Origin of the sequence: Mesorhizobium sp. WSM4904, from assembly GCF_029674545.1 — a bacterium.
GTDB lineage: Bacteria > Pseudomonadota > Alphaproteobacteria > Rhizobiales > Rhizobiaceae > Mesorhizobium.
Map to the genome: position 1 here is coordinate 4,467,884 of NZ_CP121354.1, position 55,560 is coordinate 4,523,443.

Genomic DNA, 55,560 nt, shown 5'->3' on the forward strand with positions numbered 1-55,560 from the left:
GGTGATGGTGATGCCGATCTTGGTGAAGTCGCTGACCTGTTCACCCAGGACGCCGATCTGATTGTAGAAGCTGGCGAGTGCGGCCTGTGCCAGCGCAAGCGCGCCGAAAGCGCACCACAGAAGGATCATGCCGAGATTGAGCGACCTGAGCCGGACCACCCGCACCGGATGGATGAAGTTGATCGGCAGGAAAGTGAGGATGCCGGCCACCACGACCACGGCGAAAGAAACCCACGGTCCCGGTTCGATGACGAAGAGGGTGAACACCACCATGTTCCAGACGACAGGAAATCCCTTGAAGAAGTTCTCCTTCGTCTTCATGCCGGTGTCGGCATAATAGATCGCGCTCGACACCACGATGATGGCCGCCGACAGGAATGAGAGGTTCTCGCCCATGAAGCCGCGCTGATAGAGCGCGAAGGCCGGGATGAGCACGTAGGTCACGTAGTCGATGATATTGTCGAGCATTTCCCCCGACCATGTCGGCAGGATTTCCTTGACTTCGAGCTTCCTGGCGATCGGGCCGTCGATCCCGTCGACGAAGAGGGCCAGCCCCAGCCACCAGAACATCGCCGTCCAGCGCTCCTCGCTGGCGGCGACCAGCGACAGGAAGGCGAGGAACGAGCCGGACGCGGTGAGCAGGTGCACCGAAAAAGCACGCGCCTGCGGCCACGTCACTTTCTTCTTCGGTCGCGGAATCCGCTCCGCGATTTTCTTGGCCGCCTTCCTGGCTGCTGTGTTCTTGCTCACGGGCCTCGCCAATCCAGCTTGCATATCTCGGCCGAACGGCCGGCGAAATTCCAGTTGCGGCCGAAGGCGCGCATCTTGCTCTTGTCGGACTTCGCCACGATGATTTCCGGCGCGATCCAGTATTCGGAATTGGTGATCACCGTATCCTTCTCGCGGTCCTTGCCGGGTATTGGCGTCACCGCGCCGTCGATGATCTTCGGTATCTGGAAGACGCGCGTCTTGTCACGCGTCTCATAGGTGATCGGCACCTGCTCGACGCCGAGGAATTTTCCGACCAGGATCGACAGCAGCGACGTGGTCCCGCCGGCCTTGCCGGTGAATATCCTGGTCAGCGCCTTCACCGCATAGACCGAGGCGCGCTTGTCGATGAACAGGCCGGCAGTCCAGTTGCCGCGGCTCATATAGCCGGGGATTTCCATGACCAGGCCGAGATTGAGACCGGAGAGGTCGACCTCGCCGAAATGACCGGCATCGATGCGGAAACCAGCCCAGGTCTGGCAATAGCCCTCGGTCGGCGGATGGCTGCCAAGAGACAGCACGCAAGGGCAAAAAACCGTGCAATTGCAGGAGAGTACCAGCTCTCCCTTCATCGCCCAGCTTTGATCCGTCATCGAATTCTCCCCTCACGCCGAAACTAATAGCAGGGCGGCAGCCCACACAAGCAGTATCGCACCGGCTACCTGGCTTGCCACCCTGCCGGTGGTCTGTTTTTCGATCACGGTGAACAGGCTTATCAGCGCCATCCAGAAGATGTTCATCGCACCAACGGCGAACATCACCAGCATCAGCGCCCAGCAGCAGCCAAGGCACCAGGCGCCCTGCTCCATCCCCAGGCGAAAGATACGCCCCGGTTTCGCGCTCCAGTTGGCGAACAGGATCGAGAACGGGTTGCGGCATTTCTTCAGGCATGCCTGCTTCGAGCCGCTGAACTGATAGAGGCCGGCGATCGCCAGGGCGGTGCCCCCGGCAAGCCCGACGACGGGATCGAGCACCTGCCCCGAGGCGGCGAAGCCGTAGACCGCGAGCGTCAGCGCGGCGAACGCCACCGAGGCGGCAAGCCAGGTCGCGAGGTATCCTGCCACCAGAACCAGCGGATGGACGACGGGCTCGCCCTTGATCCGAGCGGTGTCCGCAATCTCGCAATAGGTGCGGATCATCGGCGCCGCCGAAGGCAGCATCGCCGCCGCAGCCATCAGGAACCACATCAGGACGAGTGCCGACGCCTGCGCACCCACGGCACCGGTAAGCGGGGCCGGCGCAAGGCACAGGGCGAAAAAGCGATCGAGGAAATCCGGCAACGGCAATCGCGGCAGGTCTTTGAGCAGGGCATCGCCCGGAGCGCCGCCGGCAAGGCGGCTTTCGGCGCCGCGAATCGCCATTGCCGCGAGAATGAACCAGGCAAGCACGATGCTCGCACCGATGGTGATCGTCACCGCTAGGCGCGGGCTGCGCGCCAATCCCGCCGCAGCGCGGCCGGCGCGGTCGAGGTGGCTGAAATCGTGCTCCTGGCCGGTCATGGCAATCGAATGGGCCGAATCGCCGCGTTGATCAAGCCCGCCCACCTGCCCTATATCCGCATGTAGGTCGGCAGACCGCCCATCATTCATGGAAGCCTGGCGTGGAGCAGAACGACAAAGCCCGCATATTGGTCGCCGGCAGCGGTCCGGCCGGCCTGATCGCGGCACTCGGCTTCGCCGAGGCAGGCTTTGCCGTGACGCTCGTTGGCCCGGAGGCCACCACCAGCGACGGCCGCACCACCGCCCTCATGAATCCTTCGCTGAAAGTCCTCGAGCGGTTCGGCGTGCTGGATGAACTCAGGCCGCAGGCAGCACCGTTGAAGGTGATGCGCATCGTCGACGCGACCCGAAGGCTGATCCGCAGCCCGTCTGTGACCTTTCGCGCCAGCGAGATCGGCGAGGAGCAGTTCGGGCTCAACATGCCGAACAGTGTCCTGATCCCGGTGCTCGCCAAGGCGGTTGCCGCTCACCCCGGCATCGAGTGGCGAAAGTCTATGGTCGAGACGTGGCGGCTCGGCACCGATCGGGCGCATGCGGGCTTGGCCGACGGCAGCGAAGCCGCCGCGTCTCTGGCGGTTGCCGCCGACGGGCGCCTGTCGCCGGCGCGCGAAGCCGCCGGTATCAAGGCGTCCGCGCGGCCCTATCCCCAGTCGGCGCTCGTTCTCAATTTCAGCCATCGCAGCGAGCACGGCTTCATCTCGACCGAGTTCCACACCGAAACCGGACCGTTCACGCAGGTTCCGCTGCCGGGCAGGCGCTCCAGCCTGGTCTGGGTGGTGAAGCCGGAAACGGCGAACGAACTCGCGGCGCTCGACGATGCCACGCTCTCTGCCCGGGTCGAGGAGCAGATGCAGTCGATGCTCGGCCGCGTTTCGGTCGAGCCCGGCCGCCAGGTCTATCCGCTGTCGGCCGCCTCACCCGGCCGCTTCGCGCAAAACCGTGTGGCGCTGGTCGGAGAAGCGGCGCATGTTTTCCCGCCAATCGGCGCGCAGGGCCTCAACCTCGGCATCAGGGATATTGACGACCTGATCGGAATCGCCAGCGAAAACCGCGACGATCCAGGATCGAGGCTGTGCCTCGCCGCTTATGACACACGGCGCCGTCCCGACGTCCTGGCGCGCAGTGGCGCGGTGAACCTGCTCAACATGTCGCTGCTCTCCGACATGCTGCCGGCGCAGCTTGCACGCAGTGCCGGTCTCACCATGCTGGGCAGCTTCGCGCCGCTGCGCGCCTTCTTCATGCGTGAAGGCCTGCGACCGGGCAGCGGTTTTCGGGCGCTCGCCGGCGGATTCAGGAAGCAGAGTGCGCGCTGAAGCAAGACATTTGGCCCGCCCGCTTCCGGCCCGAAACCACTGCGTGCCGATCCGTAGCTTGGCGTTGGTGGGCATTGAATTGATGCAGCGTCTGCGCCAAATGGTACCAAGTCGAAAGTCGGGGTCGATTTTTGGCTGCGTGCTATGTAAATTCAAGACCTTAGGCGCCCTGCGCGCGCGAGCCACTGACGGCGCCTCGGGACCAGCGCATGACCCCGAAAATCGAATTCGATTTTCGAAACGACGCGCGGCGCTGTAGGTGGTGAGTGCGATGAAAACGGCCAAATTCGCGATCGGACAAGTGGTTCGCCACCGGCTGTTTCCGTTCCGTGGCGTGATCTTCGACGTCGATCCGCAATTCGCCAACACGGAGGAATGGTACGAAGCCATTCCAGCGGACATGCGTCCGCGCAAGGACCAGCCTTTCTATCACCTTCTCGCCGAGAATTCCGAGACCGAGTACATCGCCTACGTGTCGGAGCAGAACCTGCTGGAGGACCAATCGGGCGAGCCGGTGCGGCATCCGCAGATCGGCGAGATGTTCGACAAGCTGCCCGACGGGCGCTACGAGCCGAAACGCCACTCGAAGCACTGAAGGCTCAGCCGACGGCAACAAAAAAGCGGGGCAAACGCCCCGCTTTTTTGTTCCGAAGAAACAGTCCGGCGATCAGTTGGCGGTCTTCGCCTTGTCCTGCTCTTCTTTGAGCTTCTTGGCGAAGTCCTGGTTGTTCTTGGCGACGAAGTCCTGCAGCTTCTTCTGGCGGTCCTCGATGTCCGACTGCTGCAGCGGCGGGCCGTCATAGGCGCCGCTGAAGCCGGTCAGCGCGACCTTGATCGGGTTCGGCTGATTCTGGAAGTTGATAGAAGTGAGGCTGATCGCCTGGCCCTTCTTGAAGGACGCGACAAGCTGGTCGCTCAGCGGCACTTCGGCCACGCAACGATCAGGGAAGCAGATCACATAGTCGAGCTTCTGCGCCTTGCCGCCGTCGATCTGCAAGCCGATGCCTGGGGGAATGAGGCGCCCGGTCGGCACCGTCACCTGGAACACCTTGCGGTTCACCTTGCCCTTGAGCTCGATCAGGCTGATGCCGGTGACGAGCTGGCCATTGCCGGCGGTGACGATGTTCTGCACGTTGCAGATATCGACGTCCTCCTGCTTGGTGCAAGCCTTGAACCAGCCCTGCGGAATCTGCGGCTGCTGCTGCGCCGAGGCGGTGAAAAGCCCGGCGCCCAGGACGCCGACCACGCCTGCGGCCAGCACCGAAAGGCGATAAGCATTGCTCGTCATATGGTGCACTTTCCTCTCAAATGATCCCGGGGACCGGCTTCTTCGCGCCGTGCGGTCCCGCTACCTGTTGCCCAAATGAGGCAACAGCATGACTTCGGAGCGCGTGTTACACTGCCAGCGGCGCCGAATCCAGCCCGGTTTCCGCGATTTCTTTTTGGTTTCGCGTCGCCTGAGGAATCCCCGATTGGCGATGGATTGGGTGAACCCAATTCCCACCGGTGCGCCGATTCAATCGGGAGGCGAAATGCTCTAGGGTGCGTGTCGAATCACAAAGCCGCCCGGCAAGGAGACGGTCATGGACCGCGTTCTCGTTCGGCTGATCGCCGCGACCTCGTTTCTGGCCCTCTCGCTTCTTCCGGCTTTATCCGAGCCGAAGCACGGCATCGCCATGCAGGGCGAGCCGGCGCTGCCGGCGGACTACACGCATTTCGACTACGTCAATCCCGATGCGCCGAAGGGCGGCAGCGTCACCTATTGCGTCGTCGGCAGTTTCGACAATCTCAATCCCTTCATCTTGAAGAGCTTGCGCACCACCGCGCGCGGCATGATCGACACGGTCTACGGCAACCTCGTCTTCGAGCCGCTGATGCAGCGCAACTACAACGAGCCATTCAGTCTCTACGGCCTGCTCGCCGACAGCGCCGACATGGATCCGGAGCGCAAGAGCATCGAGTTCCATCTCAATCCCGATGCCAAATGGTCTGACGGCCAGCCGGTGACGCCGGAGGATGTGCTGTTCACTTATGATGTCTTCACCGACAAGGGCCGCCCGCCCTACAGTGATCGCATGAGCATGATCGCCAAGCTGGAGAAGACTGGCGAACATAGCGTGAAGTTCACCTTCAACGACAAGGCCAATCGCGAATTTCCGCTGATCGTCGCGCTGACGCCGATCATCCCCAAGCACGCCTTCGACAAGGACACCTTCGACAAGACCACGTTGAAGCCGCTGATCGGCAGCGGCCCCTATACCGTGGACAAGGTGCAGCCCGGACAGCGCATCGTCTTCAAGCGCAATCCTGATTATTGGGGCAAGGATATCCCCTCGAAGCGCGGCTTCGACAATTTCGACCAGATCACCATCGAGTATTTCCTCAACGCCAATGCCAAGACGGAAGCGTTCAAAAAGGGCATCTGCGCCCTCGATGACGAGACCGATCCGGTCAAGCGCGACCGCGATGTCGACTTCCCGGCCTTTCGCAAGGGCGATGTGAAGCAGGAATATTTCGACACCGGCATACCGCCGGTGGTTACCGGCTTCCTGTTCAACACCAGGCTGCCGAAGTTTTCCAATCCGGTCGTGCGGCGCGCGCTCGGCATGCTCTATGATTTCGAGTGGGCGAACAAGAATCTGTTCGCCGGCAAGTTCAACCGCACCATGAGCTTTTGGCAGAACTCCGAGCTGTCAGCGCTCGGCCATCCGGCCGACGACCGGGAGAAGGCGCTGCTTGCCCCCTACCCCGGCAAGGTGCCCGCCGAGGTGATGGACGGCACCTGGCGGCCGCCGGTCACCGATGGCTCCGGCCAGGACCGCAAGGTGCTGCGGGCGGCGTTCGAACTGCTGAAAGGCGCCGGCTATCACGTGGAGGACGGCCGGATGCTCGATCCACAGGGAAATCCTTTCGGCCTCGAGATCATGACCTCATCGCAGGATGAGGAGCGGCTTGCGGCCCTTTATCAGCGCACGCTGGAGAAGATTGGCATCGACGTCACCATCCGCAGCCTCGACGGCGACCAGATCCAGTCGCGCAAGCAGCGCTTCGACTTCGAGGTTCTGATCGGCACTAGCGGCTTCAACAATTCGCTGTCGCCCGGCAGCGAGCAGGTTGGGCGCTGGGGATCTGTCGCGGCCAAGCAGGAGGGCTCGTTCAACCTGGCGGGCGTCGCCGACCCTGCGGTCGACGCGGCGATCAACGCGATGCTGAACGCACGCACCAAGGAAGACTATGTCGCCGCTGTGCGCGTCCTCGATCGGCTGCTGATCTCCGGCAACTACATCGTGCCGATGCAGTACAACACGCAGCAGTGGCTTGCTTACTGGAACTACCTGGAACACCCGCAAAAGACTCCCATATTCGGCTATCAGCTGCCGACGTGGTGGCGAAAGCCCAATTGACCTCTCGACCAATCAGGAGACGAGCATGAGCGCCGAGAACTCGATCACCGTCGATGTGGTGTCCGATGTCGTCTGCCCCTGGTGCTTCATCGGTCAGAAGCGGCTGGACAAGGCGATTGCCGCTGTCGGCGATGTCGGGGTGCACGTCCGCTGGCGGCCGTTCCAGCTCGATCCGACCATTCCGCAAGCAGGCGTGGATCGCCGCGAATACCTGCTGGGCAAATTCGGCAGCGACGAGCGCATTCGTCAGATCCATGCGCGCATAGAGCCGCTCGGCGAAGCGGAAGGCATCCATTTCGCCTTCGCCGCCATCAAGGTCGCGCCCAACACACTGGACGCGCACCGCGTCATCCGTTGGGCGGGCGCCGCCGGCGAGGACGCGCAGAACCGGCTGGTGCGCCGCCTCTTCCAGCTGAATTTCGAGGAAGGCGCCAATCTCGGCGACCATGGCGTGCTGGCCGAAGCCGCCCGCGAGGCCGGCATGGACGCTTCCGTGGTCGAGACGCTGCTGCCCACGGACGCCGATATCGACGCCGTGCGCAACGAGATCGCCACCGCCTCGCGCATGGGCATCACCGGCGTGCCCTGCTTCCTGCTCGAAGGCAAATATGCCGTGATGGGTGCGCAGGACGCCGACACGCTTGCCGACGCCATTCGCCAGATCGCTCAGGCCAAGGCGCGTGGCGAGTTGGAAACAGCGGGCTAAGCCGACGTCATTTTGCCGACGCAGCTCGGCTCGACGCAGGAGGCAGGAAAGCTCCGGGCGGCTGTTTTTTCGACCTTGCGGTCGCCTCCCCGGTCGCGAAACCACGTCGTTTCCGTTCACAAAACCGTGTTTTTGCTTTCCCTAACGGAAAGTCGGCGTTGCCTCGGATTCTTACCCCAACCCGCTGGAATAAAACATAAAATCGGCACCAGGAGCGCTTGGCCGACGAGGCTCCTCTGTTGCCCTCGCGCCACGACGGGTAACCCTGTTCACATTCGGGGGCAGAAAATTAATGGAAAATGATCAATTGGTGTTACCATGTGTAACAAAACAAGAAAGGTTTGGGCGGGATCGTGATTCGGGTCGGCAGACCGCGACGTACAATACCGGAGCAAACATCCAGCGAGGCGGCAAAGCCCTCGCGCCTGACGCCGGTATCGTCGATGCGTACATTCTGGGGGCTGATGCGAGCCTACTGGTTCTCCGACCGCTGGAAGGAAGCCTGGACCCTCACTCTCGTCATCGCATTGCTTACGGCGCTCTCCAGCAAGGCCGGCGTGTGGTTTGCCATGGCATCGGGCGAGCTGGTGAATTCGATCGCCTTCTTCCACGACGCTGCCAACACCAATCCGCTCCAGACGCTTCTGACCAATGCCGGCATATTGATGCTGCTGGTGGTGCTCAAGGACGCCGGCTTCACCGGCGTGCGCAATCTCGTCTCCGCCACGCTGCACCGCAAATGGCGCGGATGGCTGAACAACCAATTCAACCAGGCGCTGCTCGACGGCAACCATACCCATTTCCATGCCCAGCATGGCTCGGTCGCCGGCGGTATCGTCGCTCCCGACAACATCGACCAGCGCATCCAGGAATCGATCAAGGACATGACTGGCGGCGCGATCGGCCTCGCCATGGGCGTGCTGGGCGTGGCGACCTCGCTTTATTTCGTCGGCGAGAATTTGATCGGGGCTTCCGTTGAGGTCAAAGGGCTGGAGTTCCTCGGCAGCTATGGCAGCGCCGTGCTCGCCTTCCTCGCGGTCGCCACCTACGTGCCGCTCAACACCTGGATTGCGGTGAAGCTCGGCGGCATGCTCGAGCGCCTCAACATCCGCATGCAGCAGGCCGAGGGCAGCTATCGCGGCGAACTGACGACCTTCCTGCGCCGCAGCTTCCATGTCGCTGCCTCGCACGGCGAGGATGTGCAGAAAACGATGCACGACAAACTCTATGTCGACATCGACAAGACCTGGGGGCGGCTGAACGTCGTCAACACCAGCTACATGTCGTTCGAGCTGATCTACAATTTCATCGGCGCCCGCATCGTCTCCTACGGACCCGGTCTGGTGCCGTTTATCCACAATGGCTTCGACCTGAAGGGCTACATAACCGGTTCCGAAATGGTCGCCCAGCTGATCAGCCAATGTTCGTGGTTCATCCATGTCATGCCGGCGATTGCGACGCTGCGAGCCAACAGCCAGCGCGTGACCGAGCTCGCCAGTGCCATCGAGAACGTCCAGCAACCGCAAGAGTTCTATCGCCAGACCGGCCGTTCGGATTTCAGCTTTGCCAGCCAGAACCCGGTGTTCGGCCTGACCATTCAGAAGCTCGAGCTGGCGCACCAGGGCGAGGATGCAACGCCCTTCCTCAGCGCCGCCAACCTGCGCTTCCGCCGTGGCGAATGGACCTTCCTCAAGGGCGAGTCCGGATGCGGCAAGACCTCGCTGATCAAGGCGATCAACGGCCTGTGGCCCTATGGCCGCGGCACCATCGTGTTCCCTGAAGGAGTGACGAAGTTCTACGCCGCCCAGGAGGTCAAGCTGCAGCAGGTCTCGCTGAAGCAGCTCGTCTGCCTGCCGGGCTCGGAAAACGATCACAGCGACACGCAGGTGGCTGCTGCGCTCCACAAGGCAGGCCTAGGCGAATTCATCGGGCACCTTGCCGATGAGAGCCGCGAGGGCAAGATCTGGGATCAGGTTCTGTCGGGCGGCCAGAAGCAGAAGCTGGTGGTCGCCCGCATCATCCTGCAGCAGCCGGGCCTGTTGTTCCTCGACGAAGCGACCGGCGCGCTCGATCCCGAAGGCAAGACCGCTTTCCACGAGGCGATCAAGGCCAACTGCCCCGAGGTCACGGTGATCAGCGTGATGCACGAAGCCATACCGCCGCGGTCGCTGTCCGGAGAGGAATTCTACCACAGCATCGTCGCGATCAACGACGGCGTCGCGACCAAGAAGCCGCTCGCGCCCACCCTGCCGCGCGAACTCACGACCATCCTCGTGCAGCCTAGGCCGGCCGAGGACAAATGGCTGCGCTTCCGGCGGCTGAAGCAGAAATAGCAGTCATACCAAGCCTTTGTTCGGTAGCTCGGCGCGGCAATAGCCGTGATCGATCACAGTCTCGCGATCCGACGCGGCTTCGCTCATTTTCCGCCCTCCTCGCGATTGACTCGGCAAGACGCGCTCCTATGGTGCGCCGGCTCGCAGATTTCCAACCCGAACCCCGCGAGCAGAAAGGTCAACCCGCCATGCCTGGCGACAGTCACAGTCGAACGCAACCGCCGTCCGCCTTGACGTGACCTGACGGCTCACGTCCTGCCGGACGGCAAGGAGTGAGCCATGAACGAATTCGCACCTGTATTGGACGACGAAGCCGTCGCCGTTGCCCGTGTTCTTGCCAACGATCACGTGGCCGACGTCGTCGAAGCCCTCAACCATGAGCCCCGTGAGACGGCCATAGAGCTGCTCTGCGCGGTGCCGTTCGAGCGGCTGGTCGAAATCTTCGACCAGCCGGAACTTGAAAGCGCGCCGGAGCTCGCCGAAGCCCTGCCGCGCGCCAAGGCGAGCAAGCTGTTGACCGCTATGTCGGTCGACCGCGCTACCGACATCCTGCGCGAGCTGGACGAGCCGGCCCGTTCCGAGCTGCTTGGCGCGCTCGCCCCGCCGCTGCGCGCAACGCTGCTTTCCATCCTCGGCTATCCGGAGGACAGCGCCGCCTCGATCATGACGACGGAGTTCGTCAGCGTGCCTTCGGACTGGACCGTCGGCCGCACGCTGGACCACATCCGCAAGGTCGAGCGGACGCGCGAGACCGTTTATGCGATCTACATCGTCGATCCCGAGACGCAGTTGCTGCTGCGCGCGACCGGGCTGCGCCGTCTGATCACCGGGGAGCCTGAAGATACGATCCTGTCGGTGGCGCCGGATCGCGCGCCGGTGACGGTGACGCCGCTCACCGATCGCGAAACGCTGGCGCAGACGATTTCCAAATACGACCTGCTTGCCCTGCCGGTCGTCGATCACGGCAAGATCCTCGGCATTGTCACCATCGACGACATCATCGATACGATGGTCGAGGAAACGACCGAGGACGTGCATCGTTTCGGCGGCATGGAGGCGCTGGACGAGCCCTATATGAAGATGAGCTTCCTCGCCATGATCCAGAAGCGGGCGGGCTGGCTCTGCGCGCTGTTCCTCAGCGAGATGCTGACGGCCAACGCCATGCAGAGCTATGAAGGCGAGCTGGAGAAGGCGATCGTGCTCACCCTCTTCATCCCGTTGATCATGAGCTCAGGCGGCAATTCCGGCTCGCAGGCGACCTCGCTCGTCATCCGCGCGCTGGCATTGCGCGAGATCGGCCTGCGCGACTGGTGGCGGGTTGTGCTCCGCGAGCTGCCTACCGGACTGGTGCTCGGCTCGATCCTTGGCATCGTCGGCATCTGCCGCATCGCGCTCTGGCAGTATCTCGGCCTCTACGATTACGGCCAGCACTGGGTGCTGATCGCGGCTACCGTCGGTGCCGCGCTGATCGGCATCGTCACCTTCGGCTCGCTGTCGGGATCGATGCTGCCTTTCGCGCTGAAGCGTATCGGCTTCGACCCGGCGAGCGCCTCGGCGCCGTTCGTCGCCACGCTGGTCGACGTCACCGGGCTGGTCATCTACTTCTCGGTGGCGCTGGTGATCCTGCGCGGCACCCTGCTTTGAACCCGGTCTTCAGCGTCGCCGGTTGGAGCAATTCCAGGAAAAGTGCGTAGCGGTTTTCCGTCCGGAAATGCGGGAAAACAAATATTTGGAGCGGGTCAGCGATCCTACGGAAAACTGAACCGCTCTACCGGCGGCGGTCCTCGCCTGCTTCAGACACCGTAGATCGCGTCGCGCACCGCGTCCGGGAAGTCACCGGCCATGCCTGCGATGGCGGTGTTGGTCAACGCAACTACCGTGAGTTCCGCCGACGAATCCACGAACCAGGAGTGGCCATAGACGCCGCCCCAGCGCCACGTGCCGACAGCCTGCGGCGTCTGCGCGACGGCAGGGTCGCGGAGAACGGCAAATCCCAATCCCCAGCCCCAGCCAGGCCTTGTCGTGTCGATGCCCATGATGGCATCGGTAGTCATCGCCCGAGTGGTTTCAGGGCGAAGGACAGGCCCTCCCCCCGTTCGCACTGCTTCGAGGAGTTTCAGCACGTCGCCGGCAGTGCCGTTCATGCCGGTGCCGCCTGAAGGGAAGGACGCTAGATCGAACGCTCGTGCCGGTGCGAAGGAGATCAGGCCGTCACCAAACGGCACGAGATGATGCTCGCCCATTCTGACCGGCCCGGACAGCCCGTCCGCGTAAGGGGTCACCAGACGCCTTTCATCCCGCACGACAAAGGCGCTGTCGCTCATGCCGAGCGGCTGGGCGATCAGGCGGTCGACCAAATCGGGCAGCGGAGCGCCGGCCGCCCTGGCCATGACCTCGCCAAGCACGTCCATCGCCACCGAATAGCCCCAGCACGTCCCCGGCGCATAGGAGAGCGGCACCGACGCGATGCGCGCGAGGTTGTCGGCCATCGACAGCCCCGGCTGGTCGAGCCCATCCGATACGCGAAAGCGCTCATAGGCGTTGCCGGCGGGCTGGGCGAAGCCGTAAGCGAGGCCCGCCGTATGCGTCAGCAACTGCCTCACGGTTATGAGCGGCTCTTTTCCATCCGGCAGCCTCGGGCGAAATTCGGGGACGAATCTGGTCACCGGGTCGTGAAGCGCGATGCGCCCAGCCTCGACCAATGCCATCGCCGCAGCGGCGACAATCGGCTTGGTGACGGAGGACAGCCGGAAGATGGCGTCCTCGGCCATCGGCTTGCCTTGTTCGCGGTCAGCAAGGCCGAAAGCGCGGCGATAGAGCATGTCGCCGCGCCGAGCGACCAGGATCACGCCGCCTATGATGCGTTGCTCTCCGATCGCCGCGTCGACAACGCGGTCGATGCGCTGGCCGAAATCGAGATCGAGCGAGGCACCGGCGGACATGGTTACTCCATGAACAGGGCTTTACACGCGTTCGCCGTTCTTCACGCGGTAGGTCGGCTTGTACATGGTGACCAATTCCTCCGCCGCTGTCGGGTGTACGGCCATGGTGCGGTCGAAATCGTCCTTGGTGACACCGGCCTTCAGCGGAATGCCGAGAAGCTGCGCCATCTCGCCGGCGTCGGGGCCGAGGATATGAGCGCCGATCACTTTCCGCGAGGTGCCGTCGACCACCAGCTTCATCAGCATCTTCTCGTCGCGGCCGGACAGCGTGTGCCGCATCGGACGGAAGGAGGCACGGTAGATCTCGATGTCCGGGAAGCGCTTGATCGCCTCATCCTCGGACAGGCCGACCGTGCCGATCTCGGGCTGCGAGAATACGGCCGTCGGAATGGTGTCGTGGTCCGGCGCCGTCGGGTTGCCCTTGAAGGCGGTTTCGATGAAGCACATCGCTTCGTGGATGGCCACCGGCGTCAGCTGCACGCGGTGGGTGACGTCGCCGATCGCCCAGATGTTGTCGATGTTGGTGCGGGAATATTCGTCGACGACGATCGCGCCCGTCTTTCCGAGTTCCACGCCGACGCCTTCGAGCCCCATATTTTCCGTGTTTGGAATGCGACCGATCGCCAGCATGACCTGGTCGACCGTCAGCGTCTGGCCGCTGGAAAGCAGCACATCCAGCCTGCCCGCCGGGGTCTTGCGCACCCATTCGGAAACCGCGTGGCAAAGGATCCTTATCCCCTTCTTCTCCATCGTCTCGTGCAGCGAGCGGCGAAGGTCCATGTCGAAGCGCGACAGGATCTCCTGGCCGCGATAGACAAGCGTGGTCTCCACACCTAAGCCATGGAAAATGTTGGCAAATTCGACGGCTATGTAGCCGCCGCCCTCGATCATGATCGCTTTCGGCAGCTCCTTCAGGTCGAAGGCCTCGTTGGAGAAGATGCAATACTCGTGGCCGGAAAGCGCCGGATGCGGCGCCGGCCTGCCGCCCGTGGCGATCACGATCTGATCGGCGCTGACGGTGCGGTCTTCGGCGACCAGATATATGGAATGCGGTTCGACCAGCACGGCGCGCGAGTGGAAGGTCTCGCCGCCCGCGCCCACGACATTCTTCTTGTAGATCGCCTCCAGCCTGGCGATTTCCTTGTCCTTGTTCGCGACAAGCGTCGGCCAGTCGAAGCTTGCCTCTGGCACGGTCCAGCCATAACCGGCCGCGTCGGCAAAATGCTCGGGAAATTGCGAGGCATAGACGTAGAGCTTCTTCGGCACGCAGCCGCGGATGACGCAGGTACCGCCGTAGCGATACTCCTCGGCGATGGCGACGCGCTTGCCGAGGGATGCCGCCACACGGGCCGCCCTCACGCCGCCTGAGCCGCCGCCGATGACGAAGAGATCATAGTCGTAACCGGCCATCGGAGGGCTCCTGCTAGGGCAATTCCAGGAAAAGCGCGCAGCGGCTTCCGCCCGGGATTGCGTGAGAACAAATATTTGGGGCTCGGAGCGGTTCAACAAAGCCGAACCGCTCCGAGCGATAACGATCGCGTCAGAGGTAGGCTGCCAGTAAGCAAAAGAAAAGCCCGGGAAACCCGGGCTCCTCTGGTCCAGTTTGGCCGTGGCCGATTTGAAGCAGGTCAGTTCTGCGAATTGTCGGCCGGAGCGGAGTTGTCGGCGGGTGCCTGGCCGTCGGCCGGGGCCGAACCATCGGCGGGAGCGGTCGCATCCTGCGCGGGCTTGGCCGGAGCCGCGGCCTTGGCGGCGGCGGCGAGCGTTTCACCGACTTGCTGGGCGAGATCGCGGGCGACGCCGTTCTGCCAGATGTCGGCCGCCTTCACCAGGTCGCGCGTGACCGCCGGGCCGCTGTCGAGCAGCTTCTTGCCGGAATCCGAGCTGTAGAAGGCGGCGATGTCGTTGAGTTCCTTCTCGGAGAACACCTTGGCATAGGCTAGGGCTGCCTCCTTCTCGAGGTCGGCGCGGCGAGCCGCCAGTCCCATGGCCTTCTCGGTGACGGTCTTGCCGATCAGTTCCTGCATGTCGGGATTCTTCTGGATCAGCTGGTTCTCGAGCGCCGCCGCTGCCTGCGGCAGGATGTTGTCGAACGGATCCGTGGCGTGGATCGCGACCACCGCGGCGCGGGCGGCCTTGAGATGCGATTCGCTCACATCCTGCGAAAACGCCGGCGAGGACAGCGCAAGGACGGCAGAAGCTGCCAGAACTGTCGAAAGGCGGCGAACCCTTTTATGCAACATCATGGTCGGTAGAACTCCCTGGTTTTCGGGCGGCATGGACGGTTTGGATGCCGTCGCCGCCGGCGATGATGGCCGTTGACGCCAGCCCGATGAATAGACCGTGCTCGACAACGCCTGGAATGGCGAAGAGAGCATTCGAAAGCGCTCTTGTATCCGGAATGCGGCCAAAAGATGCATCGAGGATAAAGTGGCCGCCGTCTGTAACAAATGGCTGCCCCCCCGTCATCCTCAATGTAATCGGGCCGGCAAGGCCGAGGCTTGCCGCCGCGGCGCCGACCGCGATCTCGGTAGCGCGCAGGCCGAACTTGTTGACCTCGATCGGCAACGGGAACCGGCCGAGGGTTTCGACCATCTTGGATTGGTCGGCGATGACGATCATGCGCCCGGACGCCGCTGCAACGATCTTTTCGCGCAAAAGCGCCCCGCCGCCGCCCTTGATCAGCGTCAGCGCGGGGTCGATCTCGTCCGCGCCGTCGATAGTAAGATCGAGTTCGGGCGTTTCCTCGAGCGTCGATAGCGGCACGCCGAGTTCGCGGCAGAGTGCCGCAGTGCGCTCGGAGGTGGGCACACCGATCACGGCGAGGCCGGTTGCGACTTTCTCGGCGAGCAGGCGGACGAACTCGTCGGCGGTCGTGCCGGTGCCGATGCCGAGCCGCATGCCGCTGCCGACATGGGCAAGGGCCGCGCGTGCGGCCTCGACCTTCAACTGCCTTGCGTCCATGCCGCTATTGCCTCGATTTCGCTGGGTTCGCGCGCCTCCTAGCATTTTTGCCTGTCGCGTCAAAGGCTCTGCCTGTGGACCGATAGAGGCTGCTTGCTTGACCACCGCGCAGCTTGTATCGGCTGCGGCACTTCAATTGTTGCAGGACTGGCCATGACCCGACCGATCATCGTGTTCGACCTCGACGGGACGCTCATCGACACCGCGCCGGACCTGCTCGACAGCCTCAACCACAGCCTGGCGGCCGGGGAACTTGCCGCGGTCGACGAGGCCGGCTTCAGGCGCTTCGTCGGCCATGGCGGCCGCGTCATGATCGAGCGCGCGCATGCCGCGCAGAACAAGGCGCTGATGGCGGAAGAGCACGACCGGCTGCTAAAACTCTTCCTCGACCATTACACGCTCAACATTCCAGGCAAGTCGCGCCCCTACCCCGGCGTCGTCGCGGCGCTCGACCGCTTCCGGGCGGCCGGTTACCTGATGGCGGTCTGCACCAACAAATACGAGGCGAATTCGGTGGCGCTGATCGGCGCGCTCGGCATAGCCGACTACTTTGCGGCGATCTGCGGCCAGGACACATTCGCCTTCCGCAAGCCCGACCCCCGCCACCTCACCGAGACGATCAAGCTGGCCGGCGGCGATCCTCAAAGCGCCGTGATGGTCGGCGATTCGCAAACCGACATCGACACCGCCAAGGCGGCAGGCATTCCGGTGGTGGCGGTCGACTTCGGCTATACGGACCGCCACGTGCGCGAGTTCGAGCCGACGCTGGTGATCTCGCATTTCGACACGCTGACGCCGGAGCTGGCGGAAAGGCTGATGGCGGCGGCGCGTTGAGGCTTTTCCAGCCCGCCGAGACCCGGCAAACTCGATCATCGCAGATCGTCGGCACATTGCCTTGACTTCGCGCACCCGCCTCCCTTATATCGCGGCTCGCTTCGGCCTTCGGGCAACGAGCGGGCGATTAGCTCAGCGGGAGAGCACACCCTTCACACGGGTGGGGTCGCAGGTTCAATCCCTGCATCGCCCACCATCCAACCCTCTGATGGAGTTGGATGATCTGGCTGCGACGAACTCCTTGAATTCGTACTGGACGTAGCTGGCGCCAAAGCGGCTGCTCAGATCAGCCCTCGGCGCACGTTCAAATGCGTCACCGCCGTCACCAGTATGGCTCCGGTCATGAAGTAGAGCGTGGCCAGGATGTTGCCGTGATGGAAATGAATCCCCGCGAACAGCAGGGCCATGACCACCGCAAGAAAGGCAATTATGCGCGAGAATTCATCGGGCATGGGGCGACCTATGGAGATGAAGATAGATGGCCGCCCTCAATCAGCCGAGCGCTCCATAAATCGGTTTTCGATTTTCCGCAATCGGCGAGTTGCGGAACCCGGCGCCTGGAGCGGCTGGTGTCGACGCTCCTCATATCAAATCCACCTCCACCCACAGTCCGCCCGCCCCGCGAGCCGCATCGCGCGGCGCGCTGCGCACCGCCAGGATCGAGCCTGAGGGCGAGACAAAAGCAGGCTTCCCGTTCGCATCGGCCAACCATGCATCGTCGGCGCGGATGACCCGACCTTTGGTCTTGGTTTCGAGCGCGGTCAGGATGGCGTCGTAAGGCATCTCGCCCCAGTGCACGTTGAGTGCGTCCAGCTTGTTGGTGGGAATGAAAGCTGAAAGATCCGGGCTGATCATCAGGTCGAGGCCCTGCTTGTTCGGCGTGGCATTCTGGCTGCCGTGATGGGCGACCTTCAGGTAGACGGTGCGCGCCAGCAGGTCGGCCGCGGTGACGGTCGCCTGCCCGACCGGCCATTTCAGGTCCTTCCAGCTCAGCCAGTTGCCGATCTGGGCGTCGCCGGGAAACAGGAACACCCGGCCGCTGTCGACGAATTCGAAGGCGAGCACCAGGCTGGTGTTGTTGACGCCGCGGTCGAGCTGCAGGGCGAGGTCCGCGGCAATCCCCATCCAGTCCGCATCGATGCGGCGCCAGGACTGGTCGGGATCCTCGTTGCTCGACGGGCCGAAGACCGGGCCGGAATAGTGCTTGCGGATGAAGGTTTCGACGCCGCGTTTCGCCTTCTCCCCGTCGGCGCCGTCCAGCGCCACCGACAGCGGCGTGCCGATGCCGCTCTTGAACGGGCTGAGCTCGTCGAGATAGCTCCCCTCGTCGGTTTCGTTGACGGCCAGACCCGCCTTGAGGGCTCGCGCGAATGCGCCGCCGGTGGCGAGCGGATACATCTCGCTCGCCTTTTCCTCGAGTTGCAGCGCCGCCTTGTCGCGCGGCGGACCCAGGACATAGATGCGCAGGTTAGGCATGTCGCCGATCGAAGGCAGAGGCCCGCCTGGTTCGAAATAGAGCGGAGGTTTCGACGATAGTTTCGCCGCCGCGTCGCGCGCCGCCCGAACCCTTTCTCCCGCAGCACCGAACTGGAAGCCGAGGACAGCCTGCAATCCGTCGTGGAGGCCGGTTATATACGGGGTCAAGGCGCTCGCTGCCTCGAGCTTCTGGCTGACGCCCTGCAGCGCGGACAGGGCCTGGGCCTTGAATTTGTCGAGCTCGGCCGCCTGCGGATCGTCGGCGTTCTCGGTCCATGCCATCCACACTTCGCCGACGGAGAAGTCCTTGAACAGAGCGTTCGAGGTCAGAAAGCCGGAGACGTGATCCCAGTGCTCGTGAGTGACGACGAGGACGTCGATCTTGCCGCCTGTCTCCTTCTTGAGGTCGGCAACGATGTCGCCGACGAGCGCCGCACCGCCCTTGATCGACACATGGACGCCGCAGTCGATCAGCATGCGGAAGGGCGAGCCGTCCGGTTTCTTGAAGCTCAGCAGATGGCAGTCGCCGATGCCTTGGCAATAGTGGCGAACCGTGATGGCCGGCGCATATGCGGGCGTGGCGGCCGCTCCCGCTTGCGGCTTCTTTCTTGTCGCCGGCTTTCTAGGCATCGCCGTCGTCCTCCCCGTGGCTGGCGTGCAGCAGGGCGAAGGGCTCCGAGACCTCGCTGCCGAAATAAAGCGCCCTGAGCGGCGACAGGTAGTTCGCCTTCACGGTCTTGGCCTGGCGCTCCCGCCGCTCGGCGCTGCCGGTGTTCTTGATGATCGAATAGCGGATTTCCTCCTGATGTTCGCGCGGATCGATGATGATCGTCGCGCCGCCGCGGAACCAGAAGAAGCCATCGCCGGGCTTCACGCCCTCCAACACCGGCTTGCCGTCGAAACCAACGGGGACCCGCTGCTGAATGACGACGATCACCTCGGTGCGGAACGAGCCGTCTGGTTCGACGCGGCGGGTCGGTCGTACGTTGAACACCTCGAAGGTGGTCTCGCCCTTCTTCGCTTCGTGCAGCAGGCTGCCGTCCTGCTTGTAGCGCGGCAGATCACGCAGCAGGCCGAACTGCTCGTAGAGCTTGGGATCGGAGGCAAAGCGCTCGCGCATGGCCGTCCACAGCTTGTAACGGTTCTTCTCGTTGAGGTTGAATATCCCGGAACGGTCGAGCTTCTGGTTCCAGCCCATGTCGATGCCGTTCAACAACCCCTTGAGCCAGGGCGGCGAAGGATCGTCGGGCTGGCTCCAGGCCAGCGTCTCTTCCGAAATCGTGCGCACGTCGCGCGGCAAAAGCTTCAGCTTGCGGAAGGACTCCATGAAGGCCAGGCGGTAGTGAAACGGATCGTCTGGAAAGGCGTCGATGTCGGCGGTGATCACCGCGCGCAGATACTCGCCGAAGGTGATGTCGACGGACGGACAGTAGTCGAGCGCACGGATGCACATCGTCAGCATCTGCTGCGCGACCTTGGCGGTCTCCTCGGTGAGGCGATCGACCAGGCCTGGGTGAAGCGCGCCGGCGGGCAGCACCCCGCTTCCGCCCGTGGCCAGGCGTACGATCTCCTGGATGCGCCGGTCGATAATGGCCAGAAACGCCTGGTAGACGGCGAAGACCAGAATCGAGCCTCGCTTGTGCGGCTCGAATGTCTTGTCATAGTCGAGGTCGCTCGCGCTGTAGTCGCGCAACGGCCCGGCGCGGCCGCTGCCTTCGCCGAACTGCTTGGCGATGCCCGACAGCAGCGAGGCCGCCGAGACGTCGCTGCGCACCTTCGCCATCTCGAAGCTGACCAGCTCTCTGAGGCTGAAATGCTGAAACAGGGCGACGATGTCGGCAAACGCTTCGTGGAAGGCCGGAACGTCGGGGTTGGACGCCTCCTGGAAGCGACGGTGCAGCCCGTCGAGCAGCGCATGCGACATCTCGTGGGCGATGATGTCGCTCGACAGGCAGGAAACCACCGTCGTGCCCGGCGTGGTGACATCGTCCTGTTTGCTCTCGGCCGGGAAATAGCCGAACAGCAGGGCCTTCTTTTCGGGACTGTAATAGGCATTCTGCGCGCGCAGGGCGTGCGGGTAGATGCGCAGCCGCGGCACTTCGCAAGCCCTCATGGTCATGTCGCCGCCTGGGCCGGGGCTTTCAGGATAGTGCGGAGCCCACAGCGCGCGGCGTCCCAACGCGCGCTCGAAATGCCCGATCGTGGTCATGGCGACGGCATAGACCATCTGCTGGTGGAACTGCGGATTGCCTTCCGACGGCGTCAGGCCGTCCTGGGCGAGCAGGGTCTTTTCGTTGAGGTCGACCGGATCATAGACACAGTTGGACGCCGGATCGACGTCGACGACCTCGAGGTATTCGCCGACCGGACCAGCCTCCAAGGCTTCGGCGGTGGCGGGCTTGTCGTCCCAGGGAACGGAAAGCGTCGCCTGATAAACCGATACTGAATCGAGCTGCTTTGCCACCGACGGATCGAGCGCGTAGATACGCAGCCGTCGCTTTGGCGGCGTCGCCGGGCGCGGTTTGCGCTTGATCGGCGGCGCGTTGGCCTGCTCCGCGGCGGCAACGGGTCGGGCCGACCTTCCCAGCCTGTCTTCCAGGAACGCCCGCAGCGGCTTCGAGGGATTGCCCTCGTCCAACGCCGCTTCCAGGTAGCGGTTGCGCGCCGCGGACGAGATTGTGTCCGGATCGCCTTCCGGCTCGGCGATCGCCTGATCGACCGAAGCCACGCTCTGCGCCATCTGGGTCAGTTCCAGCGCCAGCATCTTCCGGTGCCGAAGCTCCGCAGGCGACAGGGGCGCCAAGGCGTTGTCGCCGCCGACTATGAGATCGAGCCAGCCCCAGGAATATTTGGCCGGCGGCAGCTTCTTGTCTTTCAGCAGGTTTTCGATCAGCGGCATGATCAGCAGCGCGGCATCTGCGCGCAACACCCCTTGCCCCGCCTTCTGCAGAGTTTCGGCGGCGCTCATCCTGGGCGTTGACTTCGCCGCCGCGGTGAACAGCGCGTGGCGAACGGCTTCGACGCGCATCCAGGGCTGCGAGTAGTTCTTCACGACGTCCCAGTGCTCGGCCAGCCAAAGCGCCGCGGCGGCGGCGATTTGCGGCGTCGCCGCCGAAGTGCCGTTGCCATCCATGTCGACGACCTTGGCGCAATCGATCTCGGCCCAAGGCACATTCGGCGTGTAGGCGCCAAGCGCCGTCGCCATTTTCGAGGCCGGCCCATAATTGCCCTGCATGGTCCCCAAGCTCAGGCCGGAATAGGCGCGGCCGTCGGCCATGACGCCGCACGCCGCAAGCACGCGATTGTAGCGGGCGGGAAAGACGATGCTTCGCGGTGTGAGGGTGAAGTTGTTGCCGGCCGCGGTAACCATCACCACGCCGTTGTCATAGGCAAGGTTGACGGCGTCGACCAATGCCTGCGAGGTCAACCCGCCCATGCTCATGGACAGCACCTGCGCGCCTTGCCGGCACGCATAGTCGATGCCCTGCACCATTGTGCCCGTCGTCAGCCGCACCACCCAGTCGGCGATGCGCACCGGGAGGATCTTTGCCAGCGGGGCACCGCCGACGAAATCCGTGAAACCTGGCCAATTCGGCGAGGTGCCATCGAGCCTGTTGCCGGCGAGCAGGCTGAGCGTGCCGGTGCCATGGCCGCGATTGCTGGCGAGCGCGCCGGCCGGCGCATGATCGGTTGCGTTGTCCGGCCCGGTGCCGTCGTCGACGAAATTACGCTGCTTGGCCGCGAGAAGTCCGGCCGGCAAGGTGCGATGGCCAGGGTCGAAGCCGGTATCGAGATGGGCGATGGTGATGTTGGCTTGCTTGGCGCCGACCTTGTTGCGGGCATCGGTGAATTGGCTGAAGGCCGGACCGGCATTCCAGGCGACCACGCCTGGTTTTGTCGCCTGCCCGCCGCTCGGATCCTGGTCGTCGAAGGTGCAGGCGGGACTGGCGCTGGCCGCCATGCCGCGGTCGCCGCTGCTGTTCTTGTAGTCCCAATGCTGAACGATGTCGGGTTCGACCGCCAGGACACCGTCGCCGGCCGCCGCGAAACCCCCGCCGCGGGCCACCAACTTATGGGCATCGTCCCAAGGATTGTCCGAACCTGCCGCCGTGGAGGAAACCCGCAGCCAGGTCGCGCCGCGACCGGCGGCAGCGCCAAGGTTTGCGCCCGGCGCATCTGGCGGCAGGGTCAGGATCGGTTCGACGTCGATGCCGCCCATGCCAAGTGACCTGCCTTGCGCCGCAAACCCAGCGCCGTCGCCGCTGACCTTGATCAGAAGCCTCCTCGCCGCCATCGCACACCCCTCCCCCACAAATGGAATCATGGTGTTGGCCGTCAGCTGCAGTCAGGCCAGGTCCCAAACCATGCTTCGATCGTTCTGTTTGCCAACTAGGAAACCGGCCGATTGTCTTTCCGCGCCAACATGCTTGGCGCCCGAAATATACATTCGGCAAATGACAATCGCGCCGGCCGGCAGGCGCCTCTGTGATTGCCTTCACATACGCGGGGCGAACTTCGCGCACAAATATTGCACCGGGTGGCACTGGCTTCTGCTTCAACGCACGGCCTCGAATGGGCTTCCGGGCCTGAAAGTGGGTCGGTCCTCGGCAGGGAATTTCGATCACCTAGCCATTTTCAGATTTGCTGTCCGCGCGCGTCGGTTACCTCCCGCCGTGCGCGCGGACGGCGTTTCGAAGATCGGTTCGTGTCCGCCAGCGCGCTCCGGTCTCCTCATCGCAGGAAAAGCTTGCCGGCTATCTTACCGCCGGCAACACACGTCTGGCGCTCGAACTTGGCAAATGTCCGTCGTGCCGCTGGAGCAGCAACGAAAGGAGACCAGGCCTTGATCGAGCATGCACTTATCATACAATTTCCGCTCAACGAGAGGCGGAATCGCATCATGTCCCAAGCCAGCGCAGACGACAGGAGCGCCCTGCCGCGTCTGGCGCGGATCGATCCGCGCCATTTCGATCTTCTGTTCGGCGGCTGCAAGGTCGAACGTTATGCCGCCGGCCAGCACCTGTTCGTGCAGGAGGATCCATCCGACCGCATCTACGGCGTGATGAGTGGCACCGTCGAAATCTCGCTCTATTCGCCGGGCGGGCAGAAGCTGGTAGCCAATATCGAGCTCTCGCGCAGCCTTGTCGGCGAGATCGGCGCCTTGGACGGACGCCCGCGCACGGCGACCGCGATCTGCCTCACCGCATGCGAGATGGTTTCGCTCAGCCGAACGCAACTGTTTGATCGCATTGAAAAAAACCCGTCACTGGCGCGCGCCATGATCGAACTCCTGTGCACACGGCTGCGCTGGGTCAGCGGCGAGCTCGGCGACCAGGCCTTCTTCGGCATCGAGGCCCGCCTGGCGAAGCGGCTGGTGTTCCTCAGCGGCGTCATGGCCGATTCCGCCGGCTGGGTCCCGATCTCGCAATCGGAACTTGGCGAGTTCCTGGGCGCGACGCGAGAATCGGTCAACAAGACGCTCAACGACTGGCGCAGCCGGCATATGATCGCCATCAAGCGTGGTGGGCTGCGCATCACCAATGCCGCGGCGCTGAACCAGATCGCCGAATCGCAGGACGACGACTGAGCGGCTTCTGCCCCCGAATCAGAGTCGCGAAATCAGGTAGCGCAGCGCGGACCGGCTCGGCATGAAGAAGTAGCCGCCGCCCTTCGTGGTAACGAATTGCGGCATGTTCTTAAGGACCGTGACCTTTTCCCATGATGGGATCGAGAACCGGCCACGGCTGCCTTCCTGCGTCCCGATCATCGGGTCCTTCTCGGCAACCAACCCCTGGAACGAGGTGGACGAAACCCAGGTCTGCTGAATGAACTCGTATTGGCGCTCGATGTCGGCGTTGAGGCACATGAAGAGCAGACCTTTTTCGACCTTTCCACCTCTCTTCTTTTTCTCGTAGGTGCGGCCGACGCGCAGGATGCGGTGGCGCTTGCCGATCTGAATCTGGGTCTCGCGATCCTCCCCCAGCGAATCGCGCGGGTTGGAGCGGCGTACATGGGAACCCAGAGGACAATGATGTCCTTGCGGATCCTCGGCACCGAGCGCGAAATCATTGTCTACGGCACGGCCCGGGCGGTCGGGATTGCGCACCAGCGAACTGCCGTTCTGCCAGCGGCCGAGCATCTTGGCGGCAACCCAGTCTTGCGTGATGGCCGAGTTTTTCGTCTCGCCCGCAGTGCTCGCGGCAGCCTTGGCGCAATAGTCGTTGAAGCGATCGACATGCTGCTCGAACTGGCGCACGACGAGGAAGGAGCCGTTGCGGCCGAAGTCGCGCGGCGGCGGAGGCAGACCTGGAATCTGGCGGCTGCGGCGCACCTGCGACAGGATGCCGGTCTGGTCCTGTGAGGCCGAGACGGAAGGAGAGGCCGGATAAAAGCCGTGCTCGTCGCGGTAGCCGAACAGAAACTCGCCCGGCGCAACGAGATGCATCGGTGCGACACCCTTGTTGGCGCGCGACGTGCCCCGGATGACCGGTTGGGAAACGCCATCGACAAAGCCGAAGTGCTCATAGGCGCGCTCGCGCTGCGGCTTGCCGTCATTTTTGGTGGCATCTTTAGCGGCCTCACCGTCCTTCTTTGCGGCACGTGAGGGTGCGGGACCCTTCTTCGGCTCGCGATTCACGATGAGCGGCAGTTCGGCGACGATTGTCATTCCGGCGCCTGTCGTCTCTCGCTTCACGGCGGCTACGTCCGGCTCCAGTGTTTCTTCCGTCCTGGCGTAGCAGACCAGGACTGCGTCTATGCGCTTATCGAGCGAGCCCCATTCCCATTTTTCCGGGCCATCGCCACCGGTATCATCGAGGATGCGGCTGCGCTCGGGGTTGCCCATGCCGTGCCGGAAAGCGATTGGAAAGGTTTCCAGCGGATCGTCGTCGACATTGCCCTGCAGGCCCAGGTGCCTCAATCCGCAAGGGCCGAAGGCCACGATCATGGCCCGATCGGCCGGCACGCCGTCGCCGAAGGTTGTCCGCTTGAGCACGAAATCCAGCCACGCCTTGCGCGCCCCTGCCTGCAGATTGTCCGGCACCTGGATCGCCAGCATATGCCCTCTGGCAAGCGCACCCAACGGGCCGAAGAAGATGGTCTGGATCTCTCCGGTCTCCAGTTGTTGTTCGAGAGGTGTCGGGAAGGCGGAATTGATGTTGGCCAGTAGCGAGGTAGTCTTTTCAACCGTGGTTTTTTCGACCGCCGGCCGCTGCAGCGAACCGAACAGGCTCAGCCAGTCGCGAGCCTCATTGCCGACAGTTGATGCAATGCCGCGCCTTATCCGGGAGTTGATGCGGATACGCCTGGTGTTGAGGTCGGGATAGGCCGAGTACCAGAACAGCGTCGGCACCTGTTGGCGCCGTGCCCAGCGCTTGAAGCGGTCGCCGTCGCGCGCGCCGTCGAGAAACAGCCAGCGCGTGCGCGGATAGCCCTTGGTGTTGCTCCAAACGCCGGTCAAGCCAGGCGCCGCCTTGGCTATGAAGTCCTCGAGATAACTTTCCCAGCTGCCGCCGTAGTTGGAGAAGAACATCAGCTTGTCGGTGCCGGGCAGCAATATCCAACGGGCGAAATGGATAGTGTTGATGGTGTTGAGAAAGCCCGGCCTGAACGCTTTCTGCGCCCCTATCGAGATCAGGTAAAAGGAAAGCCTGAGCGCCAGGCGTCTCAAGGTGCCGGCCTTCATCGTCGAAATCGCGGTCAGATTGTTTTGCGCCGCATGGTCCTCCTTGGCGAGGATCTCTTTCAGGGTAGATATGTCGATCGACGCGGTCTCCGGCCGATCCTTGTCCTCCAGGTGTCGCAGCGCCCAGAAGCAGAGCCCCAGCAGGAGTGCAGCGGATGCCAGTATTCCAAGCGCGCTCAGCAACAGCGAGATGCCGGCGATGAAGATGCTGCGGATGTTGAACCCAGCGGGATCCTCGAACACCTTCGCATAGGTCAGCCAGGCGCAGCCGAGCCAGAGCGCGATGACGCTTACAAACACTGGCGGCGCAAGGAACGTCGAGCCAAACGCTCGAGGCCAGCTGCCTGCCGGTCTCTCCAGCAAACTTTCGGCCGGTTCGAATGCCCAAGAAAACGTTTCCAGCAACCGCAAATGCTGGCGCGCCTCGGCGAGCACCGCGGGAGCATCGCCTATGCCGCTGCGCGGTCGCTCGACGACGCCCCGCACCGCTTCGAACAGATCCTGCTCAGCCTTGATGCGTTGGACGGAGTGTCCCGGAGTTCCGGAAAAGACCAGCCCAGCCGCGCTGCCGAAAGAGGGCGATATTTCGATGTGACGCTTCTTAAGGAAACCCTCCAGCGAGCCACCGTCCCGCAAGCCGCACGCGTCCCTGAAGATCGGCCGCAGCCGGTGGCCCATGGCTTGCGTGACGGCGCCGATGACGTCATCGGTGCTGCCGTCGCCGGACATCTCGAACACAAGTGCCCCGGTCTCCAGGCCCGATTTCTCGTCCTTGCCGGTGGCGGCGACGGCCAGGCTGGTGAAATGAATCGTGCCGACCCCGTTGAGCGCGTCTTTGATCTCGTCGATGGCCGGATTGCCGAGGGCGTCGACCTTGCTGCGCACGACATCCAGCGGCACGGCGCGGTTGATCGGGCAGACCACCGTCACCATCGACTGGGCGACCGTGCGGCAAAGCGGCGAGCGCTCGAAATCGACTTTGAGGCTCGCCGGATACGCGCCGATATAGCCCAATTTGCCGGCCCTGCCCCGGACACGATCGAGCTTCGGCTTGCTGAACAGGGCGCGAAGGCATTCGCCGATCTGGATGCGGGCAATCTCGGCGCCGATGCACAAGTGGATGCCGTGACCGAAAACCATGTAGTCGCGATGCGGCCGCGAGGTGTCGAACTCGTTTGGCCGCTGTACGATTTCCGGATCGAACATAGCCGACAGTGTCGCCGGCATCACGACCGTTCCGGCCTTTACCAGACGTTCGCGGCGCGTGCCCTGGCCGATGACCGCGTCGCGCCTAGTGTAGCGCCAGGGTCCGATCCAGATCGGCTTGAAGCGCATGGCTTCGAGTATCGCCCGGTCGAGCCTGTCGATGCTGTTTTCGGCAAGCGCCGCATCGACGGCCTGCCGGGCATCGGCGCGCGACAGGATCACGTCCAGGCAATTACCTCCGGCGAGCACGTTGGTCGGGACGAAGCCGGCGATCATGCCCAGCATGATGGAGTGTATGTCGGGCAGCGACAGGCGTTTCTGATCGAGCTGGGCGACCAGCCGCGCCAGCGGCCGGTCGTCTTTTTCCCGCCGGCTCCTGATCGCGGCGATCGAACGATCGATGACCTTGATCAGGCGATCGCCGCCGACGACCGCGAGCTGGCGCGTGGTGGCGTCGGCCAACGGATCGGAGAAGAAAAGCGCGCTGAGCGCGATCGACCAGTCGGCGAATTCGGTCTCGTCGTCGATGTCGAGGCCGAAATAGTCGCGGCAGATGCGCACCGGCACGATCTTCATCAATCCGGCGACGGCATCAAAGCCGGGGCTGGCACGGGTCATGATAGCGCGCGAATGCCGCTCGGCGATCGGCCTGACTTTGGCTTCGACTTCCGACGGCGGAAAGGCGCTAAGCACGGCGGACTTCATCTGCCGGTAGGCGCCACTGTCCTGCATGCCGAGGATGAAGTTCGATCCCCTCGCCAGCTCGGTCATTTCCGGCCCGTAAGGCGTTTCGAACTCGTCGCCGCGCTCCAGTATGTCGCGGACGTCTACCCCTTTGGTGACGAGTAGAAACCTGCGGCCGAAGGCGAGGTTCGGATGGAAGCGCCGCAGCAAGGCCAGCCACCAACGCGGATGATCCTCCATAAGGAACTTGGCTATGCGTGCGGACAGCCCCTTCTTGCGCAGCCGTTCGATGTCGAATGGCGGCATTGCCGACACGGGGCCTTGCTTTTTCTGGGCCTCGCGTATGCCTTTGAAATACTTCCACTTGATCATGCGCGTTCGAGCCCCCCGGCTGTCCACATCATTGAGATGCCGGCGACCTCATGGCCTAGGTTTGCTTCGGTCCGGCGTATGTGATTTTTTTCACAGTCGTCCGTGTTCGATCCCAGCGATCATGCAATGGACTTGGCCCGATCGAAATTCGCGATCAGGAAGTTGTTCTTCGCGGGATCGACGAACGGTATCCAGCGAATCCTCTGCTCGGAGAAATCCGGATGCCTGGTCGCGAAAATGGCGAGTTCCCGTTCGGCCTCGTCGCGGCGGCCGCTCCGTATCAAGGCGCCGATTTTGAGGAACCTGGCATAGAAATAGCCCGGCGAAAGATTGAGCGAGCGGTCGGCAACGGCAATTGCCGCCGGCCAGTCTTCGACGAAGCAGTATGCGGCAGCCAGTTCCCCCAGATTATGGAAGCGGTAAAGGTCGAACGGACTCAGCCGCTCGGTATCGAGGAAGTACGGGATTGCGCCGGCGGCATCGCCGAGCAGCAGGTGGGCGCTGCCCATCGCCGAGCGCGCGAAGGCAAAGCTCGGATTGATGTGGATCGCCTCGGCGAGATGATCGGCGGCAGATGCCGGCTTGCCGCGCATGATGTCGGCCGCGCCGAGGTAGGCGTGCGGCCGCGCGTCGAGGCTGTCCATCAGAAGCGCCTTGCGCGCGAATGCCTCGACCTTGTCCAGGTCGTCGCTGTCGCCGAAGCGGAGCCATGCCCGCCAGAAATACCACCAGGCCAGCTCGTTCAGCACGGCGCTGGAATTCGGATCCTCCTGATAGGCCTTGTCGAAGAATTCGAGCGCGATCTCGGTGTCTTTGCGCGTGCGCCTGTTCATGTGCCAGCGGCCGCGGCGCACCAGTTGCCAGGTCTCGAGGCTCTCCCACGGCACCTGGAAGGTGCGCACCTGCTCGGCCCGGTCGACTTCCTTATCGAGGATCGAAACGATCTCGCTGCCGACCTGGTCGCGCAGGCTGAAGATGTCGACGAGGTCGCGGTCGAAGCGCTGCGACCAGACGAGGCGCCCGTTCGACGTATCGGTGAGCGAGGCATTGAGCCGTATCTGACCGCTATTGCGCGCCAGCGTGCCGCCGACGATGTAGCGCGCGCCAAGCGCATTGCCGATCAGCCTGGTTCCAAGGCTGTCGTCGCGGAACTGGAAACTGGATCCTTTGGCGATCACCGAAAGCCAGCGGGTGTTGGACAGGCCGTAGATGATATCCTCGGCAATGCCGTCGGCCATGTAGCCGACATCAGGCTCGCTTCCGTCGCCCTGGAACGGCAGCACCGCGATTGCCGGCGGTCCCTTTGCGAAGGGCCTGTAATGCCCGGGAGCGGCGGGGATTGCGGCCAGGGGAGCCGCCATCGCCGCGCCATTGCCGCCGCGCCCGGCGATAAGGACGCGTACCGGCAAGGCGATGTTCTTCAGCATGAACTCGCCAAGGTCGGTAAAGACCGCCGCCGTCTTGTCCTTCACGTGGTGCCAGGTCGTCTCCGAAATGGCGAGACCGTCATGCGGGGCGAATTCCTGAAGCCGGGCGGCGATGTTGACGTCGTCGCCGTAGAGACGGCCCTCACGGACGATGACGTCGCCGGTGTTGATCCCGGCCCGGAACGGCATGCGCATCTCCTCGCCCACCGAGGCATTGAGCGCCATGATCCGATCCTGGAAATCGAAGGCCGCGCGCAAGGCTTCGATCGGATTGCCGAATTCGGCCATGATGCTGTCGCCGGCAACGCCGAATGTGCGGCCGCCAAAGGCGCCGCAGCTGTCGGTGATGATATCGCGCCTTTCCTCGAAGGCCGCGACGGCGCGTTCGTCGTCGATGCCCATCAGCCGCGAAAAGCCCACGGCGTCGATAGAAATGATTGTCGCAAGCTGACGGGTATAGTTCCGTTCAGCCATGATTGAGCCCTCGGTCCCTGTTTACGGTCCAGAACAGGCGACTTCCGCTCTCAAAACACTTCGCCGTTTGCCAACGGAAAATCCTCGGCAGGCTCGGCGCGCCGTTGCCACCCTGTCTGGAACTCTAACAGGGTCTTGCCAAAAGCTCTACCACGAATAGCTAATGGAACGCGTCTTCGGCCCGATCCATGGTTAGCCGTTTATTACCTGAAGCATCAGGTCGCGGAACCTTCCTTACACATTGGAATCTCGTGGGTTTGATTATTTCAGCTTTCGCGAATGAAGGTGCCGCTGGTTGCGGCGAAACGAGCGTGGAGCAAGGCGTTGTTGCCCTGTGGCGGAACCAACAGGCCGGGATCCGAGTTTTCCAGCGCACTTGTGCCAACACGAGATTGAGGGGCAGTCATGCGCGCTGTTGTTTTGGCGAGCGGTATCGCGTTCTTCCTTGTCGGCGGGTCGGCTTTCGCGGCCGAGCAGACGTTGCCGCCGCAGAATGCCAAGAAACTCTCGGAAATCGTCGCCAAGGTCGAGAAGCGGAACGACTTCCAATATGTGAAGGAGGTCGACTGGAGCAGTGACGGCTATACCGTCACCTATTACACGACCGACAAAGCCAAGGTCGAAATCACCTATGATCCGCTGACCGGCGAGCCGAAGTAAGCGCGGTGCTTGCTGTTCAGCCATTCCGTACGGACGGCTTCCTGCATAGATTGATGCTTTGAAAGCCGCACGGCGGAGGAGAATATGCGTTTCCCGATCAGGGTGGTTTTCTGGCTTGCCCCGGCGTCGGTCCTGGGCACGTTGATCCTGGGCGTATCGACTTCGGAGCCGGCGCGGGCAGACGGGCCGTCCTTCGACTGCCGGAAGGCTGAATTGCCTGCTGAGAAGGCGATATGCGCGGACCCGCAATTGTCGGCAATCGATGTGCTCGTCACCAAGGCTTTCAACAGTTTCGAACCCGCCTTCGGCGGCGACAAGCGCAAGATCGCCAGACAGCTGATCGCGGACCGGAATACCTGCAAGGCGGAGGCCGCCTGCATCGTCAGCGCCCAGAACAATGCGCTGCAGACCTATGGCACGGCGCCTTCCTGGGTTGAGGAGTACAACATTGCCCTGATCGGCAAAAAGGCGCTCGACATGGCGGCACGGGCGCCCAAGCCGGCCGATCAGCCCCTCCCCTCGTCGATCGGCGGATGCGGCATCACCCATATCGCGACGCTGACGACGAGGCTGGGCGACGATCCGCTGGCAACCGCCGGTCCGGAAGCCGGAAGCGCTGCGACATTCACGAATGGCGGAACCGCGGTGTCCTACGACCGCGAGCCGGGGCTGGCGAGCGCCAAAGTCGGCGATCCGGTCGTCATGTGTCTGATCTCGATCCCGCGCGATTGTCCGCAGGGCGATCTGCGCGGCAGGGTCTATTACGGCGTCGATCTCGCCGGGAAGGGCACATGGACCCTGCCCGATTCGCAGCATCTATGCGGCGGCGCCTGAAGACCCTGCCGCAATGCCGGGCAGGCGCTTCTTTTGCAGGGCGCGATGCCGGCTTTCGGCGCCCATCAATCGCTCAGCTTGACGGCGTACGCACGGCTTCGGTCGCGTCCAGCGCCTGCATCAGTTTCGAATCGCGATCGTAGACGTCGTCGAAATACTCGACCTTGCCGGACATGTCCGGCCAGGCGGTGAAATAGGCGACGTAGACCGGGATGACGCGCGTGACATTCTCCGTCGAATGGCCGTGCTTCAGCTTCTCGGCGATATCGTCGACGGAAGTGCCGAGCACCGCGGCCGCCATACCGCGCGGGTCCTGCAGGCGGATGCAGCCGTGGCTCAAAGCGCGCACGTCGCGTTCGAAGAACGACTTCTGCGGCGTGTCATGCATGTAGATGGCATGCTTGTTGGGGAACAGGATCTTCAGCTCACCGAGCGCATTGGCCTCGCTCGGCTGCTGGCGCACGCTGAACGGGACTTTGGCGCCGTAGGCGCCCCAGTCGACCGCAGCCGAGGGAATTCGCCTGCCGCTGGAATCCGTCACCTCATAGCCGGCACGGTCGAGGTAACCTGGGTCGCCGCGCAGCCTCGGCAGCATCTCGTTGACGATGATCGACTGCGGCACGCCCCAATAGGGATGGAAATCGACCTGCTTGATCTGGTTGTAGAAGAAGGCGGTCTGGTTGGTGACCTTGCCGATGACCACGCGGGTCTTCAGCTTTTCCTCGCCATTGTCGATATAGCTCGCCGTGAATGCAGGCTGGTTGATGAAGACACGCGGGCTGCCGAGGTCGGAGGGGAGCCAGCGCAACTCTTCGAGCGCGACCCTGACCTTCTCGATCTTGTCGGCCTTGGATGTTCCGGCAAGCGAAGCGACGGTGCGCGGGCCGATGACGCCGTCGCCCTTCATGCCCGCCCGCTGCTGCACCGCCTTGATCACCGGCACCAGTTCGGGATCGTAAATCTCGCTCTTGCCGAGCCTGGCAAGGACCGCGCCATAGTCGCCGCCCATCTCGTCATCGAGATTGCGGGCAATGAGCGTCAAAAGCTTGGGCAGTTCCGGGCTGCTTTCGCCGGGCTTCAGCAGCAGCTTCGGATCGACGACGATCTCGTTCTCCTCGCTCGCCTGGAGCGATTCCAGTTCCACCCGCAGCGCCTGGTATTCCGGGTTCTGCGGATGCCGCGATTCGAGGTAGGTGCGCACCTCCTGGGTATGCGCCAGCGTCTTCAGCACGCCCTCGAGATCGAGCGATTTGGCCGGGAAATCGTAGTAGCCGGTCATGCGGTTCGGGTCGACGCGGCCGCTCTGGGCGTCATGGGCATAGCGCAGCACGCGCGCCGACAGGGCCATCTCGAAGCGGACCAGTTCCTTGGTTCGCTCTTCGGGCGTCGCGGAAGCCGTGGTCGCCGGAACATCGACGGAGTAGTCGGCAGGCGTCAGGCCGTAGCTCGCAGCCTCGCCAAGCACCCGCACGGCATCCTGCGCCCTGCTGTTGGGTGCATCCCCCGTCACCCAGATGAAATCCGGATTGGCCGAGTAATAGGCGATCAGCGCCTTGGCGATATCGGGTTCGGCAAAGAGTTCATAGTCGTTCAGGCCCGCCAGCGCATCGCGAAACACGCTTCCGGTCACGGACGGCACAAAGGCTGCGTCCTGCGCGGTCGCCGGTTGCGGGGCCGGCAGCAGCGACTTGAAGTCGACGCGCACGAGCTTGTCGGCGCGGTAGGTGTTGTAGGTCGGGCTGCTAATCCTGACGCCGCCGCCCGCGCCGGGCTGCATCTTGCGCGGCTTCGGCGGCGGCGGAAATTCTCCTTCGGGGCTATGCCGGATGCCGCCGCCGAACAGCATGTCGAACAGGCCCTGCGCGCTCGCCGGCTGCTGCCCGAAGGCAAGTGCAGCCGCGATTGCGATCGGCATGACTGCCTTTTTGTTCCCGAGGATTTTCATGCTTCACCCGCACCGGTTGAACCGGTTTCCCGTTCCGCGCCGCTAGACGGTCCCGCCCTCCGCATGGCGGATGTAAGGCGCGACTATACCGATTCATACTGATTTCGTTAAGCTTCCATAAATTTCCACGGCCGTGTTGCAGAACAGTTTCACATCCTTGTGAGACTTAAAACGAGCAGGCCGTTCCAAGTGTTCCGACATCCGGGACAATCAGGCGTGGCGTTGCCGACAGGCGAGAAAGTCACATAGGTACGCCGGCGGCGTTTCGAGTGGAACTGTCGTCAAGCGGGAATCACCGGCGGATTCGACGGCCGCCCTGTGCGGCAATGGCCAAGGCGTGACAAACCACGGTCTTTGTGATCGAAATTCCGGCGGCCTCGAGCCACGGTCTGGAGGATGTGCAGTGAAGAAGGGATATCGCGAACTTCTCGACGAGGCGAATGCCGAGATCGAGGTCGTGTCGCCCGAGGAAGCGGCCGGGCTGCTGGAGGATGACGGCACGATCTTCGTCGATCTGCGCGACCCCCGCGAAGTCGAGCGTGACGGCAAGATCCCCGGTGCCAAGCATGTGACGCGCGGCATGCTCGAATTCTGGATCGACCCCGAAAGCCCCTACCACAAGCCGTTCTTCGCTTCGGGAAAGACATTCGTCTTCTTCTGCGCCGGCGGCTGGCGCTCGGCGCTGGCTACCAAGACGGCGCAGGACATGGGCCTTACGCCGGTCAAGCACATCCTTGGCGGCTACACCGCCTGGAAGGCCGCCGGCCTGCCGGTCGAGCCTGATCAGAAGAAGAAAGCCGACTGATCCGCCGACTAATGCAGCGTCGATTCGTGCTGCTCCGTCACGAAGCCTACGGCGCGCGCGACGATATCCTTGTCGGCAAGGATGCGGCGGTGGCCAAGCCCTTCGGCCCAATGCAGGCGAACATGATTGCCGGCTCCCGCATATCGCCTTGCGTGATCGGCATGGACTTCGCGGTCGTCCGGCGCATGGATGACGAGCGTCGGCACCGGCGCCTCGGCAAGCTGGCGGTCGCCAGTGAATTCGCTGAGCGGCCGACCCGACAGATGCCTCACCCGATCCGCCATGGCGACCTGGGAGCGCGGCCCGACATTCATCATCCGACTGAAGTCGTCGAAGATCGCCGGCAAGGAACTTGGAGCCGCGATCAGCACGAGCTTTTCGGCCGAGAGCGGCGGCACGTCCTTGACCGATGCCGCGACCGCGTTGGCAGCGATCGCACCACCGAAGGAATGGCCGACCACGGCCGCAAATGGGCCGAACCATTCGCCGGCTACTCGCGCCGCATCAACCGCGTTCACCATGTTGAGATGGCGGCCGAGCGAGTGGCCGTGTCCGGGCAGGTCGAGCGAGACGACCTTGTAGCCGGCGCCGCTAAACCCTTCGATCAGCGCGCGCATATATTCGGTGCGCGAGCGCCAGCCATGGATGACGAGCACCGTGCCGCGGGAACCCCTGCCCGGCTCCGGTCGGAACTCGTGCACCGCAACGCAGTCCGTCTTCGTCTTCAGCCTGTGATGGCGCGCTTCGGCCATGAAGCCGGCAGCGCGCTCGACGGCGCGGCGCTCGCCATCGCTCAAGGATTTGACGTTTGGCGTGCGGCAGAACAATTCGAACGCGGCGCGGCCGCTGAGACGCGGGGCGACACGCTCGGCCGCACCAAAGACGCCCCGGATGACCTTCAACCCAAATGATGCCATAGTGGCGGTCCATCCATTCGTTCAAGCATGAACATAATAGTTCAAACATGAACATTAAGCAAGAGCTGCCCTGGGACAATCCGCGCTTTCGCAACTGGGTTGCGGTGGCGCGCGCCTGCCATGTGCTGGAGCGCACGCTCGCGGTAAAACTCGCGCCGCTCGACTTGAAGCCGGCGCAGCTCGACGTGCTGATGAACCTCTACCGCCATCCCGGCATGTCGCAGCACGACCTTGCCCGCAAGCTCCTGGTCGGCCGCTCCAACATCACCATGCTGTTGCCGCAGTTGGAAGCCCGCGGCCTGCTGCGCCGCGAGGGCGACGAGAAGGACAAGCGCGTGCTGCGACTGAACCTCACCGAGGCCGGCGAGGCCCTGCTGATGCGGGCGCTGAAGGTGCACATGGCGCTGATCGAGAAGGCGATGAGCCAGTCGACGCCGGAACAGTGCGACATGATCGGCGAACAGATGCGCAAGATCGCCGAGGTTTTGAAGGAAGCCTGAACGGCCCCTTCCTTACCACATCGTCTTTTTCGCCCGCTCAGGCCACTCCCTGTCGTAGGTTTCGCCGTCGATGTTCTTGCGGCTCGTGATCTCGAGGATTTGCCCGGGCGTCGGCAGCGACTTCGGGTCGATATGCTTTGCCGGATTCCAGAGTTCCGAGCGCACGATGGCGCGGGCACACTGAAAATAGACGGTGTCGACCGAAATGACGGTGACCGACCGGGCCGGCTTGCCGTCGACGGTAAAGGACGCGCAAAGCTCCGCGTCGGTGGTGATATGGGCGCGACCGTTGACGCGCAGCGTAGTGCCGGAGCCCGGCACCAGGAACAGCAGCCCGACGCGAGGGTCGCGAATGATGTTCTTCAGCGAATCGGCGCGGTTGTTGCCGCGCCTGTCGGGCATAATCAGCGTCTTCTCATCGACGAGGCGCACGAAGCCGGCGAGATCGCCGCGCGGCGAGCAGTCCAGCCCTTCCGGCCCGCTGGTCGCCAGCGCCACGAAGGGAGAGGCTTCGATGAAGGCGGCATATTCGGGAATCACATGGTCGAGTTCCTTGACGATCGAGGCCTGGCCGGGCAGCCCGTAAAGGGCTTCGAGCTGTTCGACCGAAGTGATGAGCGACATCTTTTCGCCTCCTGACTTTTGCCGGCGCTACTCGATATCCATGACGCTTTGACGACAGCCAGAGCATGTCTCCCGAAAGCGGGTCCGGTTTCGGGACAAAGACGTGCTCAGGCAAAAAATTGAAGCAGGTCGCGTGAAATCCTTTTTCAGGCGACCTGCTTCAACCGCTGAAGTTGGACGTCTTGGCGCCAGGCTAGCGATCGCGGCTGAGCCCCTTCTCGGCCAGTTCGGCGAGATAGGCATCCCAGCGCTCGTCCTTCTCATGCCCGAGCGTATGAAGATAGTTCCAGGTGAATATGCCGGTGTCGTGGAAATCGTCGAAAGTGATGCGCACCGCGTAATTGCCGACCGGCTCGATCTTGAGGATCGCCACGTTGCGCTTGCCGGGCACGGTCACCCGCTGTTCGGGCGAATGGCCCTGCACCTCCGCCGAGGGCGAGGCAACGCGCAATAACTCCGCCGGCAATTCGAACGGCTGATGTCCGGGAAAAGTCACGGTGAGCAGCTTGCGGTCTTTCGAGACCCTCAGTTCCTTCGGCGCGGTCATGTCTGGTCCTGCTTTGGCTTCCCCATTCCCTACGCCGCTTCGCGCGGTGCGGAAAGGCCATAGAAGGCAGCCGACACGCAATGTCGGTCGGGGGATGTTACCAAAGATCAAGACCTTCTATCTTGAATGCGGAACCGGATCGTATCACATAGCGATATATAACGACGCCGCTCAGGCTACGGGAAACGCTTGCAAATGGACATGATCGACCCCTTCGGTCGCACGATCAGCTATCTGCGCGTGTCGGTTACCGACCGCTGCGATTTCCGCTGCACCTATTGCATGGCCGAGGACATGACCTTCCTGCCTAAGAAGGATCTGCTCTCGCTCGAGGAGCTCGACCGGCTCTGCAGCGTCTTCATCGAAAAGGGCGTAAGGAAGCTCAGGCTGACCGGCGGTGAACCGCTGGTGCGCAAGAACATCATGCATCTGGTTCGCCAGCTGTCGCGCCATCTGGAGAGCGGCGCCCTTGAAGAGCTGACGCTCACCACCAACGGCTCGCAGCTCTCGCGCTTTGCCGCCGAGCTCGCCGACTGTGGCGTCAAGCGCATCAACGTTTCGCTCGACACGCTGGACGCCGACAAGTTTCGCCAAATCACCCGCTGGGGCAATCTCGGCAAGGTCATGGAAGGCATCGACGCCGCGCAGACCGCGGGCCTGAAGGTCAAGCTCAACGCCGTGGCGCTGCGCGACTTCAACGACGCCGAAATCCCCGAGATGCTGCGTTGGGCGCACGGCCGCGGCATGGACCTCACCGTCATCGAGACCATGCCGATGGGCGAGATCGACGCCGATCGCACCGACCAGTATTTGCCGCTGTCGCTGTTGCGCGCCTCGCTCGAGCGCCAGTTCACGCTGACCGACATCCCTTACAAGACCGGCGGCCCTGCCCGCTATGTCCATGTCGCCGAGACCGGCGGCAGGCTCGGCTTCATCACGCCGATGACGCATAATTTCTGCGAGAGCTGCAACCGCGTGAGACTGACCTGCACTGGTACGCTCTACATGTGCCTCGGCCAGGAGGATGCCGCCGACCTGAGGGCACCGTTGCGCGCCTCCGAAAGCAACGAGCTGGTCGGCGAGGCCATAGACGAGGCAATCGGGCGCAAGCCGAAGGGCCATGATTTCGTCATCGACCGCCGCACCAGCCGCCCATCGGTGTCACGCCATATGAGCGTCACCGGCGGCTGATTTTTTCTCCGATTTGGTGCAGGATCACCCCCGGTCACTGACCTTGGGGGCACCATGAAACGTCTTCACCTTACCCGGGGCGCGCCTCTGGCGATCGCTTTGTCGTCCTTGCTGGCGATCGTCACTACTGCTGCCATCGCGAAGCCATTCACCTACGTCAATGCGCGCTTTGGCACCTCCTGCACCTTTCCCGACGAAATATTCAGCATAACCGAAGCCGAGCCGGAGAATGGCGACGGGCAGCAATGGAGCGCGCCCGACGGCGCCAGCCTGACCTGCTCCGGCATCTACAACATCGACAACGACACGCCGAAGGGCTTCGTCGCCGACGAAAAGGCCAACACCGGGCCGGGCTACAAGATCACCTACAACAAGATCGGCAAGAACTGGGCGGTGCTTTCCGGCATCAAGGGCGACAAGGTCTTTTACGAACGGCGCCTGTTCGGAAAGGACGGCGTCATCCGCAGCGTCTGGATCGAATATCCTTCATCGCTCAAGGCGAAATACGATCCGCTGACAGGCGCCATCGCGACCAGCCTGCGCGGCCCTTGAGGCATACGCGACGCGCTGAAAATAAACCCACCGCGCCGCCCCCGCCCGATTTGCCGTCGGTCCGTTCCGGCCTAGCCTCCGGACGCGATTTTCGTATCCAGGGGGATTCTCATGCGCAAATTGATCCTTACACTTGCAATGCTTGGCGTTGCTTCGGTACCGGCCGCCGCCCAGTCGATCGGCGGTACCTACACGGTTTCCGGCACCAATTTCGACGGCTCGTCTTACGGCGGTGAGGCAACCATCACGCTGACCAGCGAGACGACCTGCACCATCCATTGGGAAACCGGCGGCTCGACCTCGGACGGCATCTGCATGCGCAACGACAACGCCTTTTCGGCGGGCTACGTGATGGGCAAGGAAATCGGCCTCGTCGTCTACAAGGTGGAGGACGACGGCTCGCTGCACGGGCTCTGGACCATCGCCGGCAAGGACGGCAACGGCACCGAGACGCTGACGCCCAAGAAATAGGGCGTTGTTTTCCTGCAAGCCGGGCCACGACCGATGCCGTGGCCCATTTCTTTAACGTTGCTGTTTCCCGCTTGGCTGCTAGAGGCTTGATCCAAAGAACAATTGGAAACGCCTTTGCCTCTTTCGCCCAATCTTCGCGGGGCGCTGTTCATGGTCGTCGCCATGGTCGGCTTCACGCTCAACGACGCGATCACCAAGTTTTCCTCCGAATCGATGAACATGGCGCAGGTCATGCTCGTGCGGGGCGCCTTCGCCTCGCTCTTTGTCGGCCTGCTTGCCTGGCATCGCGGCGCACTTTCCAATCCCGGCGCGATGCTGCAGCCGATGGTGGCCGTGCGCGTCGCCGGCGAAGCCGGCGCCACGGTCTCCTTCCTCGTTGCTTTGGCGCACCTGCCGATCGCCAATGTCTCCGCTGTCCTGCAGGCGCTGCCGCTTGCGGTGACGATGGGAGCCGCGCTTTTCTTCGGCGAAGGCGTCGGCTGGCGGCGTTGGCTGGCAATCGCCGTCGGCTTTGCCGGCGTGCTGATCATCGTGCGGCCGGGTTTCGAGGGTTTTAGCGCCTATTCACTGCTGGCACTGACGAGCGTTGCCTGCTGCGCTGTGCGCGACCTCGCCACCAAGCGCATCCCGCCGGCGATCCCGACCATGCTGGTGTCGACGGCAACGGCGCTGGCCATGACGGTGCTCGGCGCGTTGCTGCTGTCGCCTATGGGCGGCTGGACGCCGATGAGCGGCAAGGCGACCGCGCTGCTGGCGCTGGCGGCGGTGCTGGTGCTCATCGGCTACCAGTTCATCATCATGGCGATGCGTTCAGGCGATATCTCCTTCATAGCGCCGTTCCGCTACACCGCGTTGCTGTGGTCGATCCTGCTCGGCCTCGTCATCTTCGGCGACGTCCCCGACGTGCCGATGATCGTCGGCGCCGCTATCATCATCGGCTCCGGCCTCTACGCGCTCTATCGCGAGCGTGTCGTCGGTCGGCGGCAGCCTGCCGCCGAAAGCGCTGGACCCGACATGGCGCCGGACGGCATATAGGCCGGATGGACCGAAGCGTCGCGGGCATCATCCTTGCGGGAGGCCAGTCGCGCCGGATGGGCGGCGGCGACAAGCCCCTGCTTTCGCTGGGCAAAGTCAGGTTGATCGACCATGTCGCCACCCGTCTTAAATCGCAGGTCGGTACGCTTGCGCTCAATGCCAATGGCGATCCGGCGCGGTTTGCCGGCACGGGTCTGCCGGTGCTTGCCGACACGGTGCCGGGTTATGCCGGCCCCCTGGCCGGCATTCTGACCGGCCTGGAATGGGCGGCAACGAACGCGGCTTGCCGGGCGCTGATCGGCGCCGCCGGCGACACGCCGTTCTTCCCCGGCGATCTCGTCGAACGACTGACTGCTGCCGCCCGCGAACGCCCAGGTGCGATAGCGGTCGCCAGTTCCGACGGCAGATGGCATCCGACTTTCGCGCTCTGGCCGCTTGGCCTCGCCGATGCCCTGCGCCATTTCCTGGTCGACGAGGACAACCGCCGGGTTTCCGCCTTCATGGAGCGGCACGGTTTTGTCGAGGTGGAGTTTCCGATGATCGAGGCAGAAGGCCGACGGATCGATCCGTTCTTCAACATCAACACCCCGGACGATCTTGCGAAGGCCGAAAGTCTGTTGCAAAGCCTCCAACCATGAGACGCGTATTCGGCATCACCGGGTGGAAGAATTCCGGCAAGACGACACTGACCGAGAAGCTGGTCGCCGAACTGGTGCACCGTGGCTGGACCGTCTCGACGGTGAAGCACGCCCATCATGACTTCGACATCGACAAGCCTGATACGGACTCCTTCCGCCACCGCCAGGCCGGTGCCATGGAGGTCGCAATCGTCTCCGGCCGGCGCTGGGCGCTGATGCACGAGCTGCGCGATGAGGACGAGCCGAAGCTGGACGAAATCCTGGCGCGGCTGGCGCCTTGCGACATCGTGCTCGTCGAAGGCTACAAGCGCGAGGCGCACAAGAAGATCGAGGCGAGACGGCTCGAGGCGAAGGACCGGACGCCGCTTGCGGCCGGCGATCCGAACATCGTCGCCATCGCAGCGGATTTCAAAGTCGAAGGCGAGAGCCTGCCGGTTTTCGACCTCGACGACACGAAATCGATAGCCGACTTCATCGAGCGCGTGACTGGCCTCGTCACAAAAGGCGAGTAACGCAACGGCACGCGGTGATTGTCGTTTGCTGTTGATTTGCAGTTGCTTTTTTCTTGGAAAGAGTGGGAGTATCCCGCGCAGCGGGCGGTCAAGAAGCCCCGCCCACAAGAGCCGCACGGGACAGCGGCCATGACAATATGAGAGGATTATCATGCGTATTGCACTGCGTATCGCGCTCGCCGCTTCGGCCGCGCTGCTGACACTTGGCGTTGCCCAGGCTCAGGAAAAGACCCTGAGGATCGGCACCGAAGGCGCGTACCCGCCCTTCAACAACCTGACCTCGGACGGCCAGCTGGTCGGCTTCGACATCGATATCGCCAAGGCTCTCTGCGACGAAATGAAGGTGAAGTGCACCTTCGTCGCGCAGGACTGGGACGGCATCATTCCGGCGCTTCAGGCCGGCAAGTTCGACGCCATCGTAGCCTCGATGTCGATCACGCCCGAGCGCCAGGAAAAGGTCGACTTCACGCACAAATACTACAATACGCCCTCGGCGATTGCCGTGCCGAAGGATTCGCCGCTCAAGGGCGTGACCAAAGCGGACCTCGCCGGCAAGTCGATCGGCGTCGCTACCACGACGACGCATTTCAACTATGCCTCGAAGACCTACACGGACAGCACGATCAAGGGCTATCCGAGCAGCCCCGAGGAGCAAGCCGATCTTGCCAACGGTCGCCTCGACGCCATCGAGGACGATATCGTCGTGCTGCAGCAATGGCTGGATTCGCCCGACGGCGCCTGCTGCAAGATCCTCGGCCAGCCCTCGCCGCAGCCGGTCGAGATTTTCGGACCGGGCGCCGGCATTGCCGTGCGCAAGGGCGAAACCGATCTGGTCAACAAGCTGAATTCCGCGATCGACGCCATTCGCAAGAACGGAAAGTACAAGGAAATCAACGACAAGTACTTCAAGTTCGACGTCTACGGCGCCGAGTCCTGATCATTGCGCTCGGGGCGGTGAGGAAGACCTCACCGCCCTCCCTTCATTCCGGGATCGCCACGGAGACACGCCCCGCCAATGCCGGCCCAAAGCATTTGGACACTTCTCAGTTGGGGCCCCGATGGCTGGAGTGACGACATCGCCTCCGGCGTGCTGGTCACGATTGCGTTGGCGCTCGCCACGCTCCCGATCGGCCTGGTGATCGGCTTTTTCGTCGCCTTCGCCAAACAGTCCCAGGAACCGTCACTGCGGCTCGCGGCCAACATCTACACGACGGTCTTTCGCGGCCTGCCCGAACTGGTGACGCTGTTCCTGTTCTTCTTCGGCATGCCCCTGCTGCTGCAATATGTCGTGCGCCTGTTCGAACCCGAGGCGGCAGTCGACGTGAACAGCTTCATTGCCGGCATGATCGTGCTGTCGCTGATCTTCTCGTCCTACGCGAGCGAGGTCTTTCTTTCCGCCTTTCGCGCCATTCCCAAGGGCCAGTATGAGGGCGGCTACGCCATTGGCCTTTCGAAATGGCAGACGATGCGCCTGGTGATCCTGCCGCAACTGCTGCGCATCGCTTTCCCGGGCCTCGAGAATTGCTGGCTCAGCCTGCTCAAGGACACCTCGCTGGTGTCGGTCGTCAACCTCGCCGAAACCTTGCGCAATGCCGGCGTCGCGGCCCGCGTCACCAAGCATTCGTTCCTCTTCTACAGCGTCGCGGCGCTGGTCTTCCTTGTGCTCGCCATCCTGTCGTCGATCGCGACCGGTTATATTCTGCGTTCGCTCGGGCGGAGGGAGGCGCGATGAGCGTCAGCCAGGCCATCGCCGTCGACAGACCGCCGCCACGGGCGCGCGGCTGGCCGCGCGCCCGTATCGTCGGCTACGCGCTGGTCGGCGTGTGGATCCTCTTCGGCTTCGGCATCGTGGCCTATCTCGTCCACGCCTGGAACGCGGAGTTCTTCGCCAGATACGCGCCGGCCTATCTGCAGGGGCTGGGAACCACCCTGTCGCTGGTGGCCATTTCCATGGTGACTGGCGCGATCCTGTCGCTGCCCGTCGCCTACGGACGCATGTCGAAGAACAAGATCTTGTCCGGTCTCGCCTATTGCTACGTCTATTTCTTCCGCGGCACGCCGCTGCTGGTGCAAACCTATCTGGTCTACTATGGCGTCGGCTCATTCCGGCCTGAGCTCGAAACGGTCGGGCTGTGGTGGTTCTTCCGCGAAGCCTTCTACTGCGGCGTCTTTGCCTTCTCGCTCAACACCGCCGCCTACCAGGCCGAAATCCTGCGCGGGGCCATCGAAAGCGTGCCCAGGGGCCAGTGGGAAGGCGCCGCATCGCTCGGCCTGCACAAGCTGCAGACGCTGCGCAAGGTCATCATGCCGCAGGCGATCATCGTGGCGTTGCGGCCTTACGGCAACGAGCTCATCCTGATGATCAAGGCTTCGGCCATCGTCGCCATCATCACGGTCTACGACCTGATGGGAAATGCGAAGCTCGCCTACGCCAAATCCTTCGACATCCAGGCCTATATCTGGGTGGCGATCGTCTATCTGGTGCTGGTCGAGATCCTGCGCCACGGCGTCGAATGGATCGAGCGCCGGATCACCATTCACCTCAAGCGATAGAGCGCCTGAGCAATTCCAGGAAAAGTGCGTGGCGGTTTTCCGTCCGGAATAAGCTGAACCGCTCTGGCTCGCCTGCACCAGTCGATGCGGCTCCGCGTGCCTTGACGAATTTTTCGCATGGCCTAGACCTTCCGCCACTGGAATCTCTGTTGGAAGGCAGGCTTATGGCATCGGTTGCATTTCTCGGTCTTGGCGTCATGGGCTATCCGATGGCCGGGCACCTCAGGAACAAAGGCGGCCATGACGTCACCGTCTATAACCGCACGACGGCGAAAGCCGAGCAGTGGGTCTCCCGGCATGGCGGCAAGCTGGCGCTGACGCCGGCCGAAGCGGCCGCGGGCAAGGACTTCGTCTTCTCCTGCGTAGGCAATGACGACGACCTGCGCTCGGTGACGACGGGCGCCAAGGGCGCCTTCGCCGCGATGAAGAAGGGCTCAGTTTTCATCGACAACACCACTGCTTCGGCCGAAGTAGCGCGTGAACTCGCCGAAGCCGCCGAAAAGGCCGGCTTTTCCTTCCTCGACGCGCCGGTGTCGGGCGGTCAGGCCGGCGCCGAGAACGGCGTGCTGACGGTGATGGTCGGCGGCGAGCGGTCGGCCTTCGACAAGGCAAAACCGGTCATCGACGCCTTTGCCCGCATGGTGGGGCTGATGGGTCCGGCGGGCGCCGGCCAGCTCACCAAGATGATCAACCAGATCGCCATTGCCGGCCTCGTCCAGGGATTGGCCGAAGGCATCCATTTCGGCAAGAGGGCCGGTCTCGACATCGAGAAGGTCATCGAGGTGATCTCCAAGGGCGCAGCCGGCTCCTGGCAGATGGAAAACCGCCACAAGACGATGAACGCCGGAAAATACGATTTCGGCTTTGCCGTCGACTGGATGCGCAAGGATCTCGGCATCTGCTTGGCCGAGGCCAACCGCAATGGCGCCAGGCTGCCGGTGACGGCGCTTGTCGACCAGTTCTACAAGGACGTTCAGGACATGGGTGGCCGGCGCTGGGACACGTCCTCGCTGCTGGCTCGTCTGGAAAAATAGGCGACGATGGCCCTGCCCGATTCGAGCTGGAGCGCCGACGACATCGTCGCCCATTTGCGCTCGATCGGCACGAAGGAAAACCTGGCCGGCATGGCGCGGTTCGGCATCAACACCGCGACCGCACTTGGCATCGGCAATTCCGATTTGCGGCCGCTGGCGCGCAAGCTGAAGAAGAACCACGAACGGTCGCTGCTTCTTTGGAACACCGGCATCCGCGAGGCGCGGCTGATGGCCGCCTTCACCGGCGAGCCGAAGAAGCTCGACATCGGCCAGTGCCGGCGCTGGGCCGCCGACTTCGACAGCTGGGAGATCGTCGACACTGTCGCCGACCTATTTGCCGAAACACCGTTCTGGCGCGAGCTGATCGAGGAATTCGCCCAGGATGAACGCGAGTTCGTCCGCCGTACCGCCTTTGCCATGCTGGCCTGGGGCACGGTGCATCTGAAAAAGGAGCCGGACGCGACCTTCCTTGCCTATCTGCCGCTGGTCGAGAAGCATGCGGGCGACCCGCGCAACTTCGTTCGCAAGGCGGTCAACTGGGCGCTGCGGCAGATCGGCAAGCGATCGATGGCGCTGCATGCACCTGCCCTTGCGCTGGCCGAGAAACTGGCGGCATCGTCCGACAAGACGGCGCGCTGGATCGGCAAGGACGCTGTCAAGGAACTGACGGATGCCAAACAGCTCGAACGGCTCGCCGCCCGAAAAACTTGACCTCGCCTCCATCCGCTTCATCGAGGTGACGCGGGAAACGCGCGGCCGTTTCGAAACCTTGTTCGAGCAGCCTGGCGCGCCGAAATATTGCTGGTGCATGGCCTGGCGCCATTCCGGCCGTGAGCACATCCAGAACGACGAGAAGAAGCGCATGATGATGGCGCGGATCGAGGCAGGCACGCCGGTCGGCATCGTCGCCGAGATCGACAGCAAGATGGTCGGTTGGTGCTCGGTCGCGCCGCGCGAGACCTACCGCAAGCTTTCCAAGCAGCAGGATGACAGCGAGACAGGCGTCTGGTCGATCGTCTGCTTCTATGTCCCAAGGGTTTTGCGCGGCAGCGGCTTGGCTTCATCCTTGCTTGACGCTGCCATCAAGCACGCCTTTGCCAAAGGCGCGCGCGTGGTCGAGGCCTATCCTGTCGACGCGGCCGCCCCGAGCTATCGCTTCATGGGTTTTCGCGACATGTTCGCAGCCCGCGGCTTCAAAGAGGTTGGCACTGCGGGCACTCGCCGGCATGTGATGCGACTGGAACGTTGAGCGGTCACGATGCTTTTACTCGATTCCGAAAAAGGATTGACGAAGGATGGGCACGACCATGAGCAAGCGTTTCAAATCGATCGCGATGCTGGCGGCCGCGCTCGCGCTCACCGCCACAGGCGCCGACGCCGCGGCCGATGTCGCGCACATCTTCTGGAAGGATCTGCGCCCGGCGACGCAGGCAGTCGCCGCGGACGCCAACCTGCCGATGATCGCAGCAAAGCTCCCCGATCACGGCGAGACGCTGTCGCTCGATTTGCAGGACAAGACCATTCAATTGGCCGGCTACGCATTGCCGGTCGATCGCGACGGCGACCTCGTCTACCAGTTCCTGCTGGTGCCTTGGACCGGCGCCTGCAGCCACATGCCGACGCCGCCGCCGAACCAGATCGTGCTGGTGACGCCTGCGCATCCCTACAAGATGGCGGAGGCCTACCAGCCGGTCTCCGTGACCGGCGCGCTGAAGCCCGGTTTGGAGAAGAGCCAGCTCTTCATCCTGGATGGCGTCCTGATCGTCCAGTCCGGCTACACGGTGCGCAGGGCCGAAGTGGCCGGCGTCGAGAACGTGCCGGACGCCGTCACGTTGCCGGTCAACTCGCCGTGGAATTTCCTCAACAAAAAGAAGAACTAAGTTCTATCGTCTCAGACAGCGCTTACGCCGCGTTCGCACCCGACTCCTTGTCCAGGATCATGTAGTCGAGCGGGATTTCGGTCGTGTACTTGATCTGCTCCATGGCGAAGGACGACGACACGTCGCGGATCTCGATCTTGGCGATCAGCCGCTTGTAGAAGGCGTCATAGGCGGCAATGTCGGGCACCACCACGCGCAGCAGATAGTCGACGTCGCCGCTCATGCGGTAGAACTCTACCACTTCCGGAAATTCCTGGATGACCTCGGAGAAGCGCCGCAGCCATTCATGGCTGTGCGAATTGGTGCGGATCGACACGAAGACGGTGACGCGCACATTGACCTTCTCGTGGTCGAGAATGGCCACGCGCCGCTTGATGACGCCCTCTTCCTCGAGCTTCTGGATGCGCCGCCAGCAAGGTGTGGTCGACAGGCCGACTTTCTTGGCGACATCGGCGACCGCAAGTGTCGCGTCCTCCTGCAGGAGGCGGAGAATTTTTCGGTCGAGGCGGTCCATCGGGAGAACTCCAGGGGAATAGTTTCGCTATAATCCCTTTTATCAGGGCCTTTCACAAGAAAGAAATTCTGCCGATGGCGGCAAAAGCGAGTGATATCTTGCCGAATGCCTAACCGATGCGATAGCGGATTTCCGACCGCAGGAAAGGCAGCAAATCCATTTCAAACCAGGGATTCTTCTTCAGCCAGGCGGTGTTCCGCCAGGATGGATGCGGCAACGGCAGCACCCTGTGGCCGGCCGCCTCATCCCAGATGGCACGCCAGTTTTTGACCGTTTCCGTCAGCGACGATCCACGCGCCATGCTCATGTGCCAGGACTGCGCGTAGCCGCCGATCGTCAGCACCAGATCGATTTGCGGCATCAACGCCATGAGCGGCGCGCGCCAGGCCGGCGCGCATTCGCGGCGCGGCGGAAGATCCGCGCCCTTGGCGTCCTGCCCCGGAAAGCAAAAGCCCATCGGCACGATGGCGAATTTTCTCGTGTCGTAGAATTCTTCGCTGCTGACGCCGAGCCAACTTCTGAGGCGATCCCCGGAAGCATCGGTGAACGGCATGCCTGAGATGTGAACCTTGGTGCCCGGCGCCTGGCTGGCGAGCAGGATGCGTGCGCTGGACGACGGCCTGAGCACTGGCCGCGGCTCATGCGGCAAGGGTCGGCCGCGCGGCTGCTCGACGCAGATGCGGCAGGCCCGCACCTTGGCGGTGAGGCATTCCAGCTCTTCGCTCATATCGGGCAGTTCGTCCAAACCCAGCCTCAGGCAGCGGCGCTTGGCCGGCTGGCGAGCGCCGCGTGCCAGCGCAGCACGTTCGTGCACTCTTCAGGCACCTTGATGCGGGCCGGCTTCATGAAATCGATGGCGATCAGCCCCGTGATGTCGGCGACCGAATAGGTGTCGCCTGCGGCAAATTGCCTGCTAGCCAGCTCGCGGTCGAGGAGATGCAGGAACTCGATCGCCTTGGGCTTGTTTGCCTCGCCCCATTCCGGGATCTGCGGCACCTCCCACTCCTTCATCGCCGGGTGGATGTGCCGGAACGCCGCGGCAACGCAGCTCATGAGATTGAGCTCCATGCGTCTTTGCCACATCTCGACCATGGCCTTGCCGAGCGCGCCTTCGCCGAACAAAGCGGGCTCGGGATGCAACTCCTCGAAGTAGCGGCAGATGGCTATCGATTCGGTGATGATGGTGCCGTCATCGAGTTCCAGCACCGGCAGCCGCCGCAGTGGATTGCGCGACGCCACGGGCTGCTCGCGATGTTCCAACGCGCCCATATCGACTGGCACCAGCGGAATCGTCAGTCCCTTTTCCGCCAGGAAAACCCGAACCCGCCTGGGGTTCGGCGCGCGACCGCCATCGAACAGCTTCATTCCATTCTCCGATCTTTCACCCCGATCATAGGGCGCGCTTCAATGCATGTCGCCCAAAAGTGCGCAGTGGTTTTGGGAGAACGACATGCATCGAACAGAGAATACATGTCGCCCAAAAGTGCGCAGCGTTTTTGGGGAGACGCACATGCACCAAACAGAGCATCACCGGAAGCGAACAAGCTCGCGCAGCGCATCGCCGAGTGAAGCCAACGTGCCGTGCCTCCTCTCGACCGGCTGATCGTGATGGCTGTCGCGCCAGTCCTGCGGCTCTTCGAAGGAGCCGGCCCAGATGCCGGCCTTGGCGGCTCGCGCAACAATCTCCTCGGTTTCGAAGTCGCCGAAGGCGACCGCCCATCCAGCCTGCACTTGAGCACGGTTGAGATCTGTGTCGCCTGCCTTGCAGTCGCCGAGCAGCCTGCCGTAGCGGTCGCGCTGCCAGCCGCAGCAGGAAACCGGCCTGTTGGCGATCAGCCGCACCAGCGACTGCCGCGCAAGCTTGCCGCAGGGATAGTCTGCGCCGTCCTTGCGGCACGACTGGGTGTACTCCGGGGCGTCGATGCCGCGCATGCGGATGCGCTCGCTACCGAGCGTGATCGAATCGCCGTCATTGACGATCGCCATGCCCTGTTCCTTGCGCGTTTCGAAGCGGTCGAGCCGCGCCGCCACCAGGATGAAGAGGCCGAGCAGAAGCGCGGTCAGCGCGTAGTCCAGCAGTCTGCGCCACAAGGTTCGCGGCGGGGCTGGCGCATATCGCCGGCGCGGTCTTCGCGACCAGGAACGGCTCATATGGCAAACAGTCTCTTAATCATTCGAACGTAGCTTAACGAACTGAAAATCGCTGCGCGCAGAAATTGAACTTGGCATGCCTTTGCTACGCTCGGACACAGCGGACAAATTCATTGTGGACCGCAGGAAACCGCATCGCAACAGCGATGTGGCGCGCGCGGTGCGCAGGACGCGTGATCGTCTCTCGCAGCAGGCCGGCAGCCTCGACTTCGACCGCGAGCTGCTGAAGCTGCATGCGCGCGCCATGGCGGTCAGCGCGATCGCCATACCGCTGCTCGTGCTCACCGTGGCGGCAGTCGGCCGCTTTGCCGGCTTGGGCAACCAGGTCGCCATCTGGGCTCTTTTCACCCTTCTCTGCTACACGATCGTCGCCTTCATGGCGCGGCGCGTCGAGCGCACGGAGGCGGCCGAGCTCGACCCGGTACGGACGCGCCGCGATTTCCTGATCGGCCATGCGCTATGCGGCCTCGGCTGGGCCTGGTTCGCCTGGCTGGGCTGCGCCACATGCCAGGTCGACCAGTTCCATGTCGTCAAAGCCATGGTGCTTCTGGTCGCCATGGCGACGACCGCGGTCATGGCATCGTCGCTGGGCGGCGCCCTGCTTGCGACCTTCGCCGTTCCGGTCGCGGTCTATGCCTATGCCGTCGCACGTGTTTGGACGCCGATCGAAGGGATCATGGCGGCGCTTCTGTTCGCCGCCCTGCCCTTTTTCGGCTACGTCGCGCGCCATCTCAACCAGGCTTCGTGGATGGTGCTCTCCTTCCGTTCCGAAAAGGACGCGCTGATCGCCGAGGTCGAGACGGCGAAGTCGATGTCCGACGAGGCCAGGCGGCGGGCCGAGGACGCCAATCTGGCGAAGTCGCGCTTTCTCGCTTCGATGAGCCATGAGCTGAGGACGCCCCTCAACGCCATCCTCGGCTTCTCTGAAGTGATGGCCAATGAAGTGCTCGGACCGATGAACAACCCGACCTATCGCGATTACGCGCGTGACGTGCATGATTCCGGGCAGCATCTCCTCGACCTTATCAACGAGATCCTCGACCTGTCGCGCATCGAGGCCGGCCGCTACCAGCTCAACGAGGAGCCGGTGGTGCTGGTGACGATCGTCGAGGACTGCTGCCACATGATGGAGCTCAGGGCCCGCAATAAGGACATCCGCATCATCCAGGAGTTCGAGACCACCCTGCCGCGCCTGTTCGGCGACGAGCGGGCAATCCGGCAGATCGCACTCAACCTGTTGTCCAATGCCATCAAGTTCACCCCGTCGGGTGGCGAAGTCCGCGTCCGTGTCGGCTGGACGGCGGGCGGCGGTCAGTACATCTCGGTCAAGGACAACGGTCCCGGCATACCGGAAGAGGAAATCCCCGTGGTGCTTTCGGCCTTCGGCCAGGGCACGATCGCCATCAAGAGCGCCGAGCAGGGAACCGGTCTCGGCCTGCCGATCGTGCAGGGCCTGCTCGATATGCATGACGGCGAGTTCGAGCTTCACTCCAAGCTGCGCGAAGGCACCGAGGCCATCGCCATCTTCCCGCTGAGCCGGGTGATGGAGGAATTGCCGGCGCTGCCGACCAAGGCCGTCGCCGCGCGGCGGCGCTAGGTCGACGCCGACCCAGTTGGCGCGCGCCTATCCTCTCCGGCCCGCACCGCCTTCCTGCCGACCTTGCATTCCGCCTTGCGTATTCCCAGCGGTATATATGCCCCACCGGGGCCGCCGCGCCCGCAAGGACGCGATCCGCTCCGATGGAATTGCCGTGCTATCCTTACATCGGCCCGGGCATCATCTTGGTCGGTTTCTCCAGCATCGGAAACTCGGCCTTGTTGCATTTCACCTTCGGGTTCGTCGGACTGAACATGCCGTTCGGATTGTCGCTGAACAGCCAGGCGTGAAGATCGTAGTGCACGAACTCCTTCGGGATCAGCGGATAGTGCCCCTCCATCGGCCCCATGAATTTCTGGCCAAATAGGCTCGGCGCTTCCTTGACGTCCGGCGTCAGCGGCACCAGCCATTCCACCGCGACCAGCTTCAAGCCTTTCTTGGTCGGCTCGTAGATCAGCACGTTGGGTTTCATCGGGTCGAGCTTCTTGCCGACGCTCGGGACGTTGACGAAATGGACGCCCATGGCGCCCTTCGGATAGTCCATCGTGCCCGGTATCTTTTCGCCGCTGTAGTAGACGCAGCCTTCGGTCGACAGATAGAGATCGCGGATGGCGGCCTGGTAGTCTTCGTATTTGGCCAACGATTTTTTCAAGGCTTCGAGGTCGGCCTTGTTGGCGTCTTCGGCCTGAGCCGTGGCGGTGCCGAGCCAAGCGCCAAAAAGACCAGTCAAAACGAGGACGCCGCAGCGCCCTAAGCGAGCCGTTCTTGTCATGCATTCCTCCCAGACTTTGATCTGGCCGTGCAAGACCGAGGCGAAATGTTGATAGCGCGGCCAGTTGTACCGCCTCATCCCCTCTGGAACAGCGTCGATGCTAGTCTTTTCCCTGGTTCTGGAAAAGTGCCAATTAGAAGAAGCTAATGTCCTAAGACTTTCGATCTAAGTTGCGGTCAGGACGAACAAAAACGGCCCCCGGAGGAGCCGTTTTTGTTTGATCGGGCCGCTCTCCGCTGGAAGCGGCTTTTCTCAGGTGAGCGGCGACAGCTGGATCTCGACGCGCCGGTTCTGGGCGCGGCCGGCGGCCGTCGCGTTGGAGGCGATCGGACGCGTCTTGCCGAAGCCGGTGACGGCAAAGCGGCGGGAATCGACGCCCTGGCCGGAGAGGTAGTTGGCGACCGCGAGGGCGCGGCGCTGCGACAGGTCGAAATTGTGCTCGTCGCCGCCGGTCGAATCGGTGTGGCCGAAGACGTCGACGGTGGTCTGGCGGAACTTGTTCAACACCAGCGCCACCGAGTTCAGCACCGGGTAGAAGCCAGGCTTCACCGCGTCCTGGTCGACGTTGAAGGTGATGTCGGACGGCATGTTGAGGATGATCTGGTCGCCGCTGCGGGTGACGCTGACGCCGGTGCCCTGCAGCTGGCGGCGCAGTTCCGCCTCGTTCTGGTCCATCGTCGCGCCGATCGCACCACCGGCGAGCGCGCCGATGCCCGCGCCGATCAATGCGTTGCGGCGGTCATTGCCGCCGGCAAGCAGACCAAGGCTGGCGCCTGCCAGGGCGCCGAGGCCGGCGCCGGCCGCCGTGTTGGAGATCTTCTGGTCACCGGTATACGGATCGGTAGTGGTGCAGGCGCTCACGAGCACAGCCGTCGCCACGACGACGAGCACGGTCTTCTTCATAAGATGGTCCCTCTCCAAATCGCAGCCATCGCGGCCGCGCCAAATCAGCCCTTCCGCATGCCTTGTAACATGAATTGCGGCAAAAAGCGGAACGGCAAAGTGCTACCAGAGGTTCTTGCCGTCGATCACCACCACTTCGACCTTGTCGAGGTCGAAATCGTCGAACAGCCGGGAGTTGACGCTGATCTTCGGGTTGTCGAAGTCAGGCTCACCGGTCGACCAATCAGGGGTTTCGGTGAAGGTGCCGCAGCCGCAAGTGGCGCAGAAGCCGTGTTTGATGGTTTTCGAGCCCCAGCGGTAGAAGGAGACGTTCTCGGGCGGGCTGGTGAGCTTGAACTGCGACGGGACGTAATATGCCCAGAGCGACCCACGCTTGGAGCAGAAAGAGCAAGTGCATTGCGTTACAGTCTGCGGCGCTTCGGACACTTCGAACGTCGTCGCCTTGCAATGGCAGCTTCCCTTGATGGTCATGAACGTCACCTCTCCTTGTCCGCCGCCCGTCTGGAATTGCTCCAACTGCAAGGCAACATAAAGAAGTGGTCCTGACAACCATTGTCGGCAGAGTCGGTGGCACTGCCCTACCCAGGGTCAGCCCGTCACGCGCTTGGTAGTGTGCTGAGAGTTCTGCAAATTCGCTGAGAGAGGGCGGTCATGGCAGGCTGGTGATTGTTCACGTCACCTGATTCCCGCGAAGGAACGCCACCATGACCAAGATCGAAGATAAATCCGCCATAGCTGCCGTCAAAGACATTCTGCTTTCGAACCCGGATGGGCTGCACGAAGTGATCCGCGCAGTGATGCAGGAGGTCCTCGAGGCCGAGATGGACGAGGCGCTGGGCGCTTCGAAGAGCGAACGGACACCGGAGCGGCTCGGCTATCGCTCTGGGTATTACGGCCGCACGCTTGTCACCCGTGTCGGCAAGCTGGAGCTGCGGGTTCCGCAGGACCGGCAGGGGCGCTTCTCCACCGAGCTGTTCGAGCGCTACCAGCGCTCCGAGCGGGCCTTGGTGGCGACGCTTGCCGAGATGTACGTGCAAGGCGTGTCGACCCGCAAGGTCAAGGCGATCACCGAGGAGCTGTGCGGGCATGCCTTCTCGGCCTCGTCGATCTCGGCCATCAACAAACGGCTGGACGAAAGCCTGAAGGCCTTTGCCGAGCGCCCGCTTCAAGAGCCCTTTGCTTACCTCGTGCTCGATGCCCGCTACGAGAAGGTGCGCGAGGCCGGCATCGTCATGAGCCAGGCGGTGCTGATCGCGGTCGGCATCGACTGGGACGGGCGGCGCCAGATCCTGGCCGTGGAGATGGCCAATCGCGAGAGCCGCTCGGCCTGGAAGGACTTCCTCGTGGCGCTCAAGGCGCGCGGTCTCAGGGGCGTCGAACTGGTCGTGTCCGACGACCATGCCGGCCTGGTCGCGGCGATCGGCGAGGTGATTCCGGAAGCGGCCTGGCAACGCTGCTACGTGCACTTCCTCAGGAACGCGCTCGATCACCTGCCGCGCAAGCACGGCGACGACTGCCTGCAGGAGCTCAGATGGCTCTACGACCGGCGCGACCTCGCCGAGGCCAAGGCCGATCTCGCCGCGTGGCTTGCCAAATGGTCGGGCCGCTATCCGCGGCTGACGACGTGGGTGGAGGAGACCATCGAGCGCACGCTGACCTTCTTTCGCCTGCCGCGCCAGCACCACAAGCACCTGAAGTCGACCAACATGCTGGAACGCCTCAACGAAGAGATCAGGCGCCGCACCTATGTCGTGCGCATCTTTCCCAACGCCGAAAGCTGCCTGCGCCTGGTCAGGGCGCTGGCCGTCGAAACCAACGAAAACTGGATGGAGGCCAACCGCTACATCAACATGGACGACCTGCGCGAGCACAAGAAGCTCGCTCTGCGCCAAGCCGCATGACCAGCCTCATGGCCGCCCCTTTTTGCAGAACTTGACGCACACAACCACGCGCTTTTGACCGGGCACCCAGCCCGGCCAGGTATTCAGAGCCTAAAGCATGTATCCCGAAAGTGGGAACCGGTTTCGGGACAAAGACATGCGTAAAATCAAAAACCTAAAGCGCATGGAGCGAACCTGAAAGATCGCGACGCGCTTTAGTAGGACGGCGGGGGCACGAATAGGCAGATGGTCTTGCCGGCATCGAGCCCGGCCTGGTGCGCGCACCAGTGATATTCGCCGTCGGGCGAATTCTTGACCCGCTTGTCGCTGTAGGCGACCACTTCGCCCGTGCCTTTTATCACATAGCCGTCCGGCCGCTCGCCGATCGATGTCTGCGGCACCTCCTTGCAATCATAGTTGGCGCAACAGGCAAAGGGGTAGCTCCAGCCTTGCGGTAGCGCCGCCGTGGGTTTGGCGTCGTGCGCGACGGCGGTTGCAGTCAGCGTCACCATCCCAACCGTGGCGAACAGGGAAAACAGGAGTCGGCCGGCCGGGCGAACGGCTCGGGCCGATCTTGACTTGGCAGCAGACATCGAAGCGTTCCTTTCGAGCTTCAAGCGTTTTCGCTTGCCCGTTCCCGGAACGTGTCTTCCCAGTGGCCGGATCGTCAGTCGCAGATAAGCCGCGTCCGGCCATAAATGCTTCTATCCCCCAGCCCGAATGCTGGGCTGATTCCTTGGCCGGCGCAAGAAGTGGGCGCGCCCTCGGATCGCACCGGGGCTGCAGCATCGGCCGCAAAAAGGTGCGCCGACTTGGTTAATGAGAATTGAACGACAAGCCTGCGACCAGGGTGCCTAAGAACGAAATTCCGCTAATGGAAGTTCCGGCTGTCAGCCGGTGACATGTTCACGATATTGCGGCAGGTCGTCCGTAATCGTGAACCATGGCGCCTTGGAACC

At 63.1% G+C, this 55,560-nt stretch carries 53 protein-coding genes and 1 tRNA gene (2 of these 54 only partly in view); 28 read left to right on the plus strand and 26 right to left on the minus strand.

The genetic code is table 11. The features are described from left to right. The 3 genes in view from pcsA to QAZ47_RS21505 are tightly spaced (at most 12 nt apart) and all read right to left on the minus strand, a layout consistent with a single transcriptional unit that may run on beyond the window. Window positions 1–750 carry the 5' portion of a phosphatidylcholine synthase gene (gene pcsA, locus QAZ47_RS21495; RefSeq protein ID WP_278074327.1) on the minus strand. Its footprint begins 69 nt before the window's first position, so the window shows 750 of its 819 coding nt (coding positions 1–750); its start codon is at window positions 748–750; the stop codon falls past the left edge of the window. After that, entirely contained in the window at window positions 747–1,361 is a 615-nt protein-coding gene (locus QAZ47_RS21500; protein WP_278230648.1) for a DUF1326 domain-containing protein, read from the minus strand. The genes pcsA and QAZ47_RS21500 overlap by 4 nt, the downstream gene beginning before the upstream one ends. Window positions 1,362–1,373: 12 nt before the next feature. Then, window positions 1,374–2,267: a DUF2182 domain-containing protein gene (locus tag QAZ47_RS21505; RefSeq protein WP_278233841.1), complete on the minus strand. Its 894-nt coding sequence runs from the start codon at window positions 2,265–2,267 to the stop codon at window positions 1,374–1,376. Between the two features lie 101 nt (window positions 2,268–2,368). On the opposite strand from QAZ47_RS21505, the gene QAZ47_RS21510 reads away from it, so the two are divergent. Continuing rightward, window positions 2,369–3,580 (plus strand): UbiH/UbiF family hydroxylase, encoded by a 1,212-nt coding sequence (locus QAZ47_RS21510; RefSeq protein ID WP_278230649.1) that lies wholly within the window; start codon window positions 2,369–2,371, stop codon window positions 3,578–3,580. A 271-nt stretch (window positions 3,581–3,851) separates the two neighbouring features. After that, the gene (gene hspQ, locus QAZ47_RS21515) at window positions 3,852–4,175 is read left to right on the plus strand and encodes a heat shock protein HspQ (protein ID WP_278074323.1); all 324 of its coding nucleotides are present in this window, start codon (window positions 3,852–3,854) and stop codon (window positions 4,173–4,175) included. Window positions 4,176–4,247: 72 nt separating this feature from the next. On the opposite strand, the gene QAZ47_RS21520 is transcribed toward hspQ, so the two are convergent. Next, window positions 4,248–4,877, minus strand: a complete 630-nt coding sequence (locus QAZ47_RS21520; RefSeq protein WP_278074322.1) for an invasion associated locus B family protein — start codon at window positions 4,875–4,877, stop codon at window positions 4,248–4,250. A gap of 286 nt (window positions 4,878–5,163) precedes the next feature. On the opposite strand from QAZ47_RS21520, the gene QAZ47_RS21525 reads away from it, so the two are divergent. The 4 genes from QAZ47_RS21525 (at window position 5,164) to mgtE (ending at window position 11,667) form a co-directional block, all read left to right on the plus strand. Beyond that, window positions 5,164–6,984, plus strand: a complete 1,821-nt coding sequence (locus tag QAZ47_RS21525) for an extracellular solute-binding protein (protein WP_278230650.1) — start codon at window positions 5,164–5,166, stop codon at window positions 6,982–6,984. A 25-nt stretch (window positions 6,985–7,009) separates the two neighbouring features. Then, on the plus strand, window positions 7,010–7,690 hold the full coding sequence (locus tag QAZ47_RS21530) for a DsbA family protein (protein ID WP_278230651.1): 681 nt from the start codon (window positions 7,010–7,012) through the stop codon (window positions 7,688–7,690). A gap of 443 nt (window positions 7,691–8,133) precedes the next feature. Beyond that, a complete protein-coding gene (locus QAZ47_RS21535; protein ID WP_278230652.1) occupies window positions 8,134–10,023 on the plus strand; it encodes an ABC transporter ATP-binding protein/permease in 1,890 nt (629 codons plus the stop codon). 279 nt (window positions 10,024–10,302) lie between these two features. Further along, the gene (gene mgtE / locus QAZ47_RS21540) at window positions 10,303–11,667 is read left to right on the plus strand and encodes a magnesium transporter (RefSeq protein ID WP_278230653.1); all 1,365 of its coding nucleotides are present in this window, start codon (window positions 10,303–10,305) and stop codon (window positions 11,665–11,667) included. Window positions 11,668–11,816: 149 nt separating this feature from the next. Here mgtE and QAZ47_RS21545 read toward each other — a convergent pair whose 3' ends face one another. The 4 genes from QAZ47_RS21545 to rpiA form a co-directional block, all read right to left on the minus strand. Further along, complete coding sequence (locus QAZ47_RS21545) at window positions 11,817–12,965, minus strand: serine hydrolase domain-containing protein (RefSeq protein ID WP_278230654.1); 1,149 nt, start codon at window positions 12,963–12,965, stop codon at window positions 11,817–11,819. Between the two features lie 21 nt (window positions 12,966–12,986). Beyond that, a complete protein-coding gene (gene gor, locus QAZ47_RS21550) occupies window positions 12,987–14,375 on the minus strand; it encodes a glutathione-disulfide reductase (protein WP_278230655.1) in 1,389 nt (462 codons plus the stop codon). Window positions 14,376–14,593: 218 nt separating this feature from the next. Then, window positions 14,594–15,211 (minus strand): DUF2059 domain-containing protein, encoded by a 618-nt coding sequence (locus QAZ47_RS21555; RefSeq protein ID WP_278074314.1) that lies wholly within the window; start codon window positions 15,209–15,211, stop codon window positions 14,594–14,596. After that, entirely contained in the window at window positions 15,198–15,929 is a 732-nt protein-coding gene (rpiA, locus tag QAZ47_RS21560) for a ribose-5-phosphate isomerase RpiA (RefSeq protein WP_278202696.1), read from the minus strand. The genes QAZ47_RS21555 and rpiA overlap by 14 nt, the downstream gene beginning before the upstream one ends. Before the next feature lie 153 nt (window positions 15,930–16,082). Here rpiA and QAZ47_RS21565 point away from each other — a divergent pair, with 153 nt between their 5' ends. Further along, window positions 16,083–16,763, plus strand: coding sequence for a phosphoglycolate phosphatase (locus QAZ47_RS21565; protein WP_278230656.1), 681 nt, complete (start codon window positions 16,083–16,085; stop codon window positions 16,761–16,763). A 121-nt stretch (window positions 16,764–16,884) separates the two neighbouring features. After that, window positions 16,885–16,959: transfer RNA gene (locus QAZ47_RS21570), tRNA-Val, on the plus strand. An 85-nt stretch (window positions 16,960–17,044) separates the two neighbouring features. Here the strand turns inward: QAZ47_RS21570 and QAZ47_RS21575 are convergent. The 3 genes from QAZ47_RS21575 to QAZ47_RS21585 all read right to left on the minus strand — a co-directional run bounded on the left by QAZ47_RS21575 (window position 17,045) and on the right by QAZ47_RS21585 (window position 22,533). Then, entirely contained in the window at window positions 17,045–17,215 is a 171-nt protein-coding gene (locus QAZ47_RS21575; protein WP_181177192.1) for a hypothetical protein, read from the minus strand. Between the two features lie 130 nt (window positions 17,216–17,345). Then, window positions 17,346–18,869 (minus strand): MBL fold metallo-hydrolase, encoded by a 1,524-nt coding sequence (locus QAZ47_RS21580; RefSeq protein ID WP_278230657.1) that lies wholly within the window; start codon window positions 18,867–18,869, stop codon window positions 17,346–17,348. Next, window positions 18,862–22,533, minus strand: a complete 3,672-nt coding sequence (locus QAZ47_RS21585; RefSeq protein ID WP_278230658.1) for a S8 family serine peptidase — start codon at window positions 22,531–22,533, stop codon at window positions 18,862–18,864. The genes QAZ47_RS21580 and QAZ47_RS21585 overlap by 8 nt, the downstream gene beginning before the upstream one ends. A 606-nt stretch (window positions 22,534–23,139) precedes the next feature. Here QAZ47_RS21585 and QAZ47_RS21590 point away from each other — a divergent pair. Next, window positions 23,140–23,826, plus strand: a complete 687-nt coding sequence (locus QAZ47_RS21590; protein ID WP_278202700.1) for a Crp/Fnr family transcriptional regulator — start codon at window positions 23,140–23,142, stop codon at window positions 23,824–23,826. An 18-nt stretch (window positions 23,827–23,844) separates the two neighbouring features. On the opposite strand, the gene QAZ47_RS21595 is transcribed toward QAZ47_RS21590, so the two are convergent. Beyond that, window positions 23,845–28,185 (minus strand): cytochrome P450, encoded by a 4,341-nt coding sequence (locus QAZ47_RS21595; RefSeq protein WP_278230659.1) that lies wholly within the window; start codon window positions 28,183–28,185, stop codon window positions 23,845–23,847. A gap of 119 nt (window positions 28,186–28,304) precedes the next feature. Next, on the minus strand, window positions 28,305–30,086 hold the full coding sequence (locus tag QAZ47_RS21600; protein WP_278202702.1) for an adenylate/guanylate cyclase domain-containing protein: 1,782 nt from the start codon (window positions 30,084–30,086) through the stop codon (window positions 28,305–28,307). A gap of 405 nt (window positions 30,087–30,491) precedes the next feature. Between QAZ47_RS21600 and QAZ47_RS21605 the strand changes: the two genes are divergently transcribed. Then, on the plus strand, window positions 30,492–30,746 hold the full coding sequence (locus QAZ47_RS21605) for a PepSY domain-containing protein (protein WP_278202703.1): 255 nt from the start codon (window positions 30,492–30,494) through the stop codon (window positions 30,744–30,746). An 84-nt stretch (window positions 30,747–30,830) separates the two neighbouring features. Continuing rightward, window positions 30,831–31,580, plus strand: a complete 750-nt coding sequence (locus QAZ47_RS21610; protein ID WP_278202704.1) for a lysozyme inhibitor LprI family protein — start codon at window positions 30,831–30,833, stop codon at window positions 31,578–31,580. Between the two features lie 73 nt (window positions 31,581–31,653). On the opposite strand, the gene QAZ47_RS21615 is transcribed toward QAZ47_RS21610, so the two are convergent. Further along, a complete protein-coding gene (locus tag QAZ47_RS21615) occupies window positions 31,654–33,525 on the minus strand; it encodes a murein L,D-transpeptidase (protein WP_278202706.1) in 1,872 nt (623 codons plus the stop codon). Between the two features lie 403 nt (window positions 33,526–33,928). Here QAZ47_RS21615 and QAZ47_RS21620 point away from each other — a divergent pair, with 403 nt between their 5' ends. Continuing rightward, on the plus strand, window positions 33,929–34,330 hold the full coding sequence (locus QAZ47_RS21620; protein ID WP_278202707.1) for a rhodanese-like domain-containing protein: 402 nt from the start codon (window positions 33,929–33,931) through the stop codon (window positions 34,328–34,330). 8 nt (window positions 34,331–34,338) lie between these two features. On the opposite strand, the gene QAZ47_RS21625 is transcribed toward QAZ47_RS21620, so the two are convergent. Next, on the minus strand, window positions 34,339–35,247 hold the full coding sequence (locus QAZ47_RS21625; protein ID WP_278202708.1) for an alpha/beta hydrolase: 909 nt from the start codon (window positions 35,245–35,247) through the stop codon (window positions 34,339–34,341). Between the two features lie 47 nt (window positions 35,248–35,294). Here QAZ47_RS21625 and QAZ47_RS21630 point away from each other — a divergent pair, with 47 nt between their 5' ends. Further along, window positions 35,295–35,747 carry a MarR family transcriptional regulator gene (locus QAZ47_RS21630; RefSeq protein WP_278202709.1) on the plus strand — a complete coding sequence of 151 codons (453 nt, stop codon included), beginning with the start codon at window positions 35,295–35,297 and terminating at the stop codon, window positions 35,745–35,747. A gap of 12 nt (window positions 35,748–35,759) precedes the next feature. Here QAZ47_RS21630 and QAZ47_RS21635 read toward each other — a convergent pair whose 3' ends face one another. Together QAZ47_RS21635 and QAZ47_RS21640 are read right to left on the minus strand one after the other, a co-directional pair. Then, window positions 35,760–36,371, minus strand: coding sequence for a pyridoxamine 5'-phosphate oxidase family protein (locus QAZ47_RS21635; RefSeq protein ID WP_278202710.1), 612 nt, complete (start codon window positions 36,369–36,371; stop codon window positions 35,760–35,762). A gap of 193 nt (window positions 36,372–36,564) precedes the next feature. After that, the gene (locus QAZ47_RS21640; RefSeq protein ID WP_278074300.1) at window positions 36,565–36,918 is read right to left on the minus strand and encodes a DUF971 domain-containing protein; all 354 of its coding nucleotides are present in this window, start codon (window positions 36,916–36,918) and stop codon (window positions 36,565–36,567) included. Window positions 36,919–37,113: 195 nt separating this feature from the next. Here QAZ47_RS21640 and moaA point away from each other — a divergent pair, with 195 nt between their 5' ends. The 13 genes from moaA (at window position 37,114) to QAZ47_RS21705 (ending at window position 46,784) form a co-directional block, all read left to right on the plus strand. After that, complete coding sequence (gene moaA, locus QAZ47_RS21645) at window positions 37,114–38,109, plus strand: GTP 3',8-cyclase MoaA (protein ID WP_278202711.1); 996 nt, start codon at window positions 37,114–37,116, stop codon at window positions 38,107–38,109. A gap of 54 nt (window positions 38,110–38,163) precedes the next feature. Further along, the gene (locus tag QAZ47_RS21650) at window positions 38,164–38,661 is read left to right on the plus strand and encodes a hypothetical protein (protein ID WP_278202712.1); all 498 of its coding nucleotides are present in this window, start codon (window positions 38,164–38,166) and stop codon (window positions 38,659–38,661) included. Window positions 38,662–38,772: 111 nt separating this feature from the next. After that, a complete protein-coding gene (locus QAZ47_RS21655) occupies window positions 38,773–39,132 on the plus strand; it encodes a hypothetical protein (protein ID WP_278202713.1) in 360 nt (119 codons plus the stop codon). 114 nt (window positions 39,133–39,246) lie between these two features. Beyond that, a complete protein-coding gene (locus QAZ47_RS21660; protein WP_278202714.1) occupies window positions 39,247–40,167 on the plus strand; it encodes a DMT family transporter in 921 nt (306 codons plus the stop codon). A 5-nt stretch (window positions 40,168–40,172) separates the two neighbouring features. Then, complete coding sequence (gene mobA, locus QAZ47_RS21665) at window positions 40,173–40,805, plus strand: molybdenum cofactor guanylyltransferase MobA (RefSeq protein WP_278202715.1); 633 nt, start codon at window positions 40,173–40,175, stop codon at window positions 40,803–40,805. Then, window positions 40,802–41,317 carry a molybdopterin-guanine dinucleotide biosynthesis protein B gene (mobB, locus tag QAZ47_RS21670; protein WP_278202716.1) on the plus strand — a complete coding sequence of 172 codons (516 nt, stop codon included), beginning with the start codon at window positions 40,802–40,804 and terminating at the stop codon, window positions 41,315–41,317. Before mobA ends, mobB begins: the two co-directional genes overlap by 4 nt. A 151-nt stretch (window positions 41,318–41,468) precedes the next feature. Then, window positions 41,469–42,254 (plus strand): ABC transporter substrate-binding protein, encoded by a 786-nt coding sequence (locus QAZ47_RS21675; RefSeq protein ID WP_278202717.1) that lies wholly within the window; start codon window positions 41,469–41,471, stop codon window positions 42,252–42,254. 78 nt (window positions 42,255–42,332) lie between these two features. Beyond that, window positions 42,333–43,049: an ABC transporter permease gene (locus tag QAZ47_RS21680; RefSeq protein ID WP_278074288.1), complete on the plus strand. Its 717-nt coding sequence runs from the start codon at window positions 42,333–42,335 to the stop codon at window positions 43,047–43,049. Continuing rightward, complete coding sequence (locus QAZ47_RS21685; RefSeq protein WP_278202719.1) at window positions 43,046–43,870, plus strand: ABC transporter permease; 825 nt, start codon at window positions 43,046–43,048, stop codon at window positions 43,868–43,870. The genes QAZ47_RS21680 and QAZ47_RS21685 overlap by 4 nt, the downstream gene beginning before the upstream one ends. Window positions 43,871–44,034: 164 nt before the next feature. Continuing rightward, on the plus strand, window positions 44,035–44,904 hold the full coding sequence (locus QAZ47_RS21690) for an NAD(P)-dependent oxidoreductase (RefSeq protein ID WP_278202720.1): 870 nt from the start codon (window positions 44,035–44,037) through the stop codon (window positions 44,902–44,904). Between the two features lie 6 nt (window positions 44,905–44,910). After that, window positions 44,911–45,615 carry a DNA alkylation repair protein gene (locus QAZ47_RS21695; protein WP_278202721.1) on the plus strand — a complete coding sequence of 235 codons (705 nt, stop codon included), beginning with the start codon at window positions 44,911–44,913 and terminating at the stop codon, window positions 45,613–45,615. Beyond that, window positions 45,575–46,153, plus strand: a complete 579-nt coding sequence (locus tag QAZ47_RS21700; RefSeq protein WP_278202722.1) for a GNAT family N-acetyltransferase — start codon at window positions 45,575–45,577, stop codon at window positions 46,151–46,153. The genes QAZ47_RS21695 and QAZ47_RS21700 overlap by 41 nt, the downstream gene beginning before the upstream one ends. A gap of 58 nt (window positions 46,154–46,211) precedes the next feature. Then, window positions 46,212–46,784 (plus strand): DUF3299 domain-containing protein, encoded by a 573-nt coding sequence (locus tag QAZ47_RS21705; protein ID WP_278202723.1) that lies wholly within the window; start codon window positions 46,212–46,214, stop codon window positions 46,782–46,784. A gap of 22 nt (window positions 46,785–46,806) precedes the next feature. Here the strand turns inward: QAZ47_RS21705 and QAZ47_RS21710 are convergent, their stop codons facing one another. From QAZ47_RS21710 to QAZ47_RS21725, 4 genes are all read right to left on the minus strand, one after another. Beyond that, window positions 46,807–47,298 (minus strand): Lrp/AsnC family transcriptional regulator, encoded by a 492-nt coding sequence (locus tag QAZ47_RS21710; RefSeq protein WP_066992738.1) that lies wholly within the window; start codon window positions 47,296–47,298, stop codon window positions 46,807–46,809. A 109-nt stretch (window positions 47,299–47,407) separates the two neighbouring features. Next, window positions 47,408–48,112 carry a uracil-DNA glycosylase family protein gene (locus QAZ47_RS21715; protein ID WP_278202724.1) on the minus strand — a complete coding sequence of 235 codons (705 nt, stop codon included), beginning with the start codon at window positions 48,110–48,112 and terminating at the stop codon, window positions 47,408–47,410. Then, complete coding sequence (locus QAZ47_RS21720; RefSeq protein ID WP_278202725.1) at window positions 48,052–48,663, minus strand: glutathione S-transferase; 612 nt, start codon at window positions 48,661–48,663, stop codon at window positions 48,052–48,054. Before QAZ47_RS21720 ends, QAZ47_RS21715 begins: the two co-directional genes overlap by 61 nt. Window positions 48,664–48,825: 162 nt before the next feature. After that, window positions 48,826–49,449 carry a thermonuclease family protein gene (locus QAZ47_RS21725; RefSeq protein ID WP_278202726.1) on the minus strand — a complete coding sequence of 208 codons (624 nt, stop codon included), beginning with the start codon at window positions 49,447–49,449 and terminating at the stop codon, window positions 48,826–48,828. A gap of 76 nt (window positions 49,450–49,525) precedes the next feature. Between QAZ47_RS21725 and QAZ47_RS21730 the strand changes: the two genes are divergently transcribed. After that, entirely contained in the window at window positions 49,526–51,046 is a 1,521-nt protein-coding gene (locus tag QAZ47_RS21730; protein WP_278202727.1) for an ATP-binding protein, read from the plus strand. Between the two features lie 163 nt (window positions 51,047–51,209). On the opposite strand, the gene QAZ47_RS21735 is transcribed toward QAZ47_RS21730, so the two are convergent. The 3 genes from QAZ47_RS21735 to QAZ47_RS21745 form a co-directional block, all read right to left on the minus strand. Further along, window positions 51,210–51,818, minus strand: a complete 609-nt coding sequence (locus QAZ47_RS21735) for a hypothetical protein (protein WP_278202728.1) — start codon at window positions 51,816–51,818, stop codon at window positions 51,210–51,212. A gap of 252 nt (window positions 51,819–52,070) precedes the next feature. Then, a complete protein-coding gene (locus QAZ47_RS21740) occupies window positions 52,071–52,721 on the minus strand; it encodes an OmpA family protein (protein WP_040969274.1) in 651 nt (216 codons plus the stop codon). Between the two features lie 102 nt (window positions 52,722–52,823). Next, the gene (locus tag QAZ47_RS21745; protein ID WP_278202729.1) at window positions 52,824–53,192 is read right to left on the minus strand and encodes a GFA family protein; all 369 of its coding nucleotides are present in this window, start codon (window positions 53,190–53,192) and stop codon (window positions 52,824–52,826) included. A gap of 233 nt (window positions 53,193–53,425) precedes the next feature. Here QAZ47_RS21745 and QAZ47_RS21750 point away from each other — a divergent pair, with 233 nt between their 5' ends. Continuing rightward, window positions 53,426–54,622 (plus strand): IS256 family transposase, encoded by a 1,197-nt coding sequence (locus QAZ47_RS21750; protein WP_278203348.1) that lies wholly within the window; start codon window positions 53,426–53,428, stop codon window positions 54,620–54,622. Between the two features lie 194 nt (window positions 54,623–54,816). Here the strand turns inward: QAZ47_RS21750 and QAZ47_RS21755 are convergent, their stop codons facing one another. Then, window positions 54,817–55,194 (minus strand): hypothetical protein, encoded by a 378-nt coding sequence (locus QAZ47_RS21755; protein WP_278202730.1) that lies wholly within the window; start codon window positions 55,192–55,194, stop codon window positions 54,817–54,819. Window positions 55,195–55,491: 297 nt separating this feature from the next. Then, window positions 55,492–55,560, minus strand: partial view of a GFA family protein gene (locus QAZ47_RS21760; protein ID WP_278202731.1) — the 3' end only. It continues 336 nt past the right edge of the window; 69 of the gene's 405 nt are visible here — the last part of the coding sequence; its start codon lies beyond the right edge, outside the window — the gene reads right to left on this strand; the stop codon is at window positions 55,492–55,494.

What these genes read in the sequence shown, in the direction of transcription:
- QAZ47_RS21725 (WP_278202726.1), bottom strand. Translation starts at nt 49,449, where the DNA reads ATGAGCCGTTCCTGGTCGCGAAGACCGCGCCGGCGATATGCGCCAGCC.
- QAZ47_RS21730 (WP_278202727.1), top strand. Translation starts at nt 49,526, where the DNA reads ATGCCTTTGCTACGCTCGGACACAGCGGACAAATTCATTGTGGACCGC.
- QAZ47_RS21500 (WP_278230648.1), bottom strand. Translation starts at nt 1,361, where the DNA reads ATGACGGATCAAAGCTGGGCGATGAAGGGAGAGCTGGTACTCTCCTGC.
- mobB (WP_278202716.1), top strand. Translation starts at nt 40,802, where the DNA reads ATGAGACGCGTATTCGGCATCACCGGGTGGAAGAATTCCGGCAAGACG.
- QAZ47_RS21590 (WP_278202700.1), top strand. Translation starts at nt 23,140, where the DNA reads ATGTCCCAAGCCAGCGCAGACGACAGGAGCGCCCTGCCGCGTCTGGCG.
- QAZ47_RS21735 (WP_278202728.1), bottom strand. Translation starts at nt 51,818, where the DNA reads ATGACAAGAACGGCTCGCTTAGGGCGCTGCGGCGTCCTCGTTTTGACT.
- QAZ47_RS21655 (WP_278202713.1), top strand. Translation starts at nt 38,773, where the DNA reads ATGCGCAAATTGATCCTTACACTTGCAATGCTTGGCGTTGCTTCGGTA.
- QAZ47_RS21595 (WP_278230659.1), bottom strand. Translation starts at nt 28,185, where the DNA reads ATGATCAAGTGGAAGTATTTCAAAGGCATACGCGAGGCCCAGAAAAAG.
- hspQ (WP_278074323.1), top strand. Translation starts at nt 3,852, where the DNA reads ATGAAAACGGCCAAATTCGCGATCGGACAAGTGGTTCGCCACCGGCTG.
- QAZ47_RS21605 (WP_278202703.1), top strand. Translation starts at nt 30,492, where the DNA reads ATGCGCGCTGTTGTTTTGGCGAGCGGTATCGCGTTCTTCCTTGTCGGC.
- QAZ47_RS21535 (WP_278230652.1), top strand. Translation starts at nt 8,134, where the DNA reads ATGCGTACATTCTGGGGGCTGATGCGAGCCTACTGGTTCTCCGACCGC.
- QAZ47_RS21505 (WP_278233841.1), bottom strand. Translation starts at nt 2,267, where the DNA reads ATGACCGGCCAGGAGCACGATTTCAGCCACCTCGACCGCGCCGGCCGC.
- moaA (WP_278202711.1), top strand. Translation starts at nt 37,114, where the DNA reads ATGGACATGATCGACCCCTTCGGTCGCACGATCAGCTATCTGCGCGTG.
- QAZ47_RS21745 (WP_278202729.1), bottom strand. Translation starts at nt 53,192, where the DNA reads ATGACCATCAAGGGAAGCTGCCATTGCAAGGCGACGACGTTCGAAGTG.
- QAZ47_RS21525 (WP_278230650.1), top strand. Translation starts at nt 5,164, where the DNA reads ATGGACCGCGTTCTCGTTCGGCTGATCGCCGCGACCTCGTTTCTGGCC.
- QAZ47_RS21680 (WP_278074288.1), top strand. Translation starts at nt 42,333, where the DNA reads ATGCCGGCCCAAAGCATTTGGACACTTCTCAGTTGGGGCCCCGATGGC.
- QAZ47_RS21720 (WP_278202725.1), bottom strand. Translation starts at nt 48,663, where the DNA reads ATGAAGCTGTTCGATGGCGGTCGCGCGCCGAACCCCAGGCGGGTTCGG.
- QAZ47_RS21755 (WP_278202730.1), bottom strand. Translation starts at nt 55,194, where the DNA reads ATGTCTGCTGCCAAGTCAAGATCGGCCCGAGCCGTTCGCCCGGCCGGC.
- QAZ47_RS21585 (WP_278230658.1), bottom strand. Translation starts at nt 22,533, where the DNA reads ATGGCGGCGAGGAGGCTTCTGATCAAGGTCAGCGGCGACGGCGCTGGG.
- QAZ47_RS21700 (WP_278202722.1), top strand. Translation starts at nt 45,575, where the DNA reads ATGCCAAACAGCTCGAACGGCTCGCCGCCCGAAAAACTTGACCTCGCC.
- QAZ47_RS21545 (WP_278230654.1), bottom strand. Translation starts at nt 12,965, where the DNA reads ATGTCCGCCGGTGCCTCGCTCGATCTCGATTTCGGCCAGCGCATCGAC.
- QAZ47_RS21650 (WP_278202712.1), top strand. Translation starts at nt 38,164, where the DNA reads ATGAAACGTCTTCACCTTACCCGGGGCGCGCCTCTGGCGATCGCTTTG.
- QAZ47_RS21750 (WP_278203348.1), top strand. Translation starts at nt 53,426, where the DNA reads ATGACCAAGATCGAAGATAAATCCGCCATAGCTGCCGTCAAAGACATT.
- QAZ47_RS21705 (WP_278202723.1), top strand. Translation starts at nt 46,212, where the DNA reads ATGAGCAAGCGTTTCAAATCGATCGCGATGCTGGCGGCCGCGCTCGCG.
- mgtE (WP_278230653.1), top strand. Translation starts at nt 10,303, where the DNA reads ATGAACGAATTCGCACCTGTATTGGACGACGAAGCCGTCGCCGTTGCC.
- QAZ47_RS21625 (WP_278202708.1), bottom strand. Translation starts at nt 35,247, where the DNA reads ATGGCATCATTTGGGTTGAAGGTCATCCGGGGCGTCTTTGGTGCGGCC.
- QAZ47_RS21635 (WP_278202710.1), bottom strand. Translation starts at nt 36,371, where the DNA reads ATGTCGCTCATCACTTCGGTCGAACAGCTCGAAGCCCTTTACGGGCTG.
- QAZ47_RS21710 (WP_066992738.1), bottom strand. Translation starts at nt 47,298, where the DNA reads ATGGACCGCCTCGACCGAAAAATTCTCCGCCTCCTGCAGGAGGACGCG.
- QAZ47_RS21530 (WP_278230651.1), top strand. Translation starts at nt 7,010, where the DNA reads ATGAGCGCCGAGAACTCGATCACCGTCGATGTGGTGTCCGATGTCGTC.
- QAZ47_RS21615 (WP_278202706.1), bottom strand. Translation starts at nt 33,525, where the DNA reads ATGAAAATCCTCGGGAACAAAAAGGCAGTCATGCCGATCGCAATCGCG.
- QAZ47_RS21555 (WP_278074314.1), bottom strand. Translation starts at nt 15,211, where the DNA reads ATGATGTTGCATAAAAGGGTTCGCCGCCTTTCGACAGTTCTGGCAGCT.
- rpiA (WP_278202696.1), bottom strand. Translation starts at nt 15,929, where the DNA reads ATGGACGCAAGGCAGTTGAAGGTCGAGGCCGCACGCGCGGCCCTTGCC.
- QAZ47_RS21630 (WP_278202709.1), top strand. Translation starts at nt 35,295, where the DNA reads ATGAACATTAAGCAAGAGCTGCCCTGGGACAATCCGCGCTTTCGCAAC.
- QAZ47_RS21600 (WP_278202702.1), bottom strand. Translation starts at nt 30,086, where the DNA reads ATGGCTGAACGGAACTATACCCGTCAGCTTGCGACAATCATTTCTATC.
- QAZ47_RS21640 (WP_278074300.1), bottom strand. Translation starts at nt 36,918, where the DNA reads ATGACCGCGCCGAAGGAACTGAGGGTCTCGAAAGACCGCAAGCTGCTC.
- QAZ47_RS21610 (WP_278202704.1), top strand. Translation starts at nt 30,831, where the DNA reads ATGCGTTTCCCGATCAGGGTGGTTTTCTGGCTTGCCCCGGCGTCGGTC.
- QAZ47_RS21675 (WP_278202717.1), top strand. Translation starts at nt 41,469, where the DNA reads ATGCGTATTGCACTGCGTATCGCGCTCGCCGCTTCGGCCGCGCTGCTG.
- QAZ47_RS21740 (WP_040969274.1), bottom strand. Translation starts at nt 52,721, where the DNA reads ATGAAGAAGACCGTGCTCGTCGTCGTGGCGACGGCTGTGCTCGTGAGC.
- QAZ47_RS21685 (WP_278202719.1), top strand. Translation starts at nt 43,046, where the DNA reads ATGAGCGTCAGCCAGGCCATCGCCGTCGACAGACCGCCGCCACGGGCG.
- QAZ47_RS21565 (WP_278230656.1), top strand. Translation starts at nt 16,083, where the DNA reads ATGACCCGACCGATCATCGTGTTCGACCTCGACGGGACGCTCATCGAC.
- QAZ47_RS21695 (WP_278202721.1), top strand. Translation starts at nt 44,911, where the DNA reads ATGGCCCTGCCCGATTCGAGCTGGAGCGCCGACGACATCGTCGCCCAT.
- QAZ47_RS21575 (WP_181177192.1), bottom strand. Translation starts at nt 17,215, where the DNA reads ATGCCCGATGAATTCTCGCGCATAATTGCCTTTCTTGCGGTGGTCATG.
- gor (WP_278230655.1), bottom strand. Translation starts at nt 14,375, where the DNA reads ATGGCCGGTTACGACTATGATCTCTTCGTCATCGGCGGCGGCTCAGGC.
- mobA (WP_278202715.1), top strand. Translation starts at nt 40,173, where the DNA reads ATGGACCGAAGCGTCGCGGGCATCATCCTTGCGGGAGGCCAGTCGCGC.
- QAZ47_RS21690 (WP_278202720.1), top strand. Translation starts at nt 44,035, where the DNA reads ATGGCATCGGTTGCATTTCTCGGTCTTGGCGTCATGGGCTATCCGATG.
- QAZ47_RS21580 (WP_278230657.1), bottom strand. Translation starts at nt 18,869, where the DNA reads ATGCCTAGAAAGCCGGCGACAAGAAAGAAGCCGCAAGCGGGAGCGGCC.